The organism is Anaerotruncus massiliensis (ex Togo et al. 2026) (genome assembly GCF_030825285.1).
GTDB classification, from domain to species: domain Bacteria; phylum Bacillota; class Clostridia; order Oscillospirales; family Ruminococcaceae; genus Anaerotruncus; species Anaerotruncus massiliensis.
Map to the genome: position 1 here is coordinate 1 of NZ_JAPJQF010000008.1, position 54407 is coordinate 54407.

At 60.6% G+C, this 54407-nt stretch carries 65 protein-coding genes and 2 tRNA genes (1 of these 67 running past the window's edge); 48 read left to right on the forward strand and 19 right to left on the reverse strand.

Annotated features, from left to right (window positions below; translation table 11 throughout):
• The coding region (locus tag RCI06_RS04295) for an efflux RND transporter periplasmic adaptor subunit (RefSeq protein ID WP_306574505.1) at positions 1 to 1465 on the forward strand (1465 nt) is incomplete at its 5' end.
• A 6-nt stretch (positions 1466 to 1471) separates the two neighbouring features.
• Complete coding sequence (locus RCI06_RS04300; protein ID WP_306574507.1) at positions 1472 to 4555, forward strand: efflux RND transporter permease subunit; 3084 nt, start codon at positions 1472 to 1474, stop codon at positions 4553 to 4555.
• A 76-nt stretch (positions 4556 to 4631) separates the two neighbouring features.
• Here the strand turns inward: RCI06_RS04300 and RCI06_RS04305 are convergent, their stop codons facing one another.
• From RCI06_RS04305 to RCI06_RS04370, 14 genes are all read right to left on the reverse strand, one after another.
• Positions 4632 to 6572: a sensor domain-containing diguanylate cyclase gene (locus tag RCI06_RS04305; protein ID WP_306574510.1), complete on the reverse strand. Its 1941-nt coding sequence runs from the start codon at positions 6570 to 6572 to the stop codon at positions 4632 to 4634.
• A gap of 204 nt (positions 6573 to 6776) precedes the next feature.
• The gene (locus tag RCI06_RS04310; RefSeq protein ID WP_306574513.1) at positions 6777 to 8339 is read right to left on the reverse strand and encodes a cell wall metabolism sensor histidine kinase WalK; all 1563 of its coding nucleotides are present in this window, start codon (positions 8337 to 8339) and stop codon (positions 6777 to 6779) included.
• A complete protein-coding gene (locus tag RCI06_RS04315; RefSeq protein ID WP_276870576.1) occupies positions 8323 to 8997 on the reverse strand; it encodes a response regulator transcription factor in 675 nt (224 codons plus the stop codon). Before RCI06_RS04315 ends, RCI06_RS04310 begins: the two co-directional genes overlap by 17 nt.
• A gap of 117 nt (positions 8998 to 9114) precedes the next feature.
• On the reverse strand, positions 9115 to 10275 hold the full coding sequence (locus RCI06_RS04320; protein ID WP_306574517.1) for an MFS transporter: 1161 nt from the start codon (positions 10273 to 10275) through the stop codon (positions 9115 to 9117).
• Between the two features lie 171 nt (positions 10276 to 10446).
• On the reverse strand, positions 10447 to 10914 hold the full coding sequence (locus RCI06_RS04325) for a hypothetical protein (protein ID WP_306574519.1): 468 nt from the start codon (positions 10912 to 10914) through the stop codon (positions 10447 to 10449).
• Between the two features lie 142 nt (positions 10915 to 11056).
• Positions 11057 to 11836, reverse strand: coding sequence for an HAD-IIB family hydrolase (locus RCI06_RS04330; RefSeq protein WP_158595605.1), 780 nt, complete (start codon positions 11834 to 11836; stop codon positions 11057 to 11059).
• Between the two features lie 227 nt (positions 11837 to 12063).
• On the reverse strand, positions 12064 to 13920 hold the full coding sequence (locus RCI06_RS04335; protein WP_306574522.1) for a substrate-binding domain-containing protein: 1857 nt from the start codon (positions 13918 to 13920) through the stop codon (positions 12064 to 12066).
• Positions 13921 to 13942: 22 nt separating this feature from the next.
• Positions 13943 to 15148, reverse strand: coding sequence for a helix-turn-helix domain-containing protein (locus RCI06_RS04340; RefSeq protein WP_306574525.1), 1206 nt, complete (start codon positions 15146 to 15148; stop codon positions 13943 to 13945).
• A complete protein-coding gene (locus tag RCI06_RS04345; RefSeq protein WP_306574529.1) occupies positions 15141 to 16931 on the reverse strand; it encodes a sensor histidine kinase in 1791 nt (596 codons plus the stop codon). The genes RCI06_RS04340 and RCI06_RS04345 overlap by 8 nt, the downstream gene beginning before the upstream one ends.
• Positions 16932 to 17068: 137 nt before the next feature.
• Positions 17069 to 18058, reverse strand: coding sequence for a galactofuranose ABC transporter, permease protein YjfF (gene yjfF / locus RCI06_RS04350; protein WP_306574532.1), 990 nt, complete (start codon positions 18056 to 18058; stop codon positions 17069 to 17071).
• Positions 18055 to 19089 (reverse strand): ABC transporter permease, encoded by a 1035-nt coding sequence (locus RCI06_RS04355; RefSeq protein WP_101552618.1) that lies wholly within the window; start codon positions 19087 to 19089, stop codon positions 18055 to 18057. Before RCI06_RS04355 ends, yjfF begins: the two co-directional genes overlap by 4 nt.
• Complete coding sequence (locus RCI06_RS04360) at positions 19073 to 20596, reverse strand: sugar ABC transporter ATP-binding protein (RefSeq protein ID WP_306574535.1); 1524 nt, start codon at positions 20594 to 20596, stop codon at positions 19073 to 19075. The genes RCI06_RS04355 and RCI06_RS04360 overlap by 17 nt, the downstream gene beginning before the upstream one ends.
• A gap of 116 nt (positions 20597 to 20712) precedes the next feature.
• The gene (locus tag RCI06_RS04365; protein ID WP_101552622.1) at positions 20713 to 21753 is read right to left on the reverse strand and encodes an ABC transporter substrate-binding protein; all 1041 of its coding nucleotides are present in this window, start codon (positions 21751 to 21753) and stop codon (positions 20713 to 20715) included.
• Positions 21754 to 21958: 205 nt separating this feature from the next.
• Complete coding sequence (locus RCI06_RS04370; protein WP_306574538.1) at positions 21959 to 23875, reverse strand: NAD(+) synthase; 1917 nt, start codon at positions 23873 to 23875, stop codon at positions 21959 to 21961.
• A gap of 238 nt (positions 23876 to 24113) precedes the next feature.
• Between RCI06_RS04370 and RCI06_RS04375 the strand changes: the two genes are divergently transcribed.
• The 3 genes from RCI06_RS04375 (at position 24114) to RCI06_RS04385 (ending at position 25005) form a co-directional block, all read left to right on the forward strand.
• Positions 24114 to 24743, forward strand: coding sequence for a flavin reductase family protein (locus RCI06_RS04375; RefSeq protein ID WP_306574540.1), 630 nt, complete (start codon positions 24114 to 24116; stop codon positions 24741 to 24743).
• Positions 24744 to 24784: 41 nt separating this feature from the next.
• Positions 24785 to 24871, forward strand: a tRNA-Ser gene (locus RCI06_RS04380).
• 43 nt (positions 24872 to 24914) lie between these two features.
• A tRNA-Ser gene (locus tag RCI06_RS04385) sits at positions 24915 to 25005 on the forward strand.
• Between the two features lie 119 nt (positions 25006 to 25124).
• On the opposite strand, the gene RCI06_RS04390 is transcribed toward RCI06_RS04385, so the two are convergent.
• Together RCI06_RS04390 and RCI06_RS04395 are read right to left on the reverse strand one after the other, a co-directional pair.
• Positions 25125 to 26228, reverse strand: a complete 1104-nt coding sequence (locus RCI06_RS04390) for a tyrosine-type recombinase/integrase (RefSeq protein ID WP_306574543.1) — start codon at positions 26226 to 26228, stop codon at positions 25125 to 25127.
• Positions 26229 to 26777: 549 nt separating this feature from the next.
• A complete protein-coding gene (locus tag RCI06_RS04395; protein ID WP_306574545.1) occupies positions 26778 to 27143 on the reverse strand; it encodes a helix-turn-helix domain-containing protein in 366 nt (121 codons plus the stop codon).
• Positions 27144 to 27307: 164 nt separating this feature from the next.
• On the opposite strand from RCI06_RS04395, the gene RCI06_RS04400 reads away from it, so the two are divergent.
• The 36 genes from RCI06_RS04400 to RCI06_RS04565 all read left to right on the forward strand — a co-directional run bounded on the left by RCI06_RS04400 (position 27308) and on the right by RCI06_RS04565 (position 48489).
• Complete coding sequence (locus RCI06_RS04400) at positions 27308 to 27514, forward strand: helix-turn-helix transcriptional regulator (protein WP_306574548.1); 207 nt, start codon at positions 27308 to 27310, stop codon at positions 27512 to 27514.
• A gap of 282 nt (positions 27515 to 27796) precedes the next feature.
• Positions 27797 to 28078 carry a hypothetical protein gene (locus RCI06_RS04405; RefSeq protein ID WP_306574551.1) on the forward strand — a complete coding sequence of 94 codons (282 nt, stop codon included), beginning with the start codon at positions 27797 to 27799 and terminating at the stop codon, positions 28076 to 28078.
• A gap of 51 nt (positions 28079 to 28129) precedes the next feature.
• Complete coding sequence (locus tag RCI06_RS04410; protein WP_306574554.1) at positions 28130 to 28672, forward strand: hypothetical protein; 543 nt, start codon at positions 28130 to 28132, stop codon at positions 28670 to 28672.
• A gap of 14 nt (positions 28673 to 28686) precedes the next feature.
• Complete coding sequence (locus RCI06_RS04415; RefSeq protein ID WP_306574556.1) at positions 28687 to 28899, forward strand: hypothetical protein; 213 nt, start codon at positions 28687 to 28689, stop codon at positions 28897 to 28899.
• An 11-nt stretch (positions 28900 to 28910) separates the two neighbouring features.
• On the forward strand, positions 28911 to 29498 hold the full coding sequence (locus tag RCI06_RS04420; protein ID WP_306574559.1) for a hypothetical protein: 588 nt from the start codon (positions 28911 to 28913) through the stop codon (positions 29496 to 29498).
• Positions 29495 to 30025: a hypothetical protein gene (locus RCI06_RS04425; protein ID WP_306574561.1), complete on the forward strand. Its 531-nt coding sequence runs from the start codon at positions 29495 to 29497 to the stop codon at positions 30023 to 30025. The genes RCI06_RS04420 and RCI06_RS04425 overlap by 4 nt, the downstream gene beginning before the upstream one ends.
• A gap of 8 nt (positions 30026 to 30033) precedes the next feature.
• On the forward strand, positions 30034 to 30336 hold the full coding sequence (locus RCI06_RS14345; RefSeq protein ID WP_373690844.1) for an HNH endonuclease: 303 nt from the start codon (positions 30034 to 30036) through the stop codon (positions 30334 to 30336).
• Positions 30326 to 30763, forward strand: coding sequence for a single-stranded DNA-binding protein (locus RCI06_RS04430; RefSeq protein WP_306574564.1), 438 nt, complete (start codon positions 30326 to 30328; stop codon positions 30761 to 30763). The genes RCI06_RS14345 and RCI06_RS04430 overlap by 11 nt, the downstream gene beginning before the upstream one ends.
• A gap of 11 nt (positions 30764 to 30774) precedes the next feature.
• On the forward strand, positions 30775 to 31515 hold the full coding sequence (locus tag RCI06_RS04435) for a hypothetical protein (protein ID WP_306574567.1): 741 nt from the start codon (positions 30775 to 30777) through the stop codon (positions 31513 to 31515).
• The gene (locus RCI06_RS04440; RefSeq protein WP_306574570.1) at positions 31512 to 31919 is read left to right on the forward strand and encodes a hypothetical protein; all 408 of its coding nucleotides are present in this window, start codon (positions 31512 to 31514) and stop codon (positions 31917 to 31919) included. The genes RCI06_RS04435 and RCI06_RS04440 overlap by 4 nt, the downstream gene beginning before the upstream one ends.
• Positions 31916 to 32257: a RusA family crossover junction endodeoxyribonuclease gene (locus RCI06_RS04445; RefSeq protein WP_306574571.1), complete on the forward strand. Its 342-nt coding sequence runs from the start codon at positions 31916 to 31918 to the stop codon at positions 32255 to 32257. Before RCI06_RS04440 ends, RCI06_RS04445 begins: the two co-directional genes overlap by 4 nt.
• A 63-nt stretch (positions 32258 to 32320) precedes the next feature.
• Positions 32321 to 32878, forward strand: coding sequence for a DNA cytosine methyltransferase (locus RCI06_RS04450; RefSeq protein ID WP_306574573.1), 558 nt, complete (start codon positions 32321 to 32323; stop codon positions 32876 to 32878).
• 97 nt (positions 32879 to 32975) lie between these two features.
• Positions 32976 to 33233 (forward strand): DUF551 domain-containing protein, encoded by a 258-nt coding sequence (locus RCI06_RS14350; RefSeq protein WP_373690842.1) that lies wholly within the window; start codon positions 32976 to 32978, stop codon positions 33231 to 33233.
• Positions 33230 to 33412, forward strand: a complete 183-nt coding sequence (locus tag RCI06_RS04455; protein ID WP_306574576.1) for a hypothetical protein — start codon at positions 33230 to 33232, stop codon at positions 33410 to 33412. Before RCI06_RS14350 ends, RCI06_RS04455 begins: the two co-directional genes overlap by 4 nt.
• Complete coding sequence (locus tag RCI06_RS04460; protein ID WP_306574579.1) at positions 33409 to 33597, forward strand: Lar family restriction alleviation protein; 189 nt, start codon at positions 33409 to 33411, stop codon at positions 33595 to 33597. Before RCI06_RS04455 ends, RCI06_RS04460 begins: the two co-directional genes overlap by 4 nt.
• Positions 33590 to 33856 carry a hypothetical protein gene (locus tag RCI06_RS04465; RefSeq protein ID WP_306574582.1) on the forward strand — a complete coding sequence of 89 codons (267 nt, stop codon included), beginning with the start codon at positions 33590 to 33592 and terminating at the stop codon, positions 33854 to 33856. The genes RCI06_RS04460 and RCI06_RS04465 overlap by 8 nt, the downstream gene beginning before the upstream one ends.
• Entirely contained in the window at positions 33856 to 34086 is a 231-nt protein-coding gene (locus RCI06_RS04470) for a hypothetical protein (RefSeq protein WP_306574584.1), read from the forward strand. The genes RCI06_RS04465 and RCI06_RS04470 overlap by 1 nt, the downstream gene beginning before the upstream one ends.
• A gap of 23 nt (positions 34087 to 34109) precedes the next feature.
• Entirely contained in the window at positions 34110 to 34520 is a 411-nt protein-coding gene (locus RCI06_RS04475) for a hypothetical protein (RefSeq protein ID WP_306574586.1), read from the forward strand.
• A 74-nt stretch (positions 34521 to 34594) separates the two neighbouring features.
• Positions 34595 to 35323, forward strand: coding sequence for a DUF559 domain-containing protein (locus RCI06_RS04480; RefSeq protein ID WP_306574588.1), 729 nt, complete (start codon positions 34595 to 34597; stop codon positions 35321 to 35323).
• Positions 35324 to 35625: 302 nt separating this feature from the next.
• Complete coding sequence (locus RCI06_RS04485; RefSeq protein WP_306574590.1) at positions 35626 to 36162, forward strand: transposase; 537 nt, start codon at positions 35626 to 35628, stop codon at positions 36160 to 36162.
• Positions 36083 to 37330, forward strand: coding sequence for a PBSX family phage terminase large subunit (locus RCI06_RS04490; protein ID WP_306574592.1), 1248 nt, complete (start codon positions 36083 to 36085; stop codon positions 37328 to 37330). The genes RCI06_RS04485 and RCI06_RS04490 overlap by 80 nt, the downstream gene beginning before the upstream one ends.
• A gap of 1 nt (position 37331) precedes the next feature.
• Positions 37332 to 38705 (forward strand): phage portal protein, encoded by a 1374-nt coding sequence (locus RCI06_RS04495; RefSeq protein ID WP_306574594.1) that lies wholly within the window; start codon positions 37332 to 37334, stop codon positions 38703 to 38705.
• Complete coding sequence (locus RCI06_RS04500) at positions 38702 to 40243, forward strand: minor capsid protein (RefSeq protein WP_306574596.1); 1542 nt, start codon at positions 38702 to 38704, stop codon at positions 40241 to 40243. Before RCI06_RS04495 ends, RCI06_RS04500 begins: the two co-directional genes overlap by 4 nt.
• Position 40244: 1 nt before the next feature.
• Entirely contained in the window at positions 40245 to 40391 is a 147-nt protein-coding gene (locus RCI06_RS04505; RefSeq protein WP_276870496.1) for a hypothetical protein, read from the forward strand.
• Between the two features lie 155 nt (positions 40392 to 40546).
• A complete protein-coding gene (locus tag RCI06_RS04510; protein ID WP_306574598.1) occupies positions 40547 to 41125 on the forward strand; it encodes a phage scaffolding protein in 579 nt (192 codons plus the stop codon).
• Positions 41126 to 41140: 15 nt separating this feature from the next.
• A complete protein-coding gene (locus tag RCI06_RS04515; RefSeq protein WP_276870493.1) occupies positions 41141 to 42037 on the forward strand; it encodes a capsid protein in 897 nt (298 codons plus the stop codon).
• On the forward strand, positions 42037 to 42282 hold the full coding sequence (locus tag RCI06_RS04520; RefSeq protein WP_306574600.1) for a hypothetical protein: 246 nt from the start codon (positions 42037 to 42039) through the stop codon (positions 42280 to 42282). Before RCI06_RS04515 ends, RCI06_RS04520 begins: the two co-directional genes overlap by 1 nt.
• Positions 42282 to 42674, forward strand: coding sequence for a hypothetical protein (locus RCI06_RS04525; protein ID WP_306574603.1), 393 nt, complete (start codon positions 42282 to 42284; stop codon positions 42672 to 42674). The genes RCI06_RS04520 and RCI06_RS04525 overlap by 1 nt, the downstream gene beginning before the upstream one ends.
• Positions 42653 to 43003, forward strand: a complete 351-nt coding sequence (locus tag RCI06_RS04530) for a hypothetical protein (protein WP_306574605.1) — start codon at positions 42653 to 42655, stop codon at positions 43001 to 43003. Before RCI06_RS04525 ends, RCI06_RS04530 begins: the two co-directional genes overlap by 22 nt.
• Positions 43000 to 43404, forward strand: coding sequence for an HK97 gp10 family phage protein (locus RCI06_RS04535; RefSeq protein WP_306574607.1), 405 nt, complete (start codon positions 43000 to 43002; stop codon positions 43402 to 43404). The genes RCI06_RS04530 and RCI06_RS04535 overlap by 4 nt, the downstream gene beginning before the upstream one ends.
• A 1-nt stretch (position 43405) precedes the next feature.
• Complete coding sequence (locus tag RCI06_RS04540; RefSeq protein WP_306574610.1) at positions 43406 to 43882, forward strand: DUF6838 family protein; 477 nt, start codon at positions 43406 to 43408, stop codon at positions 43880 to 43882.
• Entirely contained in the window at positions 43879 to 45192 is a 1314-nt protein-coding gene (locus tag RCI06_RS04545; RefSeq protein WP_306574611.1) for a phage tail sheath N-terminal beta-sandwich domain-containing protein, read from the forward strand. Before RCI06_RS04540 ends, RCI06_RS04545 begins: the two co-directional genes overlap by 4 nt.
• 12 nt (positions 45193 to 45204) lie before the next feature.
• Positions 45205 to 45666, forward strand: coding sequence for a phage tail tube protein (locus RCI06_RS04550; RefSeq protein WP_276870481.1), 462 nt, complete (start codon positions 45205 to 45207; stop codon positions 45664 to 45666).
• Between the two features lie 4 nt (positions 45667 to 45670).
• Positions 45671 to 46057: a hypothetical protein gene (locus RCI06_RS04555; RefSeq protein WP_276870478.1), complete on the forward strand. Its 387-nt coding sequence runs from the start codon at positions 45671 to 45673 to the stop codon at positions 46055 to 46057.
• Between the two features lie 171 nt (positions 46058 to 46228).
• On the forward strand, positions 46229 to 47668 hold the full coding sequence (locus RCI06_RS04560) for a hypothetical protein (protein ID WP_306574615.1): 1440 nt from the start codon (positions 46229 to 46231) through the stop codon (positions 47666 to 47668).
• A complete protein-coding gene (locus RCI06_RS04565) occupies positions 47668 to 48489 on the forward strand; it encodes a hypothetical protein (RefSeq protein WP_306574617.1) in 822 nt (273 codons plus the stop codon). The genes RCI06_RS04560 and RCI06_RS04565 overlap by 1 nt, the downstream gene beginning before the upstream one ends.
• A 1-nt stretch (position 48490) precedes the next feature.
• On the opposite strand, the gene RCI06_RS04570 is transcribed toward RCI06_RS04565, so the two are convergent.
• The 3 genes from RCI06_RS04570 to RCI06_RS04580 form a co-directional block, all read right to left on the reverse strand.
• Complete coding sequence (locus tag RCI06_RS04570; RefSeq protein WP_306574618.1) at positions 48491 to 48787, reverse strand: hypothetical protein; 297 nt, start codon at positions 48785 to 48787, stop codon at positions 48491 to 48493.
• Positions 48788 to 49032: 245 nt separating this feature from the next.
• Entirely contained in the window at positions 49033 to 49428 is a 396-nt protein-coding gene (locus tag RCI06_RS04575) for a DUF2513 domain-containing protein (protein WP_306574621.1), read from the reverse strand.
• A gap of 81 nt (positions 49429 to 49509) precedes the next feature.
• Positions 49510 to 49767 (reverse strand): hypothetical protein, encoded by a 258-nt coding sequence (locus RCI06_RS04580; RefSeq protein ID WP_306574623.1) that lies wholly within the window; start codon positions 49765 to 49767, stop codon positions 49510 to 49512.
• Positions 49768 to 49834: 67 nt separating this feature from the next.
• On the opposite strand from RCI06_RS04580, the gene RCI06_RS04585 reads away from it, so the two are divergent.
• The 7 genes in view from RCI06_RS04585 to RCI06_RS04615 are tightly spaced (each overlapping or abutting the next) and all read left to right on the forward strand, a layout consistent with a single transcriptional unit that may run on beyond the window.
• Positions 49835 to 50800: a hypothetical protein gene (locus RCI06_RS04585; RefSeq protein WP_306574626.1), complete on the forward strand. Its 966-nt coding sequence runs from the start codon at positions 49835 to 49837 to the stop codon at positions 50798 to 50800.
• Positions 50776 to 51168, forward strand: coding sequence for a hypothetical protein (locus RCI06_RS04590; protein ID WP_306574628.1), 393 nt, complete (start codon positions 50776 to 50778; stop codon positions 51166 to 51168). Before RCI06_RS04585 ends, RCI06_RS04590 begins: the two co-directional genes overlap by 25 nt.
• A complete protein-coding gene (locus RCI06_RS04595) occupies positions 51165 to 51554 on the forward strand; it encodes a DUF2634 domain-containing protein (RefSeq protein ID WP_306574631.1) in 390 nt (129 codons plus the stop codon). Before RCI06_RS04590 ends, RCI06_RS04595 begins: the two co-directional genes overlap by 4 nt.
• Positions 51547 to 52626 carry a baseplate J/gp47 family protein gene (locus RCI06_RS04600; RefSeq protein WP_306574634.1) on the forward strand — a complete coding sequence of 360 codons (1080 nt, stop codon included), beginning with the start codon at positions 51547 to 51549 and terminating at the stop codon, positions 52624 to 52626. Before RCI06_RS04595 ends, RCI06_RS04600 begins: the two co-directional genes overlap by 8 nt.
• On the forward strand, positions 52626 to 53177 hold the full coding sequence (locus RCI06_RS04605; protein WP_306574637.1) for a putative phage tail protein: 552 nt from the start codon (positions 52626 to 52628) through the stop codon (positions 53175 to 53177). Before RCI06_RS04600 ends, RCI06_RS04605 begins: the two co-directional genes overlap by 1 nt.
• Positions 53174 to 53638, forward strand: coding sequence for a hypothetical protein (locus RCI06_RS04610; protein ID WP_306574641.1), 465 nt, complete (start codon positions 53174 to 53176; stop codon positions 53636 to 53638). Before RCI06_RS04605 ends, RCI06_RS04610 begins: the two co-directional genes overlap by 4 nt.
• A protein-coding gene (locus tag RCI06_RS04615) for a DUF6273 domain-containing protein (RefSeq protein WP_306574644.1) crosses the window boundary here: on the forward strand, positions 53638 to 54407 show its 5' portion. 265 nt of this gene lie beyond the right edge of the window; 770 of the gene's 1035 nt are visible here — the first part of the coding sequence; it begins with the start codon at positions 53638 to 53640; its stop codon lies beyond the right edge, outside the window. The genes RCI06_RS04610 and RCI06_RS04615 overlap by 1 nt, the downstream gene beginning before the upstream one ends.

Here is a 54407-nt window from a genome sequence, read left to right on the forward strand (position 1 = left end):
CGGCATGGGGGGCAACCTCGGCGAAATCGAGATGAGCGAGAGCGTCATCAGCGTCAAGCTCGCCGCCCCCGCCATCGGGAGCCTCACCCGCAGCACCGAATTCATCGGCAGGATCGAGCCGGGCGAAAGCGTCAACGTCTACCCCGAGGTCGCCGGCAAGGTGACGGCGGTGCACTTTACGGCGGGCGACACCGTCAAGGCGGGCGACCTGCTCTTCGAGATGGACGACAGCGACGCGCAGCTCGACTATGAGATCGCGCAGGCGAGCTACGACTCCAAGGTCATCTCCGCCGACACCACCCTCGGCAGCAGCTACGAATCCAACCTGCTCTCGCTGGAATCCAGCCTCAAGAGCGCCCAGCAGTCGCTGAACAACGCGCGCATCGAGCTGCGCGACTACAACGACGACAGCGAGGACTCCCTCATCTCCGCGCAGAAGGCGATGGACAAGGCGGAGACCGCGATGCGCGCGGCCGAGGCGGAGCTCGACGCCTACGCGGAGGCGAACCCCGGCGACAAGTCGAGCGAAGCCTATAAGGACCTCGTGTCGGCGGTCTCCAAGGCGGAAAGCGCCTACAGTGTGGCGCGCAGCACCGTCAACGACCTGGAGAACGACGACGACAGCACCCTGCGCAGCCTGCGCAACAGCTACAAGAACGCGCAGACCAACTACGAGACCGCGCTCGAAAAATACAACCTCGCGAAGGGCTCCTCCCTCGAGGACACCAAGGCGAGCGTCGACAACTCCCTCAAATCCGCCCAGCTCTCCCTCGAGCAGAGCGCCAAGAAGCTGGAGAAGTACAAGGTCTATTCCCCCATCGACGGGGTGATCGAGGCGAGCTCGGTGAACGAGCATGAGAACGCGTCGACCCAGACCGCGGCCTTCACGATCTCCAACAAGAACCAGATGTCGGTCACCTTCAACGCCACGGCGGACGCGGCGACCGCGCTTTCGATCGGCGACGAGGTTACCGTCCAGAAGAGCGGGAACGACTATACCGCCATCATCACCTCGATCGACTCCAAGGCGGACGAAGGCACCGGCCTCTTCCCCGTCGAAGCCCAGATCCAGGACGACGGCGGCGCGCTGCTCTCGGGCGTGACCGTCAAGGTCTCCGCCGCCACCCAGAGGGCGGAGAACGCCCTGCTCGTCCCGATCGACAGCGTCTACTACGAGGATGGGCAGGCATACGTCTTTACATACGCGGACGGCGAGGCCCACCGCACCGACTTTGAAACGGGCATGTCCAACAGCGAGACGGTCGTCGCCCTCTCCGGCCTCGACGAAAACAGCCGGATCATCACCACCTGGCACCCCGACCTCAAGGACGGCGCCAAGGTGCAGCTTGCCGAGGGGCAGGCCGACCCCGAAGCGGACGCCGCCCCCGCGGAAGCCGCCGGTGAAAAAGCGGCGGACGCCGTCGAACAGGAATCCGCCGCAGGGACGGCCGTACAGGAGGATTAACCGCTGATGACACTTCCAAAATTAGCCGTCAAACGGCCGGTATCGGTGCTCATGTGCGTGCTCTGCCTGTTGGTCTTCGGCGTCTCCTCGATCTTCGGCATGGAGATGGAATCCACGCCCGAGATGTCGATGCCCGTCTTCATGGTCCGCACCGGCTATTCGGGCGCGTCGCCGGAGGAGGTCGACGAATTGATTACCGACGTGATCGAATCGGCGCTCTCCACCGTCAGCGACGTGGAGAGCATGACCTCGCGCTCGTCGGAGGGCTCCTCCATGACCACGCTGGAGTTCGACTACAACACCGACATGGACGAAAAGTACGACGAGATCAACGAGGCGCTCCAGCGGGTGCGCCTGCCCGACTCGGCGGACGACCCGACCATCATGGAGATGAGCATGGACTCCTCCTCCGTCATGGACCTGTCGATCACCACCCCCGCGACCGGGGACAACATCTACTCCTACATCGAGGACACCGTCGTGCCCGAAATCGAGCGGATCTCCGGCGTCTCGGAGGTGAGCATGCGCGGCGGCACCCGCGAATACATCCAAGTGGAGCTCCGGGAGGAGGAGATGGAGCAGTACGGCCTTTCGATGACCGACATCTCCAGCGCCATCTCTTCCGCCGATTTCACCACCACCGTGGGCGAGATCAACCGCGGCGAGGTCAGCCTGACGCTCCAGGGCGGCATGAACTACGACACCTATGAGAGCCTCGAAACGATCCCCATCTCCCTGGCCTCGGGGGACATCATCCACGTCTCCGACGTGGCCAACGTCACGATGGCCGAGCAGAGCATGTCCTCCATCAGCCGCTACAACGGCATGGACAACATCTCCCTCTCCGTCTCCAAAAACCAGTCCGCCAACACGATCGACGTGTGCAACCAGGTCGTGAGCGTGGTGGACGACCTCAACCGGCAGGGACTGGGGCTGGCCATCACCATCACCAGCAACTCGGGCGAAACGATCTATGAGAACATCATGAACGTCGTCCAGTCCCTCGTCCTCGGCCTCGCGCTGGCCATGCTCGTGCTGGTGGCCTTCCTCGGCGACTGGCGCGCCGCCTTCATCGTGGCGATCTCGATGCCGCTCTCCGTCTTCGCGGCGCTCGTGCTCATGGCGGCCTTCGGCATGACCATCAACATCATGTCGCTCGGCGGCCTCGTCGTGGGCATCGGCATGATGGTCGACAACTCGATCGTCGTGCTCGACTCCTGCTTCAAGGAGCAGGACGGCATCAAGAGCTACGACCAGGTGGCGGTCGAGGGCGCGAACCTCGTGAACTCCGCGATCATCGCCTCCACCGTCACGACGATCGTCGTCTTCCTGCCCATCTCCCTGATGAACGGCATGTCCGGCCAGCTCTTCAAGGAGGTCGGCTTCACGATCGTCTTCTCCCTGACCGCCTCGCTGATCTCGGCGCTGACGATGGTGCCGCTCCTCTTCGCGCGGATGCGGCCGCGGGAGAAGAAGGACTCCTGGGTCAACCGGCGGCTGCACAGCCTGGAAAGAGCCTACAAGCGGCTGCTGACCACCGCCCTGAACCACAAGCTCACCGTCATCATCATCGCGGTCGTACTGCTGGCAGGCACCTTCGTCATGTTCACCCGGATCGACATGGAGCTGATGCCCTCGAGCGACGAGGGCTCGATCAGCATCTCCGTCACCACCAAGACCGGCCTCGACATCGACGCCACCGACACCATCATGACCCAGGTGGAGGAGATCGTGGCGGCCCAGGAGGACGTCGAAAGCTATTCGATGCGGGGCAACGGCGGATCCGCCAGCATCACCGTCTATCTGAAGGACGACCGCAGCCTCTCCACCGACGACTTCATCACTCTCATGCGCGAGCAGACCTCCGGCATCGACAACGCTTCGGTCGAGGTCGAGCAGCGCAGCTCGATGTCCTTCGGCAGCCGGGGCGTGCAGATCAACCTGACCGGCTCCAACCTGGATACGCTGCGGGAGGTCGCGGATGAGATCAAGACGGTCGTCGCCGGGTTCGACGGTATCGACTCGGCCTCCACCAGCCTCAGCGACGGCAGCCCGCGCGCCGAGATCATCGTCGACCCGGTCCAGGCCGCCGCCATCGGCACGACCCCCGCCTCCATCCTCTCCACCGCGAAAAACATGATCTCCGGCATCGACGCCGCCGACCTGCAGACCAGCGACCAGGAATACACCGTCAAGGTCATGTACCCCGAGGGCCGGTTCAAGGACGTCAGCGACCTCTCCGGCCTCATGATCCCCACCCGCAGCGGCGGGCAGGTGCCCATCACCGACGTGGCCGAGGTGGTCTTTAACAACGCCCCCTCGCAGATCCAGCGGCAGGACGGCGAATACCAGGTGTCCGTCACCGGGCAGACCGCGGCGGGCGTCTCCGCCACCCAGCTCTCCAACCAGATCATGGCCCGCGTCGGGCAGATGGACCTGCCCGACGGCGTGAGCATCGCGGCGGGCGGCAACATGCAGACGATGAACGAGGAGTTCGGCAAAATCTATAACGCGCTGGCGATCGCGGTCTTCCTCGTCTTCGTGGTCATGGCCATGCAGTTTGAATCGATGCGCTTCTCCCTCGTAGTCATGCTCTCGGTGCCCTTCTCGATGACCGGCGCGTTCCTGGCGCTGCTGCTCACCGGCATGACCATCTCGATGACCAGCCTCATCGGCCTCATCATGCTCGTCGGCATCGTCGTCAACAACGCGATCGTGCTGATCGACTACACCAACATCCTGCGGCGCGAGCAGGGGCTGGGCGCGCGGGACGCCCTGATCTTCGCAGCCCCCACCCGCCTGCGCCCCATCCTGATGACCACCCTGACCACCGTGCTCGGCCTCGTGCCGACCGCGGTCGGCATCGGCGGCAACGTCGAGATGATGCAGTCGATGTCGGTCGTCGTCATCGGCGGGCTCACCTTCTCGACCCTGATCACCCTCGTCCTGATCCCGACCGTCTACCTGCTGGCGGACGGCGAGGACCGCCGCAAAAAGGGCCGCCGGACGGGCAGGAAATCCCTCTTCCGCCGGAACCTCCGGGAGCAGCCCCAGGTCTCCGGCGACCCGGTCCCCGAAGAATTTCTCTGATCGGCAATCCCCTCCTATAAACGGGGCCGCCCGGCGTCTGCCGGGCGGCCCCTTTGCGTATTCCGCCGCTTTTGGATCAGTCTCTCCCGCGTGCGCCGCCCGAGATCGTGTAACTGTTCTTGCCCCGCCCCTTGGACTCGTAGAGGGCGGCGTCCGCGGCCCGGTAGAGGCCATCGAAGCCGTCCCCCTGCCGGGGGGCGAAGGAGACGCCGATGCTGGCGGAGAGGTGCCAGTTCTTCTCCTCCGCGCCGTAGGCCCGGTCGAGCGCGGCGGAGAGCTCCGCCGCCTTTTCGGCCGCCCACGTCTCGTCCGGCGCGGCCACGAAGGCCGCGAACTCGTCGCCGCCGATGCGCCCGAGCAGGTCGTCCGCGCGGAAATGCCCGCGCAGGATGCGCGTGAATTCCCGGATGACCCCGTCCCCGAAGGCGTGGCCGTAGCTGTCGTTGGCCTGCTTGAAGTTGTCGATGTCGAAGATGAAGAAGGCGTACAGGCGGCCCGGGTTCTCCCGCAGGCAGTCCTCGATCCGCCGCTGGGTCGCCGCCTTGGTAAACAACCCGGTCATCTCGTCGGTCTGGGCGAGCAGGCGCATCCGTTCCTCCTGCTTCTTTTCCGCGTCGATGTTCTGCCGGTATACCAGCATGCGCAGGCTGCCGTCCCCCTCCAGCGGGACGAGCCGCGCGGTGATCCGCATCCAGTAGTACTCCACGCCGTCCCTGCTGATCATGAGCTCATACCGCAGGGTCTCGCGGCCCTGCCGGAAGGCCCGCAGCACGTTTTCGGGCAGGAAGGTGTCAAGATACCCCTGCCGGAACTCCTCCTTGACCTGCTTTTCCGCGACGATCTGCAGCGCCTTGTCGTAGGGGGTCCCGTGCGGGGCGCCGAGGCTTTCAAAATACTGCTCGGTGGCGTGGTTGGCGGGCCGGTTGGCGGTGATGTCCAGCTCGTAAATGTCTTCAAAGAGCTGACCGGTGGCTTTTTCGAACACCGTGCGCCGCTCCTGCTCGACCGACTGGGTCAGCTCGACGATCTGGCGGTTGAAGGCGCGGATCACGTGGGTGATGACCCAGAGGATCACGGCGATGATCACGCAGATCACCAGCATGGTCAAAACGAGCTGGCGGTTGAGGGACTCCACCAGCGCGGCGGTGTCCTGGTTCACCACCAGGTGCCACTCCAGTTCGGGCAGGTAGCGCGCGACCACGTAGTCGGTCTTCTGGAACCCCGAGCCGCCGGTGATCCAGAAGCTGCGCGCCATGCCCTCCTCCTTCCAGGTGAGGATCTCCCGCCGGACCCGGTCGCTGTAGTGGGTGACGTCGAAGAGGTTGACCGTCTCGTAGCCGGTGTATTGGGGGGAGATCTCGATCGTGCCGTTCCCGTCGACCAGGAAGGCGCCGACGCCGAATTTGTCCTCGTAGCCCTGCAGCACCGCCTGCAGGCTGGTGATCCGCATCCCCACGCCCACGACGCCGATCACCTCTCCGCTCTCGTCGTGGATCTTGCAGTTGACGAACACGGTGATCCGGTTTTCCGCGCCCTCCACCTCGTCGTTGTCCACGTTCATGGCGTAGTCCTCGGGGCTTTGCAGCAGCTCGTAATACCAGACGTTCTCCGGGTCGCCGGGGTCCAGTACCCGGTCGAGGCCGTTGAAATTGTAGTAGCGGCCGGTGCGCGTGGAGATCAGGAAGACCGCGTCGTAGTCGTATTTCCGCTGGTAGGCGCCGAGGTATTTGCTCAGGGTGCCGATGTAGGAGGGGTCGTCCAGATGCTCCCCCTCGCCGGAGAGGTATTCCCGGAGCAGGCTGTCGTTGGCCATCGTCAGCGACACGTTGACCGGCTTGGTGAAGGTGGTGGCCATCTGGTAGTAGATGCCCTCCGAGGTCAGCGAGGAGACCTCCTCGATATTCTGCAGCGACGCGCTGTAGTTCGCGCGGTAGCTGAGCACCGCCGTCAGCAGGAACCCCACGATGATGATCAGGCAGACCAGCAGGTTGGTCCGCATGAGGATGTTCTTTTTCATTGGCGGGCGCCTCTCTTTCCAAGCGTCCGCGCCGGAAGGCGCATCCGCTATAGACATTGTATTCCCTTTGCGGTCACAAATCAATGCTTCCCGCATCCCGCGCGCCCTTAAACAAGCAAAAAAAACGGCGGGCGGATACCCGCCGCGCCATTTTTCCTGTCTTTTCCTGTCTTTTGCGGTCACAGCCCATCATTTTCCAGAGTCTCAGGAGCCGTCGTCCCCGCCGTCCTCCTCCGGTTCCGCCTCCTCGCCGATCTCCGCGAGCGGCAGGCAAAACCAGAACCGGACCCCGCCCTCGATGTTTTCGACCCCGTAGTCCATCCCGTGGGCCTCCATGACGACCTTGACGATCGCGAGCCCGAGGCCGTAGCCCTGCACCTCGCGGGAGCGGGACTTGTCGGCGCGGTAGAAGCTGTCGAAGAGGCTGCCGAGGTCGTCCGAGGCGATGGGCGGGCTCTGGTTCTCCACCGACACGCGGCAAAGGCCCGCCCCGCCATCCTGTACGCACAGCCGGATGACGCCCTGCTCCGGGGAATATTTGACCGCGTTTTCAAAGAGGTTGTTCACCGCCTGCCCGATCATCGAATAGTCGGCGGAGACGATGAACTCCTCCTCGAGCTCCTTCTTCACCGTGAGGCGTTTGCGCTCGGTGAGGATGCGGTGGCTGCGCACGGCGCTGTCGAGCACCTCGCTCAGGCAGAAGATCGAGAGCTGCGCCTTTTCCACGCCGCTCTCCAGCCGGGAGAGCTCGAGCAGCTTTCCCACCATCAGCGAGAGCCGGTTGCTCTCCGCGATGATGATCTCGCACGACTCCTTCCGCCGCGGGTCGGTCTCCTCCTCCGCGAGCGCCTCGGCGTAGCTGATCATGAGGGTGAGCGGCGTCTTGAAATCGTGCGAGACGTTCGCCACGAACTGCTGGCGCAGACGGTCGGTCTGCTGCTGGCGCACGAGGTCGTTCTGGAGCACCTCATTGGCCTCCACCAGCCGGCTCACCGCCGCCTGCAGGTCGTCCGACATCTGGTTGACGCTCCCGGCGAGCATCGCGATCTCGTCGTGGCCCTTCGCCTCGCACCGCTCGGAGAAGTCGAGCCGCGAGATCTTGTCCGCCGCCCGTTGAATCCCCTGGATCGGCCGCGTGATCCGCCCGACCACGAAATAGATGATCACCGCGCCCACCAGCAGGATCGCGATCGACATCAGCGCGGTGTACTTGACCGCGAGGTCGGCAAAGGATTTGAGGTACCCGCGCGGGGTCTGGATATAGAGGTAGAGGTTGTCGTCCAGACGGGTGGAGAGGGTGAGCATCCCGTCGTCTTCCCACGGGTTGAAGGACTCCTCCAGCCGCACGTCGAAGCTCTCGTCCGAGTCCCGCAGCCGCGCGAGCATCTTCTCCTGGAACCGGTCGACGTCCTCCCCCCGCGGCTTGGGGGCGTTTTCCCGGTCGCCCCACGGGCGCATCTCCTCCCGTCCGGTGCGGGAGTGGTAGCGCATCTGAACGCGCCCGTCCCCGCCGATCTCAAAGAGACTCACGATCGCGTTGCCGTTTTCCAGTTTCCCGATCGCGTCGTAGATTTCCCCGCTGTTCTCCTGGTAGGCGGCGCGGATCGCCCGCGCGCTCTGCTCCAGCTCGCTGACCTTGTTGCTCTGGTAGAACCGCTCGAACAGGGTGGAGCCCATGAAAAGCAGGACCACCACATTCACCACGAGGATGAAGAAGATGACCCCGAAAAGCTCCTTGCGGATGCCGCTTTTAATCCGTCCACTCAAATTTGTATCCCACTTTCCTTACGGTGGTGATGCAGGAGGCGTATTTCCCCAGCTTGGCGCGCAGGCATTTGATGTGGGTGTCGACCGTGCGGTCGTCCCCGTTGTAGTCCATGTCCCACACCGTGCAGATGATCTGGTCGCGGGTGAGCACGATCCCCTGGTTTTTCACGAGGTAGTAGAGTAGGTCGAACTCCTTGGGGGTGGTGATGATCTTTTGCCCGTCCACCAGCACCGTGCGCTCGCGGTAGAGGATTTTGAGCCCGCCCACCTCCGCGTCGCTCATGTCGTTGGCGTTCGTGCGCTTTAAAAGGTTCTTCACCCGCGTCACAAGGATGGTGGGCGAAAAGGGCTTGGCGATGTATTCGTCCGCCCCCATGTGGAACCCCGTCACCTCGTCCCGCTCGCTGTCGCGCGCGGTCAGCATCAAAATCGGCACGTCCGACTTGCTGCGGATCTCCCGGCAGGCGTCGTACCCGTCCTTGCGGGGCATCATCACGTCGAGCATGACCAGCACGACGTCGTCGTTGTCCTCGAACTTCTCCACCGCCTGCTGGCCGTCGGCGGCCTCCACCACCTTGAAGCCCTCCCGTACGAGGTAGCTCGCCACGAGCTGTCGGATCTTCGCTTCGTCCTCCGCGATCAATATTTTACTATCCATTCCGGCACCGTCCCAACGTTCATTTTGAAAGGCCCGCGCCTTTCCACCCTTCCAGTATGCGGCGCTATTGTGAAGTTCCTGTGTGTAAAGTTTGACGAATCGGAAAATTGCGGCGGACTAACCGGCCGTCCCTTCCGGCAAGCGCCGCCACAGGGTGTAAAGCAAAAGGCCCGTCAGGCAGAATCCCGCGCCCGCCGCCATCGCCCGCCCGACGCCCTCCTCGGCGAGCCTGCCGAAGATCAGGCCGGTGCCCACCGCGACCAGGTTCATCACGCTCGAGTAGACCGACAGCATCGTGGCCCGCCCGCAGGAACGCACCTGCCGGTTCTGGACCTCCATGCCGATGGGCGCGAAGACCGACGCGGACAGCCGCAGCGCAAGGATGCCCGCCACCGAAAGCACGGAGCTTCCGGTTACCGCGAGCAGCCCGCAGGAGAGCGCGCCGAGCAGGAAGAGCCCCGAAAGGGCCCGCCCCTCCCCCAGCCGGGCGGTCAGCCGGTGGGAACGCGCGGCGAAGAGCCCCATGAGGGTCAGCGGGATGAACAGGTATCCCATCGCGCGGGCGGGAATGCCCGCGCGGACATACTGGAGCTGGCTGAGGAAGACGGTGATCGTCTGGTTCGATTCCGTGAGCAGGGCGGCCGCCGCAAGGAAGAGCAGGAACCGCCGGTTGCCCCACACCTCCCGCGCGGCCTCCCCGGCGCGGGCCCCAAAGCCCGCGCTCCGCCGCGCGGGCGGCGGCACCTCGGGCAAAAAGAAGGTCAAAACCATCGCCGCCCCGTAGGAGAGGACGGTGAGAAAGCCGGCCGCGTCAAAGTCGCCGCCGACCGCGGTGGAAAAGAGAAGCGACGCGGCGACCAGGCCGGCCGTCGCCGACGCCTCGTAGGCGCCGAAGGCCTTCTGGCTCTCCCCCTCCCCCGCGAGGGAAAAGAGATAGGCGGAGTCGCAGCCGGAGAAGCCCGAGAGCACCACCGACAGCATCAGCCGTTCAAGCAGGAATCCTCCAAAGCCCTCCGCCCGCCAGAAGACGATCTTGGAGAGGAAGTAGAGGACGTTGCAGGCGGCCAGCGTGCGCCGGTAGCCGATCCGGTCGGCCACGTAGCCCCACGGGATCTCCAAAGCGATCAGGCAGGCGAGGGAGATGCTCTCGATCAGCGTGATCTGGAAGACCGAGACGCCGCGCGCCTGCCGGTAAAGGGTCGCGATCGGGCCATAGAATACCATGCCCTGTAAAAACGCCGTCGCGCAGAACAGGGGAATCCCGATTTTTCGATTCAATTGTGTTCCCTCCGAATTTCATTTTGCCGGTGAAATTCCGAAGATCAAATCGGACTGCCCATGGCGACGCCTCGTTCTGTTTCGTTCTTGTTCCAGTATCGCACAGCGTCCCTGGAAATGCAATCAAAAAAAGAACCGCGCCAGGCGCGGTTCTTTTTATCCGAGATATTCTTACAGCTCGGGGCCGTTCCGGTTCGCGTCGTCCGACGGAACCTGGGGCGCCGCCGGGGCGGCGGCCGACTGCTTGTTCCAGTAAGCGCCCAGCGTGTACAGGACCGGCAGCACGAGGCCGATCAGGCCGGAGAAGACGTTACCGTCGCTTCCGAAGGAGCTGATCAGGCTGAACGCGGCGAGCACGATCAGGATGATGCCGAGCACGAAGCAGACCTGCGCCTTCTCGGGCTTCGCGCAGTTTTTGACGCCGATGATGCCGACGATCAGGCTGAAAACGCTGGAAAGGATGACGACCACGCCCATGATCGCCGCGACCGCGCCGACCCCGGCGCCCATCATGTCGCCGCCGGCCGCGATCATGCCGCCGCCCACCAGCGCGAGCAGCCCGACCAGGATGCTGATGCCGGAAAAGATGATGTACAGAATGCTGACCACTTTCAACATGGTTTTGCCCTTTGGTGCCATAAAATTGTCCTCCTCACGATGTAGCGTACGCTTTTCCCCGCTGACGCGGTGATGCACACTTTATCCTCATTATAAGGGAATTTCCGTTTCCTGTCAATCAAAGCGCCGCCCCCACGGCTGGTATTTCTTTCCGGGGCACGCCTCAGGAAATCTCCGCCAGAAGCGCCGCCAGCGCCTCCTCCACGCGCGCGCAGCGGCTGGGGAACCGTTCGAGCAGCGCCGGGTCGGCGGTCTCCATCAGGCAGGGGCGGCCGACCGCCTCGAGCATCTCCACGTCGTTGAAGTTGTCCCCGAAGGCCATCATCTCGTCCTTCCCGATGCCCAGCCGCCGGGCGACCGCCTCGATCGCCATCCCCTTGTCGGCGACCGTGAAGTCGATCCACGCCGCGCCCGACACAGCGGCCGTCACGACATTCCCCCACTTTTCGATGAAAGCCGGGGCCACGCGCGCCGCGCCGTCCCCGTGGACGTAGGCGGAAACCTTCAAAAATTCCTCGTCCACCGAGAAGAGGTCGTCCACGATCGTGACGGTGTTTTTCATCGTGTAGACGACAAAGTCGGAGTAGCTCCTGCGGCGCGGGCAGAGGTAGGAGGTCTCCCGCCCCGAGAGCATGACCTCGCAGTCGTCGCGCGCGAGGATGTCCCGCATAAGCGCCTCCCCCGTCTCCCGTTCGAGCGGGATGGTGGAGAGCGCCGCGCCGTGGTGCATCGTGAGCGCGCCGTTTTCACAGATAAAGAGCATCTCGTGCCAGTGGGGCGAAAACATCCGCCGCAGGTTGGGATACTGCCGCCCGCTCGCGGGCGCGAAGAGGATCCCCCGCTCCAGCAGCTTCCCGATCAGCCGCAGGGCCTCGGGCGTCAGGGCCTGGGCCCCGTTTTGCAGGAGCGTCCCGTCCAGATCGCTCGCAACCAGCTTGATCACCATAACTCCCCCGTTTCCGGCCGCCGTGCGGCCGGGTCCAGTGTAACATGGCGGAAGCCCCTTTGCCAAGGGGCTTCCGTCATTTCCCCGCGCCCGCCGCCGCTTTCTCCGTCCCAGACGGTTTTTTTGGACCGCCCCGGTTGTATTTTGTTGAAAATAGCCCTGCAATAAATGGAAGAAACCGAAAAGGACCGGCGGCCAAACGGCCGCCGGCCCTTTTTTGCGCCTCAGTATTTGCGCCCGCGCAGCTCCTCTCTGGGGGTCTGCGCGGTAAAGACCCGTTCGTCTGTGATGATCCGCAGCGGCAGCTCCTTCCCGCTCATCAGGTCGGTCACCGCCTTCATGAGCTGCGGCCCGAGCAGCGGGCTGCACTCGACCACGCAGTTGAGCCTGCCCTCCTCGAGCGCCTTGACCGCCTCCTCTGTGCCGTCCACCGAGATGATCTTCACGTCCCGGCCCGGCTGGATGCCCGCCGCCTCGAGCGCGTCGACCGCGCCGAGCGCCATGTCGTCGTTGTGGGAATAGATCACGTCGATGTCCCACGCGTGCTCCCGCAGATACTGCTCGACGACGAGACGTCCCCCCTCCCGGGTGAAGTCGCCGCCCGCGGAATAGACGATCGAATAGTCGGGATGCTCGGCCAACAGCATCTCAAAGCCCCGCTTGCGCTCGATGGTCGGGGTGGCCCCGACCGTCCCCTGGATTTCAAGGATGCGCACCGGGTGCTTGTCCGCGGGCACGTTCGCCGCCGTCCAGCGCATGGCGCGGCGGCCCTCCTCGATGAAGTCCGCGCCGATGAAGGTCATGAAGAGGTCGTCCTCCGCCACGGAGATCTTCCGGTCGGAAAGCAGCACGGGGATGCCCGCGTCGCGCGCCTCCATGAGCACCTCGTCCCAGCCGCTGTCGACGATGGGGGAGATGACGATCACGTCCATCCTCTGCCGGATAAACTCCCGCACCGCCTCGAGCTGGGCCTGCTGGTCGTTGTCCGCGTCAATGGCGGTCAGATCGACGCCGAACTCCCGCGCCGCGTCCCGGATCGACTGGTTGTTCGCCAGCCGCCAGCCGCTCTCGGTGCCCACCTGTGCGTAGCCCACGCGGATCGTCCGGTCGACCGGACGGGTCGCACGGTCGAGCTGGCGCTCGTAGCTGTCCACATTTTCCCGCGTGATCGCGTGGCTGCGCAGGATGACCTGCTTGGGCACGCCGCTCACCTTCCCGAGGATGTCGAGCGAAAACTGGATCGCCTCCCTGCCGCCGGTCGGGCAGGTGATCGTCTCGTCGATTTTCCCGCCGCGGATGAGCTCCAGCCCGCCGTCCTGCCCGGTGAAGCCGTCGATGCCGACGATCTTCACGTCGTCGCAGCCGAGCCGGTGAGCGGCCTTATAGGCGCCGAGCGCCATATAGTCGTTGTGCGCGAAGATCACGTCGAACTCCCGGAGCCGCTCGCCGTAGGCGCTCACCAGGTCCTCCGCCGCGTCGCGCGACTCGTTTTCCACCGTGACCGACTCGATCTCGATGAGCGGGAAAAGGGAGGTGACCGAGCGGAAGCCGCCGCTGCGCTCGGCGCTCGCCTGCGAATGGGGCCCGCCCTTGAGCTCGAGCACCTTCGCCGCCGAGCCCCGCACGAGCCGGACGGCGGCCTCCCCCGCCTGCTTGCCGATCAGGTCGTTGTCCGGCCCGATGAAGAGGGAGTAGTCGTAGCCCTCCACCACCCGGTCGAGCACGATGACGGGGATCTTCTGGTAGACCTCGCTGACCACCGGCGTGATCCGCTCGACGTCGTGGGGCGAGACGATCAGCAGGTCGATGCCGTAGCCGAGCAGGCGCTGGATGTCCTCGACCTGCTTTTCGCCGTCGGAGGTCGCGTCGGTTATGACCAGCCGGATCTCCGGATGCCTGGCCGCCTCCTCCTGCAGTTCGCGGATCAGCACCAACCGCCACGGCTCGCGCATGTTGGCCTGCGAGACGCCGATGACATACCGGATCTTCCCCTCCTCCGGCCCGGACCGGCAGCCCGCGGGCAGCAGGAGCAGGGCGGCGCAGAGCAGCGCCGCCGTCAGCCGCCGGAATCCCCTTCTCATATGGCCGTCCCCTCCTTTTCCGTCACCGCGCGGCGCCGCCCCTCCGGTACTCCATCGGGGAGACGCCGAGCACCTTTTTGAAGGCGCTGCTGAAATAATGCTGGCTTGAATAACCCACCCGCTCCGCGATCTCGTACATCTTGAGCTCCCCGTCGGCGAGCAGCTCGACCGCCCGCCGGATGCGCACCCGCGAGAGGTAGTCGACAAAGGTGACCCCCGTCTCGTGGCGGAAGAGGCGGCTCAGGTGCTGGGGGGAGAGGTGCAGGCGGTCCGCCGCCCCCTGGAGCGAGAGGCAGGGGTCGGCGTAGCGCTCCTCGATGTAACGCCGCGCCTCCAGCACCGACTGCGGGCATTTTTCCCGCTGCTCGAGCAGCTCCATCGCGTCGTCGTACACCTCGGGCAGACCGGCCAGACGGTCGCCCGGGACCTGCGACAGCACCGCCTGCGCGGGCAGGTGCTCCTCCAGCAGCTCCCGCAGCTCCCGCGCGGTGGCGCTCCAGCGCGCGGCGGGCAGGCAGGAGGAGAGGACCACGAGATCGCCGCTCGCGTTCTTGCAGGAGGTCACCGGGCCGAGCGGCTCGAAGGGCTCCCGCGCGATGTTCTCCGCCGCGTAATAGAGCAGGTTCTCGTCCCACTCCTGCCCCACCATCGTCTTCCCCTCGTTCACCGAGAGGTGCGCGACCGTGACGCCGTAGGGCTCGGGGATGGAGATGCCGAGGTAGCCGAGCTGCTCGGCCACCTCCGGCTCGCTGTACCGCCCCTCAAGCCAGCCGTCGAGGAAGGCGGCGACGAGCGACGAGCGGTTCTTTTCGAGCTGCATGCGCGCCCAGTCGAGGTATTTGACCTGCCTGCGGTTGGTCTGGAGCTGCTGCTTGGCGCGCCCGACCGCGTCGTAGAACGCGTCCTCCATCACCGGCTTGAGCAGGTAGTCGAACACCCCCAGCCGCAGCGCCTGCTGCGCGTAGGAAAAATCGTCGTAGCCGGTGATGACGATGATGACCGCGCCCCGCAGCACCCCCTCGAGCCGCTCGATGAATTCCAGCCCGTTCAAAAAGGGCATGTTGATGTCGACGAGCAGCAGGTCGGGCAGGCGCTCGGCGGCCAGCTCGAGCGCCTGCTCCCCGTCCTCCGCCAGCGCGGCGACTTCAAAGTCCGGGTCCCTTGCGAGCAGCCGAGAAAGGCCACTCCGGATGATCTCCTCGTCATCCGCGATCAATGCCTTATACATGGAAAACCTCCCGGTTGATCAATTCCGCCCGGGCGGGCAGCGAGACCGTCACCGTCGTGCCCTCCCCCGGCGTGCTGTCAAGCGATATCCCGTAGCGGTCCCCGTAGCACAGCCGGATGCGCTCCGCGATGTAGAAGAGCCCGAAGCTCGTCTTCTCCATCTCGTCGAGCGGCTTTTTGAGCTGTTCCCGCAGCGCCGCGAGGCGTTCGGGCGGCATGCCCGCGCCGTCGTCCCGCACGGTGATGCGAAGCCCCTCCTCCGACATCCGCCCCGTGACGGCGATCGTGCCGCCGCCCCGCTTCTGCTTGATGCCGTGGTAGATGGCGTTTTCGACGAGCGGCTGCAAAATCAGCTTGGGCACGAGGCAGCCCGAAAGCTCGGCCGGGACGTCGACCGCGTAATTGAGCTTGTCCTTGTAGCGGATCTTCTGGATATAGAGGTAGTTGGAGACGTGGGTAATCTCCTCCTGCACGCTGATGAAGTCCTTGCCGTGGGAGAGGCCGATGCGGAACATGCTGGTGAGCGCGTCGACCAGCCTCACGATGTCGTCGGCGCCGTAGTCGCGCGCCATCCAGCTGATCGTGTCGAGGGTGTTGTAGAGGAAGTGGGGCTTGATCTGCTCCTGCAGGCTCTTGAGCTCGGCGTCCCGCTTGCTCTGCTGCTCCTCGTACACCCGGTGGATCAGGTGGTCGATGCGGTGGATCATATGGTTGAAGCTGTGGCCGAGGTCGCCGATCTCGTCGCTGTAGAGGCTGTTGAACCGCACGGACAGGTCGCCCGACTCCGCCTGCTTCATGAGCTTCTGGAGCTTGGAGATCGGCTTGGTGACCGAGTTGGCGAGCTGGAGCGATACGAAGAGCACCAGCGCGCCCGTCCCGACGATGCAGAGGATGAGCACATAGACGATCGTGTTGATGCCGCCCATGACCTCGTCGAGGGAAAAGACGCCCACCGTCTTCCAGCCGGTAAAGCCGCTCTGCTCGTAGCGGATCTGGTAGCGCCCGCCCGCGATCTGCGCGGTCACCGGGACGCCCGCGTCCCCGTCGAGCCAGGCGGGGTCGACGCGGTAGACGATCTCGTTGACGGGGGTGAAGACCATGTTGTCGTCGGAGTCGACGACAAAGACGAACCCCTTCTCCCCGATTGTCACGTTCTTGATCGAGTCGGTGATGATCTCGTGGCTCACGTCGAAGAGGATGACCCCGCGCACCTCGCCCGTCCGGCGGTCCTTGACCGCCTTGGCCAGCGAAAAGACGTTGTCCGCGCTGTAGTCCTGCTTGGTGACGATGTTCCGCCCCGTCGTGCTGCCCACCAGCACCACCCGGTCGGGCTCGGTCGACGCCAGCCGGTACCAGTTCTCGCCCGTGAAGGGGTCGCGGGAGATGCGGCTCATCCCCGTGCTCACGCTGTCGTCCTGCTCGGTGGCGATCAGGATGCCCGCGATCTCGGGGTGGGAGCGCGCGATGTCGCTGAGGGTGCTCGAGACGGGCGTCTGCATCCGTTCCCACGCCGCCGCGTCCTCGAGCATCCCGCTGCGCTGGAGCATGCAGGTCAGGTAATCGGCCATCTTGTCGATCGTGCTGATGTACATGTCGATCGAGTTGCTCACCTGCCCGGTGATCTGCGCGGTGTGGGCCATCGTCGTCTGCCGCGCCTGCGACAGGAAGACCCCCGCGCTCACCGCGGCGAAGATGACCAGGGGGATGAGCGCCATAAAGACGTAGGTGATCGCCATCTTGTTGCGAAACCGGTTGTTCTGGAAGAGCTCCCAAAGCCGCCTCATCGCGCGTCCCCCTTTCCCGTTTTTCCGGACTTTTCCATTATAGCGGAAAAACCGCTTTCGCGGCAGGTTCAATATAACCAAGATTGTCCGGCCGCTTTTGTCAAAGCGGCCGGACCGGCAGTCACGCGAAGCCCGCGTTAACCCTTGTTTTTAAGCTTTTCCGCGCGGATGGCGATGATCCGCTGGATGACGATGAAGACGCAGAGCAGCGCCGCGATCGTGACCTTGGTCCACCAGGTGTTGAGGTTCTGGTAGGTGACGATCGTCTGGATGACGCCCTGGATGAGCACGCCGAACATCGTGCCGATCACGGTGCCGACACCGCCGGTGAGCAGCGTGCCGCCGATGACCGCCGAGGAGATCGCGTCGAGCTCGAGGCCCATGTTCTGGAGCGAATAGCCCGCCAGCGTGTAGAAGCTGAACACCACGCCGGCCAGCGCCGCGCAGAAGCCGCTGATCGCGTAGACGGAGATCTTGGTGCGCGCCACCGGAAGCCCCATGAGCACCGCCGACTGCTCGCCGCCGCCCACCGCGTAGACCCCGCGGCCGAACTTGGTGTATTTGAGCACGTAGTAGGCGAGCGCCACGACCGCCAGCGCGATGAACACGTAGTAATAGAGCTTCGCCTTGCCGAAGGCGACCTTGCCCAGCGCCATGCTCTTGTAGAAGCCGTCGGAGATGGGGATCGACTCGGTGCTGATCACCGCGCACAGCCCGCGCATGAAGAACTGCCCCGCGAGGGTGACGATGAAGGGCTGGAGATCGTAGCTGTGGATGAGGAAGCCCATCAGCGCGCCGACGCCCAGCCCGATGAGCAGCACCAGCGGGATGACCACGAAGGCGGGCACTCCCAGCCGCAGCAGGAAGGCGGAGAAGACGCAGGTAAACGCGAGAGTGGAGGCGACCGAGATGTCGATGCCTCCGGTCAGCAGCACGAAGGTGATGCCGACCGAGACGATGATGAGGTAGGCGTTGTCGTTGAAGAGGTTCAAGAAGGTGGAGAGGGAGAGGAAGCGGTCGTATCTGACCGACCCCGCCGCGAACAGCCCCACGAAGAGGATGACGGTGATGAAGAGGGAGACGTTTTTGATCCCGCCCCTGCGCCTTGTTTTTTCCAGTGTGCTCACGCCGCGCTCACCGCCTTCCGGGAGGTCAGCCTGGCCGCGACGGCGGCCTTGAACTTCTTCGACTGCGCCAGGCAGATCGCGACGACGATGAGGGCCTTGACCACCTGCGTGACCTCGGGGGCGACGCCCATCGCGTAGACCGAGGTGGTGATCGACTGGATGATCAGCGCGCCGACGATCGAGGCGGGGATCGAGAACCGCCCGCCCGCGAGGGAGGTGCCGCCGATCGCGACCGCGAGGATCGCGTCCATCTCGATCATCAGGCCGGCGTTGTTGCAGTCGGCGCCCTTGATGCCCGCCGACTCGATGAGTCCCGCGATGGCCGCCATCGCGCCGCAGAAGGTGTAGATGACCAGCTTCACCCGGTCGACGTTGATGCCCGCGAACCGGCTCGACACCGGGTTGCAGCCGGTCGATTCGACGAAGAGCCCGAACGCGGTCTTCTTGGTGAAGAGCATGATGAGCAGCACGAAGAACCCGACGATGAAGAGGGGAAAGGGCAGTCCGAGGATGTAGCCGCCGTTGATGAAGTAGTAGGCGTCCGAATTGACGGTGACGATCTTGCCGTCGGTGATAAGCTGCGCGATGCCGCGCCCCGCCACCATGAGGATCATCGTGGCGACGATCGGCTGGATCTTGATCTTGGAGACGAGCAGCCCGTTCCACGCGCCGCAGAGGACACCCGCGAGCACCGCGATGAGCACCGCGGCCGTGACGCTGCCGCCGAGCGACGACAGGATGCGCCCGTCGACGACCGAGCAGGCGATCGCGCCCGAAATCGCCATGACCGACCCGACCGAGATGTCGGTGCCGCCGGTGGCGAGTACCATCGTCATGCCGGTCGCGAGCAGCATGAGCTTGGAGCCGTTGCGCAGGATGTCGATGAGCCTGCCGTAGAGGTGGCCGTCGACGATCCTCATCTGGAAGAAGGCGCCGCCCGACACGACGCCGTTGACGAGCAGGATGGCGAGCAGCACCATCAGCGGCCAGAAGGACTGGCACTTCGTGAGCTTTTTAAGCCGGCTGTTCATTCTGCGCACCTCCCGCGATCAGATTCATGATGGCCGCCTCGGAGATCTCCTCCCCGGAGAGCTCGGCGACCTTCACCTTGTCCCGCAGCACCGCCATGCGGTTGCAGCAGCGCAGCATCTCGTCGATTTCGGACGAGATGAAGATGAGCGCCATGCCCTCCTCGGCCAGCTGGATGACGATCTTCTGGATCTCCGCCTTGGTGCCGATGTCGATGCCGCGCGTCGGCTCGTCGAGCATCAGCAGGTCGGGGTTGGTGGCAAGCCAGCGGGCGAGGATGACCTTCTGCTGGTTGCCGCCCGACAGGTTGCGGATCAGCTGGTCCTGCGAGGGGGTCTTGATCGCGAGCTTTTCGATGTACTCGTCCGCGATCTTCTCCGCCTCCGCGCGGGAGATCGCCCGCAGCATCCCCCGCTTGGTCTGGAGGGCGAGGACGATGTTTTCGCGGATGGTCAAATCCCCCACAATGCCCTCCGTCTTGCGGTTCTCGGGGCAGAAGGCGAATCCACTGCGGATCGCCGCGAGGGTGCCGCGCACCTCCGTCTTCCTGCCCCGCACGTCGACCTCCCCCCGCTCCATCCGGTCGACGCCGAAGATGAGCCGGGCGGTCTCGCTGCGCCCCGAGCCGAGCAGCCCGGAGAGGCCGAGCACCTCGCCCCGGCGGATCTCGAGGTTCACGTCCGGGATCGAGGCGGAGCCCGCCCCGCGCAGCTCCACGAGCACCTCGCCCATCCGCTCCTCGCCGCCCTTCACGGCGGCGCTGCCCTCGAGCTCGGCGTACTCCTTGCCGATCATCTTGCCGACCAGCTGGACCCGCGGCAGCTCGGCGGTCGCGTAGGTGCCGACATATTCGCCGTTGCGCAGCACGGTGATCGTGTCGGTGACCTCGTAGACCTGGTCGAGGAAGTGGGTGACGAAGATGATGCCCATGCCCTGGCTTTTGAGCATCCGCATGATCTCGAAGAGCTTTTGCACCTCGACCGCCGTGAGGCTCGAGGTCGGCTCGTCGAGGATGAGCACCCGGGCCGAAATGTCGACGGCGCGCGCGATGGCGACCATCTGCTGCACCGCGACCGAATAGGCGTCGAGGTTCTGGGTGACGTCGATATTCAGATTAAACCGGCCGAGCAGCTCCGCCGCCTTCCGGTTGATGGTTTTCCAGTCGATGCGCCCCGCCCTGCGGGGCTCGCGGCCGATATAGATGTTCTCCGCCACCGACAGGTTGGGGCAGAGATTGACCTCCTGATACACCGTGCTGATGCCGGTCTCCTGCGCCTCCTGCGGGGTCCGGGGGAAGATCTCCTTCCCCTCCAGCCAGACGGTCCCGCTGTCGCGCTGTTCCACGCCGGTCAGCACCTTGATCAGCGTGGATTTGCCCGCGCCGTTTTCGCCGAGCAGCGCGTGAATCTCCCCCGCGCGCAGGGAAAACTCCACGTTGTCCAGCGCCACGACCGCCGGGAACCGCTTGGAGATGTGCTCCATGCGCAGAAGCAGCTTTTCCGCATCCATCGCCGTATCCTCCTCTCGCTATTCCTGCATGACTGTCGAAATCCGCTCCGACCCAGCGCCGGAGCGGATTTCAACGTTTCTATTCGTGTTGGGAAGAAAGAATGAAAAGACTTGGATCAGTAGACGCGGTTCGGCAGGTCCTCGGCCGCGGTTTCGGCGCGGTAGACGCCCTCTTCGGATTTGATCCACTTCTCAACCGTCTCGCCGGCCTTGAGCTTGGCGCAGGTCTCGAAGAACTGGGGTCCGAGCAGCGGGTTGCACTCGACGGTGACGTTCGCCTCGCCGGCGGCCATCGCCTCAAAGATGCCCTTGACGCCGTCGCAGGAGACGGTCTTGATGTCGACGCCCGGCTTGAGTCCGGCTTCCTTGATCGCTTCGATCGCGCCGAGCATCATGTCGTCGTTGTGGGCGAAAACGCCCTGGATCTCGCTGCCGTAGGTCTTCAGGAAGGACTCCATGACCTCTTTGCCCTTCGCACGGGTAAAGTCGCCGGTCTGGGAGGCGAGGATCTCAATGTCGGGATATTTGGCCGCGATCTGGTCGTCGAAGCCCTTCTTGCGGTCGTTGGCCGCGGAGGCGCCCACAGTGCCCTCAAGCTCGACGATCTTGCCCTTGTTGTCGAGCAGGCGCGCCATCTCGTCGGCGCCGTCGTTGCCCTCCTTGATGAAGTCGGAGCCGATGAAGGTCGCGTAGAGGTCCTCGGGAACGTCAGCCTTGCGGTCGACGAGCACGATCGGGATGCCGGCCTCCTTGGCCTCGGTGAAGACCGCGTCCCAGCCGGTTTCCACGACGGGGGCGAGCCCGATGACGTCGACGCCCATGTCGATGAACGATTTGATCGCCTTGATCTGGTTTTCCTGTTTCTGCTGCGCGTCCGCGAACTTGAGGTCGATCGTGTCGATGTTCTGGCCCGCGTAGAACTGGATGGACTGGGTCTCGGCGTCACGCCAGCCGGACTCCTGTCCGATCTGCGCGAACCCGACGACGAGCTTGTCGTTGGCGGGCTTGGCGGCAGGCTCGGCAGGAGCCGGGGCCGCGTCGGCGGAGGCGGGCGTATCGGCCGGGGCCGGAGCCGCCGCGGGCTCGCTGCCGCACCCCGCGAACACCATGGACGCCATGCACACTGCCAGGACGATTGCCAGGATTCTCTTTTTCATTTTTCTTTTCTCCTTCTCGCAGATTCGGGTGTTTCTCCCTTTCGGTGTTTTTATCCTACCACCCGCCCGCTGGAAAGTCTTTACAATGAAAAGGCCAAAATATGCGATTTTTTAGCAGGCGCCGGTTTCCCCTCAGCCCGTCCGGGCGCGTCAAAAAAGCCTCCCGGCCCCCGCTGTGCGGGGGCCGGGAGGCTGTGTCGCGGGATCAGGAGAGCGCGTCGAGCTCCGCGAGCCAGAGGGAGGCGGCCGCGTCGCTCGGCATCCGCCAGTCGCCGCGCGGCGAGAGGGAGACCGAACCGATCTTCGGCCCGTCGGGCAGGCAGGAGCGTTTGAACTGCTGCGCGAAAAACCTGCGGCAGAAGGTCCGCAGCCAGTGGAGGATCGTTTCGCGCCCGTATTGGCCGTCGAAGGCGCGCAGGGCGAGGCGCAGGATCTTGCGGGGGGAAAATCCCCAGCGCACGAGGTAGTAGAGGAAAAAGTCGTGCAGCTCGTAGGGCCCCACGAGATCCTCCGTCTTCTGCCCGATCTCCCCCTCGGCGGGCGGGAGCAGCTCGGGGCTCACCGGGGTGTCGAGGATGTCGCGCAGCACTTTTGTGAGGACCGGATCGCCGGCGCGGTCCGCCTCGTATGCCACGAGCTCCCGCACCAGCGTCTTGGGCACCGACGCGTTGACTCCGTACATCGACATGTGGTCGCCGTTGTAGGTGGCCCAGCCGAGCGCCAGCTCGGAGAGGTCCCCCGTGCCGACCACCAGCCCGCCCGCGCGGTTGGCGATGTCCATCAGCACCTGGGTGCGCTCGCGCGCCTGCGCGTTTTCATAGGTCACGTCGCGCAGGCCGGGGTCCTGACCGATGTCGCGGAAGTGCACGCCGACCGCGTCCGCGATATCCACGCAGGAGAAGCTCACGCCGAGCCGTTCGCAGAGGAGTTCCGCGTTGCCCTTCGTGCGAGCGGTCGTGCCAAAGCCGGGCATTGTCACCGCCTGCACGCTGGCGCGCGGACGGCCGAGCAGATCGGCCGCGCGCACCGCCGCGAGCAGGGCGAGCGCCGAATCGAGCCCGCCCGAGATGCCCACGACGGCGGTCTTCGCGCCCGAGTGGGCGAGCCGCCGTGCAAGCCCGCGCGACTGGATCTGCAGGACCTGCTCGCAGCAGCCGTCCCGTTCCTCCGGCGAAGGCAGGAAGGGGTGCCGCGGCACCGTCCGGGTGAGCGGCGTCTCGCATGGGGAGAGGGAGAAGGTGCTGCTCAGGTAGCCCTCGCGGACGGCGGCCGGGAAGGTGGTCAGCCGCCTGCGCTCGGCGGTGATCCGGCCGATGTCCAGGTCGGTGACGGCGAACCCGCCGGTAAAGGGCGGCTTCTCCGCGAGCAGCGCGCCGTCCTCCGCGATGAGCCCGTGCCCCGAAAAGACCATGTCGGTGGTCGACTCCCCCTCGCCCGCGTTGGCATAGAGGTAGCCGCAGACGAGCCTCGCTGACTGGTTCTTCACCAGCTCCCGGCGGTAGGCGGCCTTGCCGACCGTCTCGTCCCCCGCCGAAAGGTTCACAAGCACCGTCGCGCCCGCCTGCGCGAGCGTGATCGACGGCGGGCAGGGCGCCCACAGGTCCTCGCACACCTCGACGCCGAGCACCAGCCCAGGCAGCTCCTCGCAGTGGAAGAGCTGCTTCGCGCCGAAGGGGATCACGTCCTCCCCAAAGACGCCCGTCAGATAGCCGTTCTCCTCCGGCGCGGGGGCGAACCACCGTTTTTCATAATATTCGCCGTAGTTGGGCAGATGGGTCTTGGGCACCAGCCCGAGCACCTCCCCGCGGCAAAGGACCGCCGCGCAGTTGTAGAGCTTTCCGTGCCACATAACCGGCAGCCCCACCGCCAGGAGCATGTCGAGGTCCTCCGTCTCCCGGCGCACCGTCTCGAGGGCGGCATACGCCCCCTCGATCAGCGTGTCCTGCAGGAAGAGGTCGCCGCAGGTGTACCCCGTCAGGCAGAGCTCGGGCAGCGCCAAAATCCGCACGCCCTCCATCGCGGCGCGCCTGGCCGCCGCAGCGGCCGACGCCGCGTTGTAGGTGCAGTCCGCCACCCGGATTTCCGGCGTGCCCACCGCCGCCTTGATCAGTCCATCCTTCATTGGAGGTCATCCCTTCCCGCTTTCTTTCCGGCTTCCCCAACCGGGCAAGCCCCGGCGAAATTGACGCCGCCGGTCCGGCCGTTCCTCCGGTGCCCGGGCACCGGCCGCGGTCCGTCTGACTACAATTATACCCGTCCAAATTGGGCTTGTCTACCAAAGAAATCCGTAAAACGTTGCACCTTGCGGCGGAATGATGGTATACTAAGGATAAATTGACCGGAAAGGGCGGAACCTATACATGCCGAAGCTGCTTTGGAAGCCGGGGACGCTGCTCGCGCCCGTGCCGCCCGCGCTCGTCTCCTGCGGAACGCTCGAAAAGCCGAACCTTTTGACCGTCGCGTGGACGGGCATCGTAAATACGAATCCCGCCATGACCTATGTCTCGGTGCGCCCCGAACGGTATTCCCACGGGCTGATCTCCGAGACGGGGGAGTTCGTCGTCAACCTCACGACCGCCGCGCTCGTGCGCGCCACCGATTTCTGCGGCGTGCGTTCCGGCCGCGACCTTGACAAGTTCTCCGCCTGCGGCCTCACCCCCGAGGCCTCCGGCAAGGTGTCGGCCCCCTCGGTCGCCGAGTGTCCCCTCTCGCTCGAATGTGTCGTGCGGCAGGTGCTGCCGCTCGGCTCCCACGACATGTTTCTCGCCGAGATCGTCGCCGTCGGCGTCGACCCCTCCCTCATCGACCGCGCCGGCAAGCTGCACCTGGGCTCCGCGGGGCTTGCCGCCTACGCCCACGGGGAATACTTCGCGCTGGGGAAAAGCCTCGGCACCTTCGGCTTCTCGGTGCGCAAAAAGCCCGCCGCCAAGCGCCGCGCCCCGGGCAAAAAATCCGCCCGCCGCCGCGCTCCGCGCGGGGAAACCACTTGACTTGTCCCCATAAATATGGTATTATGATTGGCGTTACGTACGGAGAGATGTCCGAGCGGTTTAAGGAGCCGGTCTTGAAAACCGGTGACTCGAAAGAGCCGTGGGTTCGAATCCCACTCTCTCCGCCAACATCCCCTCCACAACTAAATATCCTGGACGCGCCACCCATTTGGAGATGTACCCAAGTCGGTGAAGGGGCTCCCCTGCTAAGGGAGTAGGTCTGGAAACGGGCGCGAGAGTTCGAATCTCTCCATCTCCGCCAAAACCCGCATGATAAGCCAGTTTGATGGCTGTCATGCGGGTTTTTTATTTGTCTGAAATGGTTTGAAAAAGTGTGCTGAAATTCAGCCTATTCCCACTCTATTCCCACTTAAAAACCCGCTAAATTTTGTTGATCGCGTCCAACATAGGAGCCGCATCAACGTGGATATACCGTTCGGTGGTAGAGAATTTCGAGTGCCTCATAACCTTCTGGATAACAGCCGCCGGGATGTCGGCAAGAGCGAGCGCTGTCGCTGTCGAGTGCCGGCAATCGTACGGGGTGTGCTCCGTCACGAAACCACATCGCCGCATCGTCTCGTGGAACTGGCTGTAGAAATTGTCCTTATTCATGGTCAGCAGTTTCTCGCTTGCCGAGTGTTCGCAGAGGTCATGCAGCACCGGCAAAATAATGTCTGCGATGACCAGCGGGGTTTCTTTGCGCTTTTTGGTTTTTAAGCCACACCCGAGGATCGTGCGTTTCTCCCAATCTATCATGTTCTTTTTGGCAATGAATAGTTCCCCCGGCATCATCCCGCTATAAGACATCAACAAGATGTAGCCAGTAAACGCATTTCCGTCTGCATAGTCCTTCCACAGCGCCTGAAGTTCCTCGCCAGTAAATGGGTTCTTCTCCCCTTCCTCAAGCTGAGGGAGGGTAATGAACTGCGCATAATTTTTTTCAACCCAGTCGTTTTTCATCGCATATTGCCACATGAGGCTCATCAGATCGCGGATGTCGCGTTTGGTGTAAAAGCTGCTCCCCTTCTCGTCAACGACTCGCTGCATCTCCGACAACCGAATATCTTTTATGTCGGTCCAGTAAAGAGACGCGCACTTTTTATATGCGATTTTGTAGGCGGTTTCCTTTGATTTTGAAATTGCTTGATAGTGTATCCCTGACCATTCGGCATAAAGTGTTTGAAAATTGATAGGCCGTTCTTCCTTTTTGCAGGACAGCTTCGGAATCGCAGCGATGGCGTCCTTCTTTTTAGTAAACACCCCCGTCCGGCGCTTTTTCTTGACCTTCTGCGTCTCGGGGTCGGCCTCCCAGCCCAACACAACCTCAACCTTGTAGCGGCCGTCTGGGAGTTGGTAGATCGACCCCGTTCCATTCCCGCGGCTCTTGGTTTTGCGCTGGGGCGCCCGCTTGGATTGCTCCCATCCACAGTGGAGGCAAAATACGGATTCATCCGGTATTTCCTTTTTGCACTTCACACAGATCATATATTTCGCCTCCAATGGCAGATGTTACAGTTCTCGAAAATTCGGGTGTCCAACTTAACGGACAGTAAAAATGATATTATGTCAACACTGGCGATGCGCTTATCTGTAAGCGGCGCAGTAAAGTCAAAAAGGATTATCCACATTTGTATTTTTTGCCGCTTGATTACCACTAAAGGTTGTGATAAAATGAAAGTCCACAAAGAAGAACATATGTTTTGTGAATTTAACAACAAAACAAAAATTACCAATGAAAATATTTGTTGAATATGGTAAAATTATGAGGCAAGACAAAACAACAACGACGGGATTGACGGAGCCCCGGTCCCTTTGGCACAAAAGGAGGCGGTACCAAAATGAACGGTCAGGGTAGTGATATATGTATACATAACAACAATGTGTGCAGCCTTGCGCCTGCTGATCGTATAAACGTCATAACTTCTCCCCGTAGTGCCAAAGCTGTAGAAGACGCGTCTTGCGGCTTACAGGACGCAAGACGATATTCCCTTATTGAAAATATTCAATCCTTTACAATTGAAGAAATGAGGTTATTTATTTTTCGCGTGCGGCAAGAATTGAATCTGCAATTCGAGACAGAGCCTCTACAGTATCATCATCCATAAGCTTGATTTGTTCTATTACTGAACGCTTTATATCAGACAGCCCATCATCAGCAACGGTGGTGGGCTTCTTTTCGATATATTTTGGCTGATCGTATCCAAGTAGCCAAAGAGGATTCACACCATAATGAGTTGAGATAGCTTGAATTGTTGGCTTTTTGGGTGATCTCTCCCCTTTGATATAAGCACTTACGGTTTGCTTTGATAACCCGATTTCGTTCCCAACTTGGGTATAACTCGAATCGCCTACGAGTTCAGAAAATCTTTTTGAAAAATCAGAAATAATCTTCATCGTCATCGCCGTCACCTCCCTTATGCAATTGAGTTTATCATATTATGACCACAAATACAACTAGAAAAACCGAAAAAAAACAAAATTGTCCACAAACGGGTTGACAGCACAACAGACTTGTGTTAATATATAACCGTCCACAAACGGAACAACGGATTGGAGGTGGAGAGGTGGACAAGATTATAAATCTAAAAGGAATTGTGATTTCGAAGTTCGGAAGCATATCTGCCTTTTCCAAAGAAATTGGATGGTGCTATAGTAAAACAAACCGCATTGTGAACGGGAGGCAACTTCCAGATGCATCCGAAATTAAGGATATGGCGCGCGCCTTGAATATCGATGACCCTGCGCTGGTATCGTCTGTTTTTTTAAGCTAGCGTCCACAAATGGAACTTAATAGTAATTAAAGAAACCTCCCCAAAGCGGGAAAGGAGGGTGCCAATTATGACGCTGCGACAAATCGAGGCCCTAGACCGGGACACATTGACCCCGGAGCAGGTAGCTAGTTGCCTCAGCTGCGATCCGCATTACATAAGGTTGGAAGCTCGTGGAAATCCTGCTCGTCTCGGATTTCCTGTAATCTGCGTCGGAACCCGTGTGAAAATACCCCGGCTGGCGTTTATCCAGTTCATGCGCGGAGATACGAAGGAGGCCCCAGCATGATGGACAACCTTGTCACCTTCGCGGCAATCGCGGGCCCGCTGGCGGTCTTCATGATCGTGGTATCAGGCGTTGAAATGTATATCGAAAGGAGGAGACACAATCGGCACCTGGATCATCACAATCCGCATCACTCAACAACACCTCTGCATGCTCATCAGCGAGCTGGCAGCCGGCGTGATCCTGTTTCTCGCGCTCTGGCGCAGCGCAAAAAGATAGCGCCCCGCGGTGGTAGGACACCGACAAGGCGCACGAGAAAAATATCTGTACTTAAAGTGTAACGCGAAAATATGTGAGATGTCAAGCCCTGCGATTCACAAAGGAGGACAAAAGTGAAGAAGTATACGCTGGAAGACATGGAGAATTTCGAGCGGGATGATTATGGGCGTCTGATTTGCCCATCTGGGGATTATACGGAAATCAGTCGCTTCGGCGCGGGGTGTATCTTCGGCGAGAGGTGTAGCTTCGGCGAGTGGTGCAGCTTCGGCGAGTGGTGCAACTTTGGCGCGGGGTGCAGCTTTGGCGAGGAGTGCAGCTTCGGCGAGGAGTGCAGCTTTGGCGAGGGGTGCCGTTTCGGCGAGGGGTGCCGCTTCGGCGAGGGGTGCAGCTTCGGCGCGGGGTGCAGTTGCGAAAGTGGGCATGTATTCAAAGCCATTGTATCCTTTGAGGGCGCAGGTCGTGAACGACGCAAAACATATTGCTTCCTTCTGGAGGACGATACGATTTTTGTCCGGTGCGGCTGCTTTTCCGGAACGGAATCCGAGTTTATTGAAAAGGTACATAAAACGCATGCCGGGACCCCGCATGAGGATGTTTACCTGTCTTTTTTTGATGCGGCAAAAAAGGCGCTGCATGTAATAGCGAAAGACCGTTAGGAGGCGGTGTCAAGATGGGATGCCCGGACGATTACACGATACAGGCAATCATGCGGTGGGGGTATCCCAGGCCGCCGAACCCCATAGTGGAGGACCTGTTAGATGATATTGGAGACCTTGAAAACGAGATCGAGCGGAAGAAACGGAAACTTGATCTGTTGGCAGAAGAGATCGAGGCACTCGAAGAAGAACTGCGGGAGAAGCAAGAACAATACGACGATATATAGGAGGCGGGAAAATGGGGAATATGGCAATCTACGATGAGGTCAAAATCGTCCCTGAGAGCGCCCGGAAGACCATTCAGGGCGGGCGGCTGAAAGGCATGACCGATATCAACCCCATGTGGCGGATCAAGAAGCTGACGGAAGTTTTCGGCCCCTGCGGGGTGGGGTGGTATTACGAGATCGTCAACAAGTGGATGGAACCGGGCGCGGGCGGAGAAATCGCGGCCTTTTGCGACATCAACCTGTACATAAAAGAGGACGGAGAATGGAGCAGGCCCATCCCCGGAACGGGCGGCAGCATGTTCGTCGCCAGTGAGAAGAACGGGCCCTATACCTCTGACGAGTGCTACAAGATGGCGCTTACCGACGCGATCAGCGTGGCGTGCAAGGCGCTGGGTATGGCTGCGGATATCTACTGGGACAAAGACCGGACGAAATACAGCCAGACCCGTGAGCGTCCCACAGGGGGAGACCCGAAGGTGACGGACGAACAAATCCTGAAATGCGCGGACTGCGGCGCAAAGATCACTGTACAGGTGCATGACTTCTCGGCGAGGAAGTACAGACGGCCCCTGTGCATCGACTGCCAGAAAAAGCAATGAGGCAGATCAAGTTTGACGCCGCGCGCTTCCAGCTGGATGAGCAGGGCGGATGGCTTTCCCTGCGGGTTCCGAGCGAATACCGCCAGCCAGCGCGGGCATTTGTACGGGAGATGCCGGAAGGGAAGCTGCACATAGCCGAACTAAAAAGGCACCGGGAGCGGCGCAGCCTCGATGCGAACGCCTACTGCTGGGTGCTTCTTGAAAAGCTCGCCTCCGCCGTGGGCAGTGACAAGGACGCGCTTTATCGGGATATGGTCGAGCGGTATGGCGTATTCATGCATGTGATCGTTCCACCGAAAGCGGTTGACATCCTACGCCGTGATTACCGGGTAGTCCGGGAACTGGGGCCCGTCGTGGTCAATGGAAAAGCCGGGATGCAGTGCCAGTGCTATGAGGGGTCCAGCAAATACGACACGGCGGAAATGGCACGGTTCATCGGCGGGATCGTACAGGAGTGCGAAGAACTCGGCATCGAGACGGAGAGCCCGGACGAGCTCGCCCGGATGAAGCGGGAGTGGGGCTCATGAAGCACCGCATGACGAAAGCGTGCGACATCTCTCCGCAGGTCAAGGCCGAGGTGTGGGAGCGGGACGGCGGATGCTGTATCCTCTGTGGGTCTCCGAACGCCGCCCCGAACGCGCACTACATCCCGCGCTCACACGGTGGGCTGGGAGTGGCCCAGAACGTCGTTACCCTCTGCGAGAAGTGTCATACCTCCTATGACAACAGCGGGGCGCGGAGGGCCTTGCAAGCCGAAATCCGTGCATATCTCATGGCGCGCTACCCCGGGTGGGACGAAACCAAATTGATATACAGGAAGTGGGAATATGATCAATAGAGCCATCCTCATGGGCCGCCTGACGGCGGACCCGGAACTGCGTCAGACGCCAAGTGGGACGGCGGTGTGCACGTTCACGGTGGCGGTGGAGCGAAGGTTCATCGACCGGAACGGCGAGCGGCAGACGGATTTTCTGGACGTTGTGGCATGGAAGGGCACGGCGGAGTTCGTGTCACAGTACTTCTCCAAGGGGAAAATGATCATCGTCGAGGGGTCTGTCCAGACCCGCAGCTACGAGGACCGCAACGGCAACAAGCGGAAAGCGGTCGAGATCGTGGCGGACAACGTTCAGTTCGGAGAGCCGAAGAGCACGGGCCGGGACGTGAACATCCGCTGTGAGGAACCGCCGCAGAATGGTGCGCGGGATTCCGGAGGCGCGTCGTATAAGCCGATGGACACAGGCGATTCGGATGATCTCCCGTTTTAGGCGGTGATTGGATGCTGGAGAGCGGATATATCAAACTGTACCGCTCCCTGCTTACGTGGGAATGGTATCAGGACGCGAACACTCTACGCTTATTTCTGCACCTGATTTTGACGGCGAATCACTTCGAACGCAAATGGCGGGGGATCACTGTGAAGCGGGGCCAACGGGTGTGCAGTTATGCGGACTTATCCGGTGAACTTGGTCTGTCGTTACAGGGAGTTCGCACGGCGGTAAAACATCTGAAATCAACAGGCGAGCTAACACACGAGACGACCTCGCAATACAGCTTGTTTACGGTGGTTAACTACGATAAGTATCAGGAGGCAACACCCGAAGCAACACCCGGCCAACAGGCGGCTAACAGTCAACTAACACACGACCAACAACAAAGTAAGAAAGATAAGAAAGTAAGAAAGCAAGAAATATATACGGGGGATATCCCCGCACCCGAGAAAAAAACCTACGGGGAATTCGGAAAAGTCCAGTTGACCGATGAGCAGTACGAGGGCCTTGTCCAGCGATTGGGTAAAGACTTGGCTCTAAGCTACATCGAAAGTTTGGACGGATATATGGCCTCGAATGGGAAGCGGTACAAAGACCATTATGCGACGGTGCTCAACTGGTGGCGCAAGGACCGGAGGACAGGATCGCAGCCGAGGCCGCTGAAGCAGAACAAATCAGCGCAGACGGGGAACCAGTCGTCCATCGACATGGAGAAGATTCACCGGATGCTACACGGAGGCGGGGAATGAGAAAAACGATGATATGCCCGGTCTGCGGGAAGTCGTTCGTCCAGAGGAACTGCCGTCAGATAAGCTGCTCAAGGGTATGCGGCCGCAGGCGGGAGGCGGCCAGACACCGCGCGCAAAAGCACGAGGCGGTCTGCCGAAACTGCGGGAAGATCTTCCTGACGGCGGACAAGGCGGTCTACTGTTCGGCAGAGTGCAGGATTATGGCGGCGCGGGCCCCGATGCGGGACAAGGACCGGGAACACACCGTGGACACCGTGTACCTCTGCCAGAAGTGGAACCGGGAGGGGATGGATACCCGGGAGATCGCGGAAATCCTGCGGCGGTCGGTGGAATCGGTGAATCTTGCCCTTGCCGTCCGGTTGGGACCCGAGGACTACGCCATGATGGAGGAATACGCGAGATGAAATATACCATCCCCCAAATCCCTCCAAGCAACAACCGGTACATCGGGCGGACGAACTTCCGGGAGTACCAGAGGGCGAAGCGCGAGTGGGCGGAGATGATCGCCATATTTTGCCGCCCAAGGCCGCAGAAGCCCATTGAAAAAGCCGTGGTGAGACTGACGTACTACTTCCCCACAAGGGGAAGGCGGGACCCGGACAACTACAGCGGGAAGATGATTCTGGATGGGCTGACGGCGGCGGGGATCATCGTGGACGACAGCTTCGGGCACATCACGCTGGAGCTGCGCGGAGAGTACGACCGGGAGAATCCCCGGACGGAGATCGAGATCGAAGAATAACGAACGCCCGGCGTAGCTAACCGGGCGGATGGCTACCGGTAGCCTCCGGGATTGGAGGCAGAAATGGAAAACGGAAACAAAATCATTTTAGATTTGTGCGGCGGTACGGGAAGCTGGAGCCGCCCGTACAAAGAAGCGGGGTATGATGTTCGGCTGATTACCCTGCCGGAATACGATGTGAGAACCTACATACCGCCAGAAGGCGTATACGGGATACTGGCCGCGCCGCCATGCACGGAATTTGCGAGCAGTGGGGCGCGCTGGTTCGCCGAAAAAGACCGGGACGGGAGAACTATGGAAAGCATGGGGGTTCTGATCGCCGTGCTGGAGATTATAGCTCGAAGCCAGCCCACGTTTTGGGCGCTGGAGAACCCGGTTGGGAGAATCCGCAGGTGGATGCATCGGCCAACGATGACATTCGACCCGTGTGATTTCGGAGACCCGTACACCAAAAAAACACACCTGTGGGGCCGCTTCAACATTCCGGACAGGAACCCGGTGGAACCAACGGAAGGCAGCAGGATGTGGAAGTGTTACGGCGGTAAGTCAGAGCGAACAAAGATGATGCGCAGTATCACCCCGCCCGGATTCGCGAAGGCGTTTTTCGAGGCGAACAGATAGGAGGCCAAGCGATGAAAGCGATTGACTACTACGGCAAATACCACGACCGCCTGCTGAACCCGGAGACGGGACTTGCAGAACATTTGGAGGTGCGCTGATGGGGTGGATAAGCGTTAAGGACCGGTTGCCGGAGGACGAAGCAGGACTTGTTTTTCATGACGATGGCATGTTGCGCTTTACTACTGTCCTCATATTCGATAGGTATGTAACAATAGGAAATCGATTGATCGTAAAGAAGGTTGGATCACAATATCTTGACAAATTAGCAACGGATGGTTGGGTGTGGGGGGAAAATAGAAAGAGTGTCACTCACTGGATGCCGCTGCCCGAACCACCAGAGGAGGGACAGCTATGATACATGGATACTGGCGCTTTACAGAATACGATTATTTTGATTGTTCCGTGTGCGGAGAAGCATATTACAACGGCTGTGACAGCACGGAAGAAGCGGAACACAGACTAAAAATGAAAGAAGATTTGTACAAATTTTGTCCTTACTGTGGGGCAAAGATGGATTTGGAGGGACAGCCATGAGTGAACTTTTGCCTTGTCCGTTTTGTGGAAGTAATAGAGTAAATTTTATTCCAGACGAAGAACAGCAAATTGAAAGCACAACAACCGGTTTTATTTGGTGCCATGGTTGTGATTTTTCAAGCGATAGTTTTTATAGCGAAGAAATAGCAATAGAGAAGTGGAACAGGAGGGACAGCCATGAATGAACAGGATGAATTAATTAAGCGTCTTGAAAATATGACACCAGACCAGTTTTACCGACTAGTTATGGCATTGTGCAATTCCTATCTAAGTAATACAATCGACCCCGTTCATGCCGCTGGTGGGTGCTATTGCCGGGAGTGCAGATATTGCGGGGTTCCCGTTTTTACAGAGGGGGTACTTTTGTGCAGGCGGGGAAATAGGCCAGAGCGGAAAAATAGAGACGATTTTTGCAGTCGTGGAAAATTAAAGGAGGAAGAATAATGGGGATCACCACGAAAAAATATTATACCTGCTACTTTTGCGGGCGGACATCGACCAACGAGGAAAAAATCAAAGCGTGTGAGGCGTCGCACATCGGAGTATACCCGGAGACATCGATCGAGGAAACCTACGGCCGTAATCCGCGTGTCCCGTATCCGGATATCATCCGAGTCGTTATGCAGGATGGGGCGATTGCCGCATACAATTTCGTAAAGATCGAGCCGAACTGAGAAATGCTAGTTTTGGAGGGACAATGACTAATCAGGAGAAAAAGGCATACCTCGGCCGCTACCGCGACAATGAGCGCGAAATCCGCCGCACCGAGGAGGAGATCCTGCGCTGGGAAAGCCTGTCCCGCAAGACGACCACCACGATGGGCGCCGCGGGCGGCGGGTCGAACGGCGAGGACAAGCTGCAGGCGGCCGTCGAAAAGATCGTGCGGTGGCAGAACCGCCTGACGCTCCAGCTGGGCGAACGGGTGCGCCTGCGGGAGGAGATCGAGGTCGCGATCGGCACGGTTGAGGACGAGCGGCTGCGGCTGCTGCTGCGGTATCGCTACATAGACGGGTGGACGTGGGAACGAATTGCCGTCGAGCTGAACTACGCATACCGGAATGTTACTCGGTTGCATGGTCGTGCCCTCGATGAGATAAAGATGTCCTAGAATGTCCTAAAAAATTTTGATATAATTATAATGGGCAAAGCCCATGAAGCCTGAAAGGCGAAGGAGCTGGAGATATGCGCAAGTGTTGGATTTGTGGAGAAGAAGCAACCGTGTTTCCGGAAATATTCCAAGCCGGGAAGGAATATTGGAGATACAAAGATTATGGGACACATCCCACGGAATACTTGGAGAGCAAAAGACAGCGGGGCTACTGTGCGCTTTGCGCTGAAAAAGAAGAGAAACGTCGGCAAGCAGAAAAGAAGGAATATGTTCGGTTGAAAAAGTCGCTCATGTTTGAACGAGCAGTAAGGCTTCTGGAGCGTCAGCCGTTAGATATCTACGACTACGAAGAAGCAATAAAAGCCGTTGGAGAGTATGCGGAAGAAAGCCTAGATAAATTTGACAGTGCAGATGAGATAATTGCTGCCATAATTCTTGTTGATAATGAACTCGACACTAAAATTCACCCTAAAGTTGGGAAATACGAAGTCGATTTCATGCTTCCGACTTTAAAGATTGTTCTCGAGGTGGATGGGTATCTGCATGCGGGTAGGCTGTACTTCGACAATGAGCGGGATAAGGCCATCCGAAATGAACTCGGACATGAGTGGGAAATTGTTCGTATCAAAACGGAATACCTTGAGAAGAATGCCGAATTGCTAGTTGAGGCTATAAAGACAATCAAAAACGAGAAGCAGAAATTACGTGCCGCTTACGGGGGCGAATTGCCAGAATGGTATTCAAAGCGAGAAAAAGCGAAACGACCTAAAAAGCAAGCGTATGGCGACGAATTGCTTTTGTAGATGCTAATGCATATACGCCGAAGCCCTGCCTTTACCGGCGGGGCTTTCCTTTTGCGGGAGCTGTGGTTGTGACATCGCCGGGCGTCCCCGGTGGATCCTGCGCCGGTTCGACCCCGGCGGCTCCCCTCCCCTTTTGCACCTCCTGAGCCCCCTGGGAACCCCCGGAGTGCCCCAACCGCGCGGTGGGCAATTGATCGCATGGGCAGCCGCGCAAGACCGCCTCGCGCCGCTCGGAGACTGGCGGCGCGGGGCCGCATGATGATTACGCGGCAAAAGCCGATAAACACTGGATGGTGGGTGATGTGGCAAATGGCAAGTATCAGGAGTGGTTAACCCCAGACGGCCTCCTGCGCCTCGAGGGATGGGCGCGAGACGGCCTGACGGACGAGCAGATCGCGCATAATGCGGGCATTTCGCCTTCCACACTGTACGACTGGAAGGGCAAATTCCCGGAGCTTTCGGAGGCCTTAAAGCATGGCAAGGATGTTGTTGACCGGCAGGTCGAAAATGCTCTCCTCAAGCGGGCCCTGGGCTATCGCTATACCGAGATACGGGTCGAGGAAAGCGAGAAGGACGGGCAAAAAATCACCCGCACGGAAAAGGTAATCCCACCGGACACGACGGCGCAAATCTTCTGGCTGAAGAACCGGAAGCCGGCCCAGTGGCGGGACAGGCCGCCCGAAGCGCCCGATCCGAATGCGAAAAGCGACAACGGCCTGATAGCCGCGCTGGAGGAATCTGCGAAGGAGGCGTTCCCGGATGGAGTTTTCGGCGTTCAGCCCGAAACAGCTACAGGTGATGACGTGGTGGAAGCACCCGGAGACGGCGAAGCGGTATGACGCGATTATCGCGGACGGAGCGGTACGCTCCGGAAAAACGCTTTCCATGTCGGTATCATTTGTCCTTTGGGCGATGACCACATTCGACGGAGAAAACTTCGCCGTCTGCGGCAAGACCGTCGAGAGCTGCAAGCGCAATGTAATCATCCCGCTGCTCGGTGCGCTCGGCGGCATGGTATCGTTTCGCCAAATCCAGAGTAAAAATCAAATTGAGGCGTCCTTTGCCGGACGCTCCAACCGATTCTACATATTCGGCGGCAAGGACGAAGGCTCCGCCGCACTGATTCAGGGCGTGACGCTGGCGGGCGTGCTGCTGGACGAGGTGGCGCTCATGCCGCAATCGTTCGTCGACCAGGCACTCGCTCGCTGCTCAGTGGAGGCTTCCCGCTTCTGGTTCAACTGCAACCCCGAGCATCCGCAGCACTGGTTCTACAAGGACTGGATTCAAAAGGCGGATGAAAAACATGCGCTCTACCTGCACTTCACGATGGACGACAACCCGACGCTTGCGGATAAGATCAAGGACCGGTACCGTTCGCTTTACTCCGGGGTGTTCTACGACCGCTTCATCCGCGGGATGTGGGTGGCGGCGACCGGGATCGTCTACCCGATGTTTAACAAGGAACTGCACGTCGTGCCGGCTGCACCGCGGGCGTACAGCGTTTACTACATCTCCTGCGACTACGGCACCGTAAACCCCATGAGCATGGGGCTGTGGGGCGAATGCGGCGGCGTGTGGTACCGCATTCGGGAGTATTACTGGGCCAGCCGGGAGACCGGCCGGCAAAAGACGGACGACGAATACTACGCCGAGTTGGAGACGCTCGCCGGGGAGCAGCCTATCCGGGCGGTGATCGTCGACCCGTCCGCGGCATCCTTTATCGAGCTTATCCGGCGCAAGGGCCGGTTCCGCGTCCGCCCGGCGAACAACGACGTACTGGACGGCATCCGGCAGGTGGCGGCCTGCCTGACCGCCGGACGCATCAAATTCAACGATTGCTGCACGGCCACCTTCGCGGAGTTCCCGGCCTATGTCTGGGACGACAAAGCAACCGGGGACAAGCCCGTGAAGGACAACGACCATGCAATGGACGACATCCGCTACATGGTGCGCACGGTCATCATGGCGCAGCCGGGAATCCGTATTCTCAAGCCGAAGGAGGGATAGATTGGACATCGAAGTAATCAAAAAGCTGCTGCGCGCCCGTCTGGAAAAGCATAACGAGTTTGTCAAGCAGGCGGAAGAGGCATGGCGGTATTACGGCTGCGACAACGCCATCAACACCTACCACTATCCCGGCGAGGACGCCGGGAACCCCCTGCGCCGCGCGGACAACCGGATCTCGCACGGCTTCTACCCCGTGCTGGTCAACCAGGAGGCCGCCTACCTGTTCACCTATCCCCCGACGTTCGACACCGGGGAGAAGGGGCTGAACGACAAGATCAAATCCACTCTGGGAGAGCAGTGGAACAAGGTCTGCCAGTCCCTTTCGGTGGACGCCTCGAACAATATGGCGGGGTGGCTGCACATCTGGAAGGACGCGGCGGGGAGGTTTCGCTACTGGCCGGTGGACGCACGACAGATCATCCCCATCTACGCCAGGACGCTCGACCGGGAACTGCTCGCCGTCCTGCGCCGTTATGAGGACATGGACGACAGCGGAGACCGGTGGACCGTATGTGAATACTGGACAGCCGACGCCTGCTATGCCTACCGGGCGACGGCCACGCTGCCGGAAGAGTTTGAACCCTACAACTGCTTTTCCATTCTGGACGTGGACGCGGGCGCCGAAACGGAGTCCAATGTTTTCCGGCACGGCTGGGGCACGGTCCCTTTTATCGAGTTCCCCAACAACAACCTCCACCAAAACGATCTCAAACCGGTCAAAGGGCTCATCGACGTCTATGACAAGGTGATCTCCGGATACATCAACGACGTCGAGGACATCCAGCAGCTGATCTTCGTGCTGCAAAATTACGGCGGTCAGGATCTCGACCAGTTCCTCGGGGACCTCAAGCGCTACAAGGTGGTCGACCTGGAGGGTTCCTCCGACCAGAAGAGCGGCCTTGACACGCTTTCCATCGATATTCCAGTGGAGGCCCGCAATACACTGGCTGAGCTGGTGCGCAAGGCGATCTATGAGCAGGGGCAGGGCGTGGAGATCAACCCCGACAAGCTCGGGAACGTCAAGGGCGTGGTGATCGACCACCTGTACGGCTTCCTAGAGCTGAAAGCCGGCCTGAAGGAGACGGAATTCCGCGTAGGCTTCGGAAAGCTCCTGCGCCTGCTGCTGAAGCATCTGGGCGTCTCTGAGGAGACGCCGGTGGAACAGACTTGGCAGCGCAACAAGGTGCGGGACGACCTCGAGCTTTCGCAAATTATCGCCAACCTGAAGGACTGCACCTCCAGGAAGAACATCGCGCGGGCAAACCCGCTGGTGGCCGACCCGGACGAGGAGCTCAAGCTGCTTGCGGAGGAGGAAGCCAAGCAGCGGGAGCTTTGGGAGACGCCGGAACCGCCGCGGAAGGGTGATGCCCAGTGAACTCCCGGGACTACTGGCAGAAGCGCAGCGAGGACCGGTTTTTAAAGGCCGAGGCGGACATCGCCGAGGCACAGAAGACGATCGCGCAGTCCTTCGAGCGGGCGCGCCGGGAAATCCAATCGCAGATCGACGCCTTCTACGGCCGGTACGCACGCAACAACGCCGTGTCGCTTTCCGAGGCGCAAAAGGCGCTGTCGCTCGCGGAGCTGCGGGATTTCAAGGACGACCTCGCGGCCTTCCGCAAGCTGGCGCTCGACAGCATGAGCACCTTCAACCTCGAGCTGGAAAACCTCTCGATGCAGGCCCGGGTGACCCGCCTCCAGGCGCTCAAATGCCGGATGGACGCGGTGGTCGAGCGGCTTTATATCAGCCAGCGGGAGTTGATCGGCGGCACGGCCGTGGAGGTCTATTCCGACCAGTACCACCGGACGCTCTTCGACGTCGATCAGTACAGCGGCTTCCACGCGGAGTTCGCGCGGATCAACGACGCCGCGGTCAAGCGGCTGCTCGACTATCCCTTCGACGGCCTGATGTTCTCCACGCGCCTGTGGCGGCAGTCGGAGGACCTCAAGCCGCAGATCCAGCAGCTGGTCAACCGGATGTTCGTCACCGGCAAACCGCCGCAGGACTTCGCGGACGAGCTCGCGGCCCGGTTCGGCGTCAAGGCGAAGGAGGCGTACCGCCTCTTATACACTGAAGGCGCCTACATGACCGAGCAGGCGGCGCTCGACGCTTACCGGGAGGACAAGATCGACCGGTATGCGTACACGGCGGCACTGGACACGAAGACCTGTGAGGTATGCGGCGAGCTGGACGGCAAGGAATTCTCGGTGAAGGACGCGAAGCCCGGGATCAACTACCCGCCGATGCATCCCTGGTGCCGCTGCACGACCGTACCCGTGGTGGAGGGGATCGAACGGAATGGTGAACGTTTCGCCCGGGACGGAGATGGAAACGCGGTCGAGGTGCCTTCGGGCATGACCTACCGGCAGTGGAAGGAAAAGTTTATTGACGCCGGCGCCCGGGATGGTATAATCGAAGTGGAAGAAAAGTTGGGCAAAATCTCTCAGGACGAAGGACGGCTGCTCCGGGGGAAAAAGGAAACCGCCATCGTCTATGGCCCGGACGGATCCACTCTGTTTGTGAAGAAGGGCGGAGAGCGGTCGGTGCGCTTTACTCGCCGCGAAATCGACCTGATGAGGGGCGGGATTTTAACACACAACCACCCCGAAGATACGTCCTTTTCGCCAGCGGACATCAATACCCTGCGCGTGAGCGGACTTGCTGAAATGCGGGCTGTCACCAGCGGAGGCGTTTACCGGCTGAGGCCACCCGTGCATTGGGATACCGCCTTCAATACCCGCGAAAAGATCGAGGCCGAGTATGCTCGGCTGGAGCAGCTCATTGAGCCGAAGGTCTGGGCGCGCTGTGAAGCAGGCGAAATCTCAGTGGCGGAATATAACCGGATCTACCAACACCAAGTTGTGTCAGCTCTGGCTGAGGCTTTTGGGCTGGAATATTCTTTTGAGGAGAATTGATATGGAACCGAGAATTGTGAAGCTCAGCGAAGTGGAATCCCTGGACGATTACCCGGAGGATACGATCTTCGAGCTGGACGAGGACGGCGGGAGGCACCGCCCGGAACGAAAGCTGCCGGAGAAGCCCCGGGAGGGTAAGCCGGAATAACCAAATGATCGTGCCCGAAGCGCGCCAGTTTACGCTGGGGCGCTTTTGTTATGCCCAAAAATCCGCCCACCCTGCCGGCGCTTAAATGCAGGGCAGCCCCGGGCGCGGAGTGGCCGCGCGTTTATAAATCAAATCGAGGGCAAAGAAGGAACCACATGGAATTTTTGAAAAGCATCTTTGGAGACGCGGCGCTCACTTACGACCAGCTCGCGGAGAAGCTCAAGGGCAGCGCCGACGTGAAGCTTGCGAACCTCGCCTCCGGCCAGTACGTGGACAAGGGCAAGTTCGACGCGGCGCAAACCGAGCTGGCGGGCATCCGCGAACAGCTCAAATCCGCCAACGAAGCCATTGACGGCTTCAAGAAGCTCGACCCGGAGGGACTCAAGAAAGCCGCGCAGGAGTGGAAGGACAAGCACGCCGCCGACACCGCCGCGCTGCAGGAGAAGATCAAGTCGCAGGCGAAGGACGCGGCCGTCAGGCTTGCGGTGGCAAAGGAGAACGTCCATGACGACGCGCTCACGATGGCCGCGCTCGACCTCGGAAAGGTCGCCGTCTCGGAGGACGGAACCGTCTCCGGCCTGACTGAGCAGATCGCCGCCCTGCGGGAACAGAAGCCCTTCCTCTTCAAGGCAGGCAGGACCGAGCAGTACTACAACCCCGCCGGCGGAAATCCGGCGGGAAGCGATGCCTTCGCGTTCAACTTCATGGGCGTGAGGGACAAACCGAAAGAGTAAAGGAGAGATTTGATCATGGCAGCCCTCAACTACGCAACCGAATACTCCCGCGCGCTGTCGCAGGCGTTCCCCTACGTTCTGTACTTCGGCGCGCTGTACAGCACCCCCAATAACGGCCGGTACCGCTGGATCAACGCAAAGACCATTGAGATCCCCAGCATTTCGACGACCGGGCGCGTGGACGCCGACCGCGACACGATCGCAACCGCTGCCCGCAATTACAACAACGCCTGGGAACCCAAGGTGCTCACCAACGAGCGCAAGTGGTCGACGCTGGTCCATCCCAAGGACATTGACCAGACCGGCATGGTGACCACGATCCAGAACATCACCCAGGTGTACAACCAGGAGCAGAAATTCCCGGAGATGGACGCCTACACGATCTCCAAGATTTACGCGGACTGGACCGGCCAGTCTAAGACCGCCGACACGACCGCCATCACGGTGGAAAACGTCTTTCAGGTCTTCGACGCCCTGATGCAGAAGATGACCGAGGCGCGCGTGCCGCTCTCCGGCCGCATCCTCTACGTCACCCCGGCGATCGACACGATCATCAAGCAGGCCAAGGAGTTCTACCGCACCGTCAGCGTCACGGGCGGCGCGAGCGCCGTCAACCGAATGATCTCGAGCATCGACACCGTGTCCATCACCGTCGTGCCGTCCGAGCTCATGAAGACCCTTTATGAGTTCACCACGGGCTGGAGCGTCGCCTCTGCGGCCAAGCAGATCAACATGCTGCTCATCCACCCGCTGGCGGTCATCACGCCGGTTTCCTACACCTTCGCCCAGCTCGACCAGCCGTCCGCGCTCTCCGAGGGCAAGTACGTCTACTACGAGGAATCCTTCGAGGACGTGTTCATCCTCAACAAGAAGGCTGACGCCATCCAGATCAACATGGAGGCGAGCGCGTAATGGCAAAGGTGCAGCGGGCGAACCGGCTGCTGACCGTGCCGGACGAAACGGTCGAGAAATACCTCTCCGACGGGTACAACCTTGTCGGGGAGGACGGCGGCATCCTCCGCCGGGGTGTGACAAAGAACGCCGCCGATCTGTTGAAGGAACTGGAGGCGGCGAAAAAGCGGATTGCCGAGCTCGAGGCCAAAGCCGCCGAGTTGGAGGCCAAAGCGCCGAAAAAGCTGCCCCGGAAGGAGCCGTAATGTTTACGGCGGCGGAGGTGGCCGCGCGCCTGGAACTGGAGGGCCTGCTCCCGGACGGCCCCTCCCCCAGGGCGCTGGCGCAGATTGACGACATGGCCGAGAAGGTCATGAGCTACCTGAATACGGACAATATCCCCGACGGGCTGTTCCGTGCCTTCTGCCGGCTGTGCGGCGCATATATCCAGACGGCTGATTCAGGGGCGGCTTCCGGCGGCGCCGGGGAGGTCAGGAGTATCGCAGAGGGGGATGTCACGGTCACCTTCGCCGTCTCCTCGGAAACTGCGCGGGCCACAGCGGACAGCTTTATTTCCGAATACGCCTCCGACCTCAACCGCTACCGCAGTGCCTATCCCCGAAAGGAGGAATCCCCGTGGCGATTCCAGCAGACGTGACGGCCCGTGCGCGCGCCGCGCTCTCCATGCTGCGGGACGACCGGGCGGACGTCGTCCGCTTTGACAGCGACGCGGGAGAGGATGTTCCGGTTTACACGGGCCTGCCCTGCCACCTCTCCCGTACCACCCTGCCCCCTCAGTCCGGTATGGACACGGCGGCGGCTTCGACGGCGCTCTACACCCTCTACCTGGCCCCGGAGACGGAGCTGCGACAGGGCGACGCGGTCACCGTCACGCACAGGGGGCAGACATTTACCTGCGTGGCGGGACCGCCGCTGCGGGGCGATCTCAGCCTCGCGGTGACTCTGGAAAGTGTGGTGGTCTCATGACTCCAGAAAACCGGAAAGCGCTTTCGGACTTCCGCCTCAAGCTCGACAGCCTGCTGGCGGATTTCGACGAGAGCGCCCGCAGGGTGGTAACCGCTCAGGCGAACGCCGGTCTGGCGGCCACCAAGCGCGAAACGCCTTACAGGACCGGCCACCTGCGCCGCAACTGGAGGCGCGGCAAGACCCGCAAGGTCGGCAACGCCCACATCTCGGGCTACAGCAACAACGTCGAGTACGGGCAGTACGTCAACTATGGGCACCGCACGGTCAATAAGGCGAAGGAAACCACCGGCTGGGTCGAGGGGCGGTTCATGCTTGAGAAAGGCGTGAACGCCGCCGAGCGGCAGCTGCCGGCGCTCTTTGACGCTGAGATCGACCGCATCAAACGGGAAACGGGGTTCTGACATGAACGTGAATGTAAAACCGGACGCCGCGCTGAAGAAAAAGCTCGCGGCGGGAACCCTGACCATCCCCGACCGCGTGCTGCTTGCGCTCGCGGAGGCGGCCGCAGGGATGCTGCCGGAGGCGGCGGTCTACACCGGCCCCATCCGGCAGGATGCCAAGCTGCCCGCGCTCTTCGTCGGGTTCTACGAGATCCACAACGCGCAGAAGCTGGACGATCTCTCGGAGTATACGTTCGGCTTCGACCTCGTCTACTGGCCCGCGGACAGCCGGTCCGACACAGAGCTGCGGGGCGCGCTGTACGCCCTCAACAGCGGCCTGCACCGGCTCCCATGGGAGGATGAAGAGTACGTAGTCTACCGCAAGAACGGGGCCGTTACGGACCGCGTAGCCCACATCACGGGGATTGTCCGGGCGCTGGAGCAGACGGTGCCGGACGACCCGTATATCGAAAAAGCAAAAAAGGAAGTGACAATATGATCGAACGAGTGCTCCCCGGCGTGAGCGTGGAAACCGTGGCCGGAGAACGCGCCGCGCAGCAGGGCGTCACCGGGGTGGTGGCCATGCCGCTGGCGCTCCCCTGGGGCGCGAAGGTGACAGAACTGTCCCCGTCGGACGACACGCGGGTATCCCTCGGCTACCGCCGGTCCGACCCCGCGCTCAAGCTCGTAAACGAAGTGCTCAACCATGCAAACAGGCTCATCCTCTACCGCCTCAACACAGGGACGCAGGCAACGGGGACGATCTCCTCTGGCCTGACGGCGAAGGCTATGTACGGCGGCGCGCGCGGGAACGACCTCTCGGTGATCGTCGAGGCGTCCGGGGATGGCTGGATGGTAAAGACCTATCTGGACACCGTGGAGATGGACAGCCAGACGGTTTCCTCGGCCGCGGGCTTCACCGCGAACGGCCTGATCACGCTTGAGGGCGAGGGCGCGCTCGCGGCAAAGACCGTGAAGCTCACGGGAGGCGCGGACGGGGACGCCGAAAGCATCGACAGCTTCATTGCGGAGCTGCCGCTGCACGAATACAACCTGATCGCCTACACCGGGACCAGCGCGGAGGACGTGCAGAAGCTCGTGGGATACGTCAAGGAGAGGCGCGACCCCGAGGTGTGCGACATGATCCAGCTTGTCCAGAGCGTGACGGCCACGGACAACGAGGCGGTCTACCACAGCACGGTCGGCGGCAAAACCGCTGATTACGAGCTGACCCCCGCCGAGGCGTGCGCCACCATGGCGGGAATTCTTTCCCGGTGCGGCATCTCGGACAGCGCCACCAGTTTCGACGACGTGGCCGGTTGGATCGACATCTCCACACGGCTGACCATCGAGCAGCAGAAAGCACGCACGCAGGCGGGCGAAATCCTGTTTGTGCTCCGGAACGGCGCCGTCAAGGTGCTTTACGACATCAACAGCCTGACGACCCATACGAGCGCCCGCCCCAAAGACTGGCGCAAGGGCCTCGTGGTGCGCACGCACGACAAGTACGCCAAGGACCTGCAGCTCCTGCTGGAGGAGAAGGTAATTGGTTACCGGGGGACCCGGAACGGCATCCGCAACAGCGTGGAGGGGCGGAACCTCGTCAAGGGCATGATCGCCAAGATGACGGCGGAGGAATACGTCGACCGGGGATACATCGCCCGCAGGAGCGACGAGGACCCGCAGGGCTTCTCCGCCGACGACATCTCCGTAAAGCTCGGAAACGAGCGCGACGCGATCGACGTCAAGGTCGGCATCAAGCCCAACGACGCGATCGACAAAATCTACGTGACCGTTGTGTCGCAGTAAGGAGGGACTCAGATGGCATTGGCAAGGACACGGCGGCTTTCCGACATCCCGACCGGGCATGACGGGAAGGCCTACCTGATGGTGGACGGGCGCCGCTACGAAGCCTTTCTGGTATCCAAAATGAACATCAACTTTGAAACGATCCCCGATGAAAAGCGGTTCCTGCAGGAGCGCATGACGCAGCACGCGGCGCGCGGCGGGAACATCACCGGCAGCATCACCTACTACAACTGTACCAGCGCGCTCGTAAAAGCCATTGAGGACTGGAAGAACGGCGGCGCGGATTACCCGGATATTACGATTCAGGCCTATGCGAGTGTGTCGGGCATCGGCCGGCAGGAGATTCTCGCCACCGGCGTCATCCTCAAAAATATCGGTCTGGTCACGCTGGACGACTCCGGGGACACTGCTACGACCTTTGACAGCGACCTGACGGCCGACGACTTCCAGACCATTGAATCCTACAAGGAGTGATCGCATGAACAGCTTTGACAGCTTCCTAAACCCCGAACGCAAGCCCAATATCCGCTTTAAGCTCTCCCCATACCCCGACGAATTCGAGATGCGCCTGCTCAGCGCGGAGGAGGACCGGGAAATCCTTCGCCGGATGCAGGGAGACAAGAAGCTGGACGGCGCCGACGCCCTGATCGCCTACGCGGCCGAAGCGCTCGTCGTGCCCGACCTCCACAACGCGGATTTCCAGGACAAGCTCTCCAAGAAGGCAGGGCGCCCAGTCCTGTCGCCCGCCGACGCGCTAGTCGCGATGACGACCAGCGCGGAGTTGTCGGCGATTCTCGGCGCATACACCGAGTTTTCAGGCGTGGACGTCACCTTCACTGAAGGGGTGGAAGAGATAAAAAACTGATCGAGCAGGGCGAGGACGGGTACTACCTGTACGCCCACCTCGCCCTGCAGAATCACAACATTCTTCCGCGCGACTTTATGGCCCTGCCGGTAAAGGACCGGCAGTTTATCATTGCGAGCGACGCCGTAGCGGCCAAGCACATGAAAGACCAAATGAAACCGAGGTGATACCATGGCTCAGACCCTGCAGGCGGTGTTCGCTCTAAACGACAGGTATACGGCGGCGCTTACGAAAATCCTGCATTCACAGGATGAGTTCGCCCGCAAGCAGGAGCTTGCGGACAAAGCGACTGAAGTTTTCAAGAAGCGGCTGGACGGCCTCCGAAGTTCCGCCGACAACGCCGGAACGGGCGTCAGCGGGCTCGCGGCAAAGATCGGCGGACTGGTGTCCGCGGCTTACCTCGGGAAAAAGGCCCTGGAAGGGATGTTCGCCGCGGTCAACCTCTCGGCCCTCCAGAAGGTCCAGGAGACGACCTTCCAGGCGCTGACGCACAGCGACAGGATCGGTTCACAGCTCTACGATTATGTGAGCCGGTATGCCGAGGTGTCCGCGCTGGGTCGCGAGGATGTCGCCAAAGGCGTCACTTCCGCGCTGACCGTCACCCGTGACATCAACCAGATCGAGCAGTTCATCAAGATGATCGAGCGCCTGTACGCGAAGGACCCGACCAAGGGCGCGCAGCAGGCGGTATTCTCCCTCAAGGAGCTGCTTGCGGGGGACGTCGTGTCCGCGCGCGGAGTGTACGGCATTACCGGTATCAGCGGCGATTATATCCGCAAGCTGACGGGAGCCGGAGACATACAGGGCGCGTTCGACTACATCAGCAGTTTCCTCGACAAGTTCGGTGCGACGCAGGAGGTTGTGGACCGGAACTTCACCGGCCTGACCACACAGACGAACGTCTTTACCTCAAATCTCAAAACGGCCATCGGGGAGGAAGCGACCCCGGTTATGGAGAGCCTTGCCGGCGTTATGCAGCGCCTGAACGCGGATATGGAGGCCGGGAAGTTTCAGCCGTTCATCAACGTGATGGTGAACGGTATGGAGCTCGTCGGGAACGGGATTGCGTGGGTCGTCGAAAACCTCAACTGGATCGCGCCGACGCTGGTGGGCGTTATGACCGCGCTGATGATCTACAACGGCGTCATGAAGGTAGTGAACACGACGACGCAGATCCTCGGTATCACGACTGGAATCCTCACAGGTGGATGGGTTAAGGCCGCCGCCGCGCTCGCCGCGTTTATCGGCAGCGCCGCCGCGATTTCCGCCGTCACCAAGAGCGTGGATACCGAGACAAAGCAGAGTATCGCGGATATCAAGAATCAACTGGGCGCGGGACTTGCGGGTACCGCAGACATCGACGCGCACATCACCAATACCGACCCCATCAAGGTGACCGGCGAGGTGGAAATCGAAAAGGAGAATATGCGGTACCTGCTGGACGCCGCCAGTCAAAAATTTTATGCCCAGTTCTCCACGGCGATGCTGGCTCCGCAGGTCAACATCTACGGGCAGACCATCGAGAAAACGGCGGATGTCCGCGAGGTTATCCCGATATTAGCTGAAAGCTTGACCGAAGCGGCTGATGCTTATGCGGAAGGAGTGTACTGATGAGCTACAAGGTATATTTCGGGCCACTCACACTCTACGGGGCGGAGAAGGTTGACGTGGCCCTTGCCCGTCCAGTGACCGTCCATAACGGGCTCGGGTTCGGGGAGTACCCCACTCCAGACGACAGGAAGCTGCGGGAATGGACGGTCAAGGGCCAGTGGACAGAAAAAAACGACTACCGGCTCGCCGGGTGGGCACCCGCGCACGAGCTGATAGCCGATCTGAAAAGCATGATGGGCTCGGACGAACCCGAGCGCCTCGTGATGACCAACGGGTACGACAAGACCTCAGTACTGGCCTACGTCACCGACGTGAACGCCACGGAGACGTGCGCGGGAGTGTATGACGTGACGGTCAAGCTGACTGAGTACCGGAAGCCAGTGGTGCGCACCACGGGGGTACCCGCGATCTCCCGGCCGGGAAAAATCCCGGAGATGCCAAAGACAATGACGTTTGATAAGCCGTCAGACGTGGGGGAGGATGCGGTAAAGCGGGGCAACGACGCGGCCCAACAAGGGAAGCCGCCGCCGGCCATAAACTATTTCTGGACAGATGAAAATGGAGTAATGCACCAGACCAATAGCCCGCACATAGTCCCATTAACATGCAACGTAGGAATAGATGAAATTCCACCCGCAATACCGGGAGCACGTGAGAGCACCCATCTTGAGACATTTGGTGAAAGTCTTGGGGCTGTTGGAAGCGGAGTTAAAGAATCTGTTGGGGTTATGACCGATTGGGTTAAAAAAACGTTTGATTCCATCTCAGACGCCATACAGGATTCTATAGATAGGGTAAAGGCCAAAACCGGTATGAAATAGCCTACTTCTCCAATGCTTCATAATCATCGTCGTATAGTTCTTCTTCGTCGTCAAGGTCGCCGTGATCACTTGCGATAACCGTCCCTAAATAATCGACAATTCGAAGAATTCGAGATAAAGCGATGAACGCACAAGCCGAAACGACAGATGCGAGCAGGGCAAATAACATTGCGATGGATGTCACTGCATTTAATAGTTCGCCGAGTAGGAACAGAGCCGTGATAAAAAGAATTGGAGACACGATCAGTATTGTTACCGCCCATGCCTTCAATATCTTAGCAAGAGTCTTATTTTTCATTTCGCACACCTCGCTAAATTCAAATTACATTTTGTCATGTTCCACACCTCCATTAGAAAGGGAAATTTAAATGAAAACTCTCATACTTGCCTTGGGGTGGCCCGCCTTTGCCATATCTATTACATGGGTGTTGGTCTACCGCATCTCCCTGAAAGGAGTGCTGCGGTACATAGACGTTCACGACCTGAAACTCCCCGACCGCTGCGAAGTAAGGGAGTGTATGAGTTGGGCGATCAAAAGCGCATTTAAACGCCACGGAAATACCGGTCAATCATAGCCGACGTAACCCCGGAAGCAATACTCTCCAACGCATTCAGGGAATAAGACCCTACACGAGTTGCAATCGCTTTCGTTTTCTTCCAGTTCTGATCGACTTTGATATCCGCGAGAAACTTATGGCCATCTGGAGATAAATCCAAAATCTCGATCGGTTGATATGGCGGGTCGCCTAAATGTATATGCATCTTTGTAAAATAGCCATTAAGGTCGCATTGTTTCATATGGTACCTCACGACATCTTCGGAATACTTTTTTAAACGAGCAAATTCTTGGTTCGATTCATACAGCATGGATTCTCGGTATCCAGTGTTTTCTTCTACCGTAAGTAAAATGTCGCGTATGCAATCCGGATTTAGCCGCACGAAACAACACCTCCTGCCCACATCATAACACGGCAGGAAATCATTTACAATAAAAAAGCCGCCCTATCGGACGGCTTTCATTCACTGTGCCTTCTTCAACTCTTTTATCTCGGCGGTATGCGACGCGGTGACCCGTTCCAGAGTACGGATACGGTCGGCGTGGCCGTCGATCTGGTCCACTTTGTCAAGGCGGGCGATGATATCGCCATGCTGTTCCGCGATCAACTGTATCTGCGGCGTTACCTTCGTTTCAATAATCGCATTCACCTGATTGATGATCTTTTTCTCCTGCTGCTCCAGCAGCTGCGCGATCATCTGGATGTCGTTTTGGTCCAGCATATTCCCGCCTCCCATCTGTGGATTTGATTATACCACAGCCCGCTTTGAAAGGAAAGAGGTGATTTTCATGCTTCTTGTCGACGGAGCCGACATCACACAGATCGCCGAAAACGCCCGATACGTTTCGCTGTGGAACAACGGCCCCGGAACGCTTACCTTCGAGTATGCGGCGGGGAAAGGAAAAATGTATCCGAACGGCTGCACCGTGACGTTTTCATATGAGGGCTCCAATGTCTTTTACGGCTGGCTCTTCAAGACCTCGCAGACCCGCGACAAGTTCAAGTGTACCTGCTACGACCAGCTGCGGTACCTCAAGGCGAAAAACAGCATCCTGCGCGAGGTGGAACCGCTGGACAGCTTTCTTAACCGTGTCGGGGCCACGCATGGGGACCGAATCCGCCTCGGGCAGGTGGACAGCACCGAATACCCGCTGCCGCGCTACCTGTTTGACAACCAGACCTATCTCGACATGCTTTACCAGTCGATACAGGAGAACCTCTACGGGAACGGGTACCAGTACACCCTGCGGGACAACTTCGGCGCGCTCGATCTGCGGGACACCATTGACCTGCGGCTGCCGCTTATCATCGGCGACAAAAGCCTTGCCACAGATTTTGAGTATGTGAAGTCCATCGACGAGGACACTTACAACCACATCAAGGTGGCGAAGGACCGAAAGGATCTTGGGACCCGATACACCTACGAAGCTCAGGACGGCGCCTCCATCGCCGAGTGGGGCAAGCTGACGCTCTATGAGAAGGTGACGGCGAACTACAACGAGGCGCAGCTCGCGGAATTGGCGCAGCTCCTTCTCCAGATCAGGGACCGCGAGACCGAGACCCTCAAGGTGGAGTGCCTCGGCGACACTCGCGTGATGGCGGGGAACGGGGTGCGCGTGGTACTGAAAGACACGGGAATCGACCTGTGGGCGATTGTGGACACCGCGACACATGAATTCGGAAGCCCCTATAAGATGACCCTGAATCTGATATTTGGGAGGTGGCCGCGATGGATGCAGAATTCGCCCAGCTGACAAAGGCGCTCAAGGGAATCGTCAAAAACTACGTGGAAAACGAGAAAATCTCCGATGTAGTGTATGCCACCTACACAGGTGGTTCACTGGTCATTGACAACCGCCCCATCCCCGTCCCTCTCGATATGGTGGACATCCCCCTGCATCTCCAGACGATTGCCGGCCTGCTCTCCTGCGACCTCTCCGAGGGGCTGGAAGAGATCGAGGCAGAGGATGAAAACGGCAAAAAGGTGGAGGTAAAGCGGCTCAAGCTCACCGATGCGCCGGTGACCATCAAAACCGGCCTCGCCCCCGGCGCGCGGGTGGCCGTCGTTCAGAAGCGCGGGGCCAACAAATACTCCATCATAGACGAGGTGACCGGCGTATGAGCGTATTGAAAACCTACGCCGAGGGGACGGCGTCCGCGCCCTCCAGGACCTACCGCATCCATGACGGGCGCATCGAGGGAACGATCGACGGCCTCAATGCGGTGCGGCAGTCCATCGAGCTGATCCTGACCACCGAACGCTTTCAGTGGCAAATCTTTTCTCCCGATTACGGTGTGGAGCTGGACGAGCTGATCGGTGAGCGGCGGCCCGCCTACGTCGAGGCGGACATTGAGCGGCGGATCACCGACGCCCTGCTCGAGGATGACCGCATCATCGGGGTCAAAGATTTCGCGCTGACGTTCGGGGGTGAAATCGCCCGCGTATCCCTTACGGCGGTGACCGCCTTCGGGGAAGCCTCCATTGAAAGGAGTGTGCCGCTTGGCTGAAAACTATGAGTATCAATCCATCCTGCGGGAGATGCTGGAAGCCGTCCCCGACACGCTGGACAAGCGGGAGGGCAGCGTGATCTATACCGCGCTGGCGCCCGCGGCGCTGCTGCTTGCCCAGCAGAATTACATGATCGGCTACCTCTTCGACCTGCTTTTCGCGGACACCTCCACGGGCGACTGGCTTGACCGTGTGGTGTACGACTTTGGGGTTACCCGCGAGCAGGCCACATATGCGCTGCGCAAGATCATCCTCACGGGTACCGACGGCCAGCCGTCGGATTTCCCCATCGGTACCCGCTTTGCCATCAACTCCCTCACGTTCGCTTTGAGTGAAAAGAAGAATCCCGGAGAATACCACGCGCAGTGTGAGCAGGCGGGGTCGCAGGGCAACCTCTATTCGGGGAAGCTGCTTCCGGTCGACAATCTCAACGGCCTCGGATCCGCCGTCCTTGATCCGGAGCCCGTCATTGCCGCCCGGGACACCGAGACGGACGACGCGCTGCGCGCCCGGTTCTACGCAACCGTGCGGCGCTCTCCCTACGGCGGGAACATTTCGGACTACGAACAGAAAACCCTGGAGGTGGAGGGCGTCGGGGCCGTACAGGTATTCGCCGCCCCGACGATGGGCCCCGGCCGGGTAGGGCTCGTGATCGGCGACGAACAGGGCAACCGTGCTTCACAGGAATTGGTCAACAAGGTGCAGGGCCTCATGGGCGTCAACGGTGACGGCATCGCGCCGATCTGGCATACGGTCACGGTTGGCACCTCAACAGATCTCCCGGTGAATGTTGCGGCGCCGCTGCGGCTCAAAACCGGCGCAAGTTTCGAGATCGTCCGGCCGGTGGTGGAGAATACGGTGCGGAACTATGTGGAAGACGTGGGGTTCACCGACCAGACGGTGTTCCACGCCAAGTTGGTAGCCGCTATCCTCGGCTGCCATGAAAGCATCCTCGACGTCGGAGAGGTTACGATGAACGGTGCGGCGGCAAATATCGCGCTGGTCAAAACCTTCGAGAACTACCAGGTGCCCACGGTGGGGACGATTACGGTGACGGAGGTGGCCTCCTGATGTTTTACGGGGACTCCTCCGATTATCTGCATCTTCTGCCGGATGACTGGCGGGAACTCCTTGAAATCAAGGTGATTTCCAACGGCGTCAACATCCAGCTTGACAAGGTGCTTAATCGCATCAAGGCGGGCGTGACCAACAAAAGCGTAACTCTGGCGGACGAATCCGGCGTCGCGCGGTGGGAGCGGATTCTCGGCGTCACCTCCCCGCTCAACAGCAGTTTGCAGGCGCGCCGGGAGGCTTTGCGGGCCAAGCTGATGTCGAAGCCGCCGATCAATCTGCAATCCTTCAAGGCGGTCGTGGAGGCTTACATGGGGCTGGAGGTGGACGTTGTACTCGGCGAGGACTACACCCTGCGGGTGTGGTACCGCGGCGAGAGCCGACAGCCGGATTTGAACCCGCTGTATGCCACGGTATACGAAATGATACCGGCGAACCTGATCGTAGAGATCGCATATCGGTGGGTGACCTGGGGCGAAGTGAAGACGAGTTATGCGACATGGGGCGATCTGGTCCCAATGACGTGGGGAGAGGTGAAAAAAGGCACATGAACCAGACGGCGAATTATGGATGGAAGAAGCCGGGGCCCGACGACGCCGCTGATATCGAGATCATCGGCGTCGTTTTTGAGGCGGTGGACGGAAAGACAAAGGAAATTGAGAATAAAGCCCACACCCACACGAACAAATCCGTACTGGACGGAATCACAGCAGAAAAGGTGGAGGTATGGGACAATCCCACAACGGCGGAGTTCTACACAGTCTCCCTTCCCGCCACCAAATGGACGGGAAACGGTCCTTACACGCAGGCGGTATCCGTTGCGGGAATCCTCGCGGACGACCGGCCCATCTTCGGCCCCGTCTACTCGGGGACGAATGACGAGAAGATCGAGCAGTCGATCATGGCAGGATTTGTGGATGAGTGCGAGACGGCGGCGGGAAGCGTGACCTTCCGGTGCTATCTCGTAAAACCCGAGGTTGACCTGACGATGCAGTTAGAGGTGATCAGGTAATGGCATACGGTATCCCGCGAAACCTGGAATCCCAGTATAACGTACTCACGGTGCCGAACTACGTGAAGAATCTTGTGGTGACGGCCTCGCCGGGGACAATCCACGCGGCGTACACGGCCCCGCCCGGTGTGGAGGCGTGGACTGTCTACCGCCCCTCGTCGGAGGGCGTGCCGCAAACTCCATTTAAAGGGAAACGGGTGGTGACGCCCCTTGCGGAGGACACGGAAACGACAGTCGCGGTGAGCCTCACCGAGGGTGTGGTAAACGGCACCGAGTATGTCGTGCGGGTGTTCATCCGGGGGGAACTGGGATTTCAGACGAGGGTTGGGGGCGCGGTAGCGAGGGTGACGCCCGTCGCGGGGATTCCTTTGGGAGAATATGAGACGGGGTCCCTGGTCAATGTCACGCGCGGCGGCGTGAACTGCTCGTGGCGCAAGGTGTCGGGCAGTTATAACGGGAACGCCGAAATCATCCCGCTGATGCTGGAAACCATCACGGGAACGTGGTCTGTAACGAGTAGCACCCGTCCCAATATCTCACTCAATGAGGGCATCAACACCTCATGGTGGGAACGGTTGGACCTGCGGGAATACCTTAACGGGGAGTATCTTGCGGGGTTTGACCGTCCCGGTCTGATTCAACCTGTATCCGTTCCGTCCTGCTCTTATTACGGCCCCGGTGGAGATAATGTCAATGGTCGACAGATTAACCACTCGTCGGACCATGTTTTTCTCCCATCCATCACGGAGATGGACGGGAGCGTGCATCA

What these genes read in the sequence shown, in the direction of transcription:
- RCI06_RS04475 (WP_306574586.1), top strand. Translation starts at nt 34,110, where the DNA reads ATGACTAATCAGGAGAAAAAGGCATACCTCGGCCGCTACCGCGACAAT.
- RCI06_RS04540 (WP_306574610.1), top strand. Translation starts at nt 43,406, where the DNA reads ATGAACGTGAATGTAAAACCGGACGCCGCGCTGAAGAAAAAGCTCGCG.
- RCI06_RS04510 (WP_306574598.1), top strand. Translation starts at nt 40,547, where the DNA reads ATGGAATTTTTGAAAAGCATCTTTGGAGACGCGGCGCTCACTTACGAC.
- RCI06_RS04370 (WP_306574538.1), bottom strand. Translation starts at nt 23,875, where the DNA reads ATGAAGGATGGACTGATCAAGGCGGCGGTGGGCACGCCGGAAATCCGG.
- RCI06_RS04345 (WP_306574529.1), bottom strand. Translation starts at nt 16,931, where the DNA reads ATGAGGCGGCTTTGGGAGCTCTTCCAGAACAACCGGTTTCGCAACAAG.
- RCI06_RS04535 (WP_306574607.1), top strand. Translation starts at nt 43,000, where the DNA reads ATGACTCCAGAAAACCGGAAAGCGCTTTCGGACTTCCGCCTCAAGCTC.
- RCI06_RS04460 (WP_306574579.1), top strand. Translation starts at nt 33,409, where the DNA reads ATGAGTGAACTTTTGCCTTGTCCGTTTTGTGGAAGTAATAGAGTAAAT.
- RCI06_RS04340 (WP_306574525.1), bottom strand. Translation starts at nt 15,148, where the DNA reads ATGTATAAGGCATTGATCGCGGATGACGAGGAGATCATCCGGAGTGGC.
- RCI06_RS04520 (WP_306574600.1), top strand. Translation starts at nt 42,037, where the DNA reads ATGGCAAAGGTGCAGCGGGCGAACCGGCTGCTGACCGTGCCGGACGAA.
- RCI06_RS04415 (WP_306574556.1), top strand. Translation starts at nt 28,687, where the DNA reads ATGGGATGCCCGGACGATTACACGATACAGGCAATCATGCGGTGGGGG.
- RCI06_RS04325 (WP_306574519.1), bottom strand. Translation starts at nt 10,914, where the DNA reads ATGGCACCAAAGGGCAAAACCATGTTGAAAGTGGTCAGCATTCTGTAC.
- RCI06_RS04455 (WP_306574576.1), top strand. Translation starts at nt 33,230, where the DNA reads ATGATACATGGATACTGGCGCTTTACAGAATACGATTATTTTGATTGT.
- RCI06_RS04610 (WP_306574641.1), top strand. Translation starts at nt 53,174, where the DNA reads ATGAACCAGACGGCGAATTATGGATGGAAGAAGCCGGGGCCCGACGAC.
- RCI06_RS04505 (WP_276870496.1), top strand. Translation starts at nt 40,245, where the DNA reads ATGGAACCGAGAATTGTGAAGCTCAGCGAAGTGGAATCCCTGGACGAT.
- RCI06_RS04425 (WP_306574561.1), top strand. Translation starts at nt 29,495, where the DNA reads ATGAGGCAGATCAAGTTTGACGCCGCGCGCTTCCAGCTGGATGAGCAG.
- RCI06_RS04560 (WP_306574615.1), top strand. Translation starts at nt 46,229, where the DNA reads ATGGCTCAGACCCTGCAGGCGGTGTTCGCTCTAAACGACAGGTATACG.
- RCI06_RS04490 (WP_306574592.1), top strand. Translation starts at nt 36,083, where the DNA reads ATGGAGTTTTCGGCGTTCAGCCCGAAACAGCTACAGGTGATGACGTGG.
- RCI06_RS04585 (WP_306574626.1), top strand. Translation starts at nt 49,835, where the DNA reads ATGCTTCTTGTCGACGGAGCCGACATCACACAGATCGCCGAAAACGCC.
- RCI06_RS04315 (WP_276870576.1), bottom strand. Translation starts at nt 8,997, where the DNA reads ATGGATAGTAAAATATTGATCGCGGAGGACGAAGCGAAGATCCGACAG.
- RCI06_RS04570 (WP_306574618.1), bottom strand. Translation starts at nt 48,787, where the DNA reads ATGAAAAATAAGACTCTTGCTAAGATATTGAAGGCATGGGCGGTAACA.
- RCI06_RS04440 (WP_306574570.1), top strand. Translation starts at nt 31,512, where the DNA reads ATGAGAAAAACGATGATATGCCCGGTCTGCGGGAAGTCGTTCGTCCAG.
- RCI06_RS04375 (WP_306574540.1), top strand. Translation starts at nt 24,114, where the DNA reads ATGCCGAAGCTGCTTTGGAAGCCGGGGACGCTGCTCGCGCCCGTGCCG.
- RCI06_RS04445 (WP_306574571.1), top strand. Translation starts at nt 31,916, where the DNA reads ATGAAATATACCATCCCCCAAATCCCTCCAAGCAACAACCGGTACATC.
- RCI06_RS04580 (WP_306574623.1), bottom strand. Translation starts at nt 49,767, where the DNA reads ATGCTGGACCAAAACGACATCCAGATGATCGCGCAGCTGCTGGAGCAG.
- RCI06_RS14350 (WP_373690842.1), top strand. Translation starts at nt 32,976, where the DNA reads ATGGGGTGGATAAGCGTTAAGGACCGGTTGCCGGAGGACGAAGCAGGA.
- RCI06_RS04525 (WP_306574603.1), top strand. Translation starts at nt 42,282, where the DNA reads ATGTTTACGGCGGCGGAGGTGGCCGCGCGCCTGGAACTGGAGGGCCTG.
- RCI06_RS04405 (WP_306574551.1), top strand. Translation starts at nt 27,797, where the DNA reads ATGATGGACAACCTTGTCACCTTCGCGGCAATCGCGGGCCCGCTGGCG.
- RCI06_RS04555 (WP_276870478.1), top strand. Translation starts at nt 45,671, where the DNA reads ATGAACAGCTTTGACAGCTTCCTAAACCCCGAACGCAAGCCCAATATC.
- RCI06_RS04360 (WP_306574535.1), bottom strand. Translation starts at nt 20,596, where the DNA reads ATGGATGCGGAAAAGCTGCTTCTGCGCATGGAGCACATCTCCAAGCGG.
- RCI06_RS04435 (WP_306574567.1), top strand. Translation starts at nt 30,775, where the DNA reads ATGCTGGAGAGCGGATATATCAAACTGTACCGCTCCCTGCTTACGTGG.
- RCI06_RS14345 (WP_373690844.1), top strand. Translation starts at nt 30,034, where the DNA reads ATGACGAAAGCGTGCGACATCTCTCCGCAGGTCAAGGCCGAGGTGTGG.
- RCI06_RS04355 (WP_101552618.1), bottom strand. Translation starts at nt 19,089, where the DNA reads ATGAACAGCCGGCTTAAAAAGCTCACGAAGTGCCAGTCCTTCTGGCCG.
- RCI06_RS04470 (WP_306574584.1), top strand. Translation starts at nt 33,856, where the DNA reads ATGGGGATCACCACGAAAAAATATTATACCTGCTACTTTTGCGGGCGG.
- RCI06_RS04420 (WP_306574559.1), top strand. Translation starts at nt 28,911, where the DNA reads ATGGGGAATATGGCAATCTACGATGAGGTCAAAATCGTCCCTGAGAGC.
- RCI06_RS04335 (WP_306574522.1), bottom strand. Translation starts at nt 13,920, where the DNA reads ATGAGAAGGGGATTCCGGCGGCTGACGGCGGCGCTGCTCTGCGCCGCC.
- RCI06_RS04545 (WP_306574611.1), top strand. Translation starts at nt 43,879, where the DNA reads ATGATCGAACGAGTGCTCCCCGGCGTGAGCGTGGAAACCGTGGCCGGA.
- RCI06_RS04550 (WP_276870481.1), top strand. Translation starts at nt 45,205, where the DNA reads ATGGCATTGGCAAGGACACGGCGGCTTTCCGACATCCCGACCGGGCAT.
- RCI06_RS04515 (WP_276870493.1), top strand. Translation starts at nt 41,141, where the DNA reads ATGGCAGCCCTCAACTACGCAACCGAATACTCCCGCGCGCTGTCGCAG.
- RCI06_RS04395 (WP_306574545.1), bottom strand. Translation starts at nt 27,143, where the DNA reads ATGACGATGAAGATTATTTCTGATTTTTCAAAAAGATTTTCTGAACTC.
- RCI06_RS04590 (WP_306574628.1), top strand. Translation starts at nt 50,776, where the DNA reads ATGGATGCAGAATTCGCCCAGCTGACAAAGGCGCTCAAGGGAATCGTC.
- RCI06_RS04605 (WP_306574637.1), top strand. Translation starts at nt 52,626, where the DNA reads ATGTTTTACGGGGACTCCTCCGATTATCTGCATCTTCTGCCGGATGAC.
- RCI06_RS04390 (WP_306574543.1), bottom strand. Translation starts at nt 26,228, where the DNA reads ATGATCTGTGTGAAGTGCAAAAAGGAAATACCGGATGAATCCGTATTT.
- RCI06_RS04565 (WP_306574617.1), top strand. Translation starts at nt 47,668, where the DNA reads ATGAGCTACAAGGTATATTTCGGGCCACTCACACTCTACGGGGCGGAG.
- RCI06_RS04595 (WP_306574631.1), top strand. Translation starts at nt 51,165, where the DNA reads ATGAGCGTATTGAAAACCTACGCCGAGGGGACGGCGTCCGCGCCCTCC.
- RCI06_RS04365 (WP_101552622.1), bottom strand. Translation starts at nt 21,753, where the DNA reads ATGAAAAAGAGAATCCTGGCAATCGTCCTGGCAGTGTGCATGGCGTCC.
- RCI06_RS04450 (WP_306574573.1), top strand. Translation starts at nt 32,321, where the DNA reads ATGGAAAACGGAAACAAAATCATTTTAGATTTGTGCGGCGGTACGGGA.
- RCI06_RS04465 (WP_306574582.1), top strand. Translation starts at nt 33,590, where the DNA reads ATGAATGAACAGGATGAATTAATTAAGCGTCTTGAAAATATGACACCA.
- RCI06_RS04430 (WP_306574564.1), top strand. Translation starts at nt 30,326, where the DNA reads ATGATCAATAGAGCCATCCTCATGGGCCGCCTGACGGCGGACCCGGAA.
- RCI06_RS04300 (WP_306574507.1), top strand. Translation starts at nt 1,472, where the DNA reads ATGACACTTCCAAAATTAGCCGTCAAACGGCCGGTATCGGTGCTCATG.
- RCI06_RS04480 (WP_306574588.1), top strand. Translation starts at nt 34,595, where the DNA reads ATGCGCAAGTGTTGGATTTGTGGAGAAGAAGCAACCGTGTTTCCGGAA.
- RCI06_RS04305 (WP_306574510.1), bottom strand. Translation starts at nt 6,572, where the DNA reads ATGAAAAAGAACATCCTCATGCGGACCAACCTGCTGGTCTGCCTGATC.